Origin of the sequence: Endozoicomonas sp. 8E, from assembly GCF_032883915.1 — a bacterium.
Taxonomy (GTDB): domain Bacteria; phylum Pseudomonadota; class Gammaproteobacteria; order Pseudomonadales; family Endozoicomonadaceae; genus Endozoicomonas_A.
The window spans coordinates 869,465-927,135 of sequence record NZ_CP120717.1; the positions used below are offsets into that span (position 1 = coordinate 869,465).

Sequence of the window (57,671 nt, forward strand, 5' to 3'; positions counted from 1 at the left end):
AGACAATGAGTTTCTCCAACATGACTTACTTCCCTGCTTTGCTGTTGGGTTTAGGCGCTCCAAAGTTGACCAGTGGGTCGCCAATCCCAAAGTGACCCTCCATCCATAAATAGCCCAACGAAGCGCCCGCATTCAGCAGCTCTTTTACGCCCTGAATATCACTGGCGCGCACTGCCTGGGTAAAGCCCTGCTCATCCCGGTAGAGAATGCGCACCTCTTCGGCCCGCATGGCGTTCAGCAGAAACGGTGAATGGCTGGTAATCAGCAACTGGGAATTTTGTGCGGCACTGCGGCACTCTTCTGCAAGTTCTGGCAGCAATCGAGGGTGTAAAAAGTTTTCTGGTTCTTCAATACCGATAAAGCGGGGTGGCTCCGGATCATGCAGCACCGTTAAGTAAGCCAGCATTTTCATGGTGCCATCGGAGGCAAATTTCGACAGCACCGGTTGATCAAAAGGTGCATCTTTTATCTGTAATAGCAGACGACCATCGGGCATCGGGTCTGCTGCAACCTTTTCCAGCCGGGGAATGCGCTGGCGCAGGTTGGCAAAAATAGCTTCCAGCCGTTCCGGGTGTTGCTCTTTTAGGTACTGGATTACGTTGGGCAGGTTTTCACCGCCTTTGCTTAAACGCTCCTGGGGGCCGGCTTCCGGTTGATTGCGGGTTTGGTCAATGGAGAGATAGGAGACATACCAGTCGGTAATAAACTCCCGCAGGGCGGCAATACGCGGATGTTCCGAAAGCTGCCCCAGGGTGTTGACGGCAATCAGGTCCGAAGAGCGCAGGTTGGTTTCTGGCCGATCATCATCTTCATCGGGGGTTTCGCCACTGGCAGCACGACCCTTGCCCCGGCTGAACTCCAGAAAGCGGAAAGGCTTACCTTTAGCGCCCCGTCGCCACTGTAGCCACTCCTCCACCACTTCCGGGCCTCTGCTGCCCTCATCAATGGCTAGATGGTAGGTGATAATGGGGGTGCCAGGCTTCTCCCGATATTTCAGTTCAAACAGGATGGGGCCGGAGGCGCCACGGCTTTTCAGCTCCTTGCCCCGGCCCCGGCGGTCCCAGGCGTGGCGCAGGCCAAACTGAAAACACTCCGACAGAAAGTTAAATACATCAAAAATGGTGGACTTGCCGCTGCCATTGGGGCCCAGCAGCACCGTTAGGGGGGTAAGGTTCTTAAGTTCGATCTTACGCAGAGCCCGGTAGTTTTCAACTTTGATGGATTCTATTTTGGGTATACCGGGTCGTTTTTTTGGTTGTTTTGCCATCATGGCCTCCATTAAACAGCCATGAGCGGAAAATACCGCTCCCCTCAAGCATTGAAGATAAGAAAGTGCCAGACTGCGGCATTTTCATTATAGGTAGCACGATAGTGGATCAGTCGCTTTCGGCGATCAACTGTTTCACCAGTTCGTTTAAGGCACTATCGCTTAGGTCTTTTGGTTGCCATTCCAGCTTGGTGTCTCCAGTGAGTTTTTTACCGCGCTTAACCGGTACTTCCACTTCATGCCAGAAATGGTCTTCCACATCGTGGGCAATCGCCAGGCTGCGATCCTGATGGCATTTGCGCAATACTCGCTCTGGCCAGATACTGCAGGCTAGGAGAGCCCAATCGTAGTCGCCTTTTTCCAGTTTTTGCCAGGTCTCTTTCAGCTTTTTCTGCCAGGCTTTGTGCTGGAACAGTTTCCACAGTGGGGCTGCGGTAATCTGTACGCCGTCGTTTAGATTGGGTTTCCAGACTTTGGCCAGGCCTAGCAGTTCATCGCGGAAGTCCCGGAGTTCACTGGTCAGATCGGTCAGTTTGGCCAGTTCTTTTTCTTCTTGGCTGCTTCGGGGGGATTTGCCTTGCAGGGCATTCAGATCTTTCTCTACTTGCTGAAGTTTCGGGTCAACAAAATCATTGACGCAGGTGTAGAGGGTTTGTTCGTCTAGGCGGTGATAGTAGATCCAGAGTGTGTAAGAGCTGGATGGGGTTTGTAGTGGCCAATAGATCGGGGCTTGGCGTCGACTTTTGGAATATTTTTGCAAATGGAAGGAGAAAAAACTACCAGTGTTGCTGAGAGCATTTAAAAGATTAGAAATAGAAAAATTTTCTTCATCTTTTTGTCGTGCAGGGCAATTCTTATCCAGCCAGTAATTTATTTCTTCTGCCAACTTACCCGCTTCGTAAATTTCAGGCTTGGTGGTATTTCTGCTACAAAGCTTTACTTTAGAAAAATGAGAATCAATTTCACTTCTGGAAGTGTCACCTCCCCATCTTCCAAATAGTTGACCAATAATCATCGAAAGCGTGGAATATTCAAACTCCGCAAATGAAATCGGAAATAACCATTCCTTCTCATCAAACTCATTTCCTTTTAAATTCTTTTCAATTTCCTTTCTCGTTGAATTCAAATCTTGCAATACAGATTTGTGAAGATCACAGTATGATGTATATGAGTTTTCTAGGCTTCTATCAATAAAGTATTTTTTTTCTTTGAAATTTATATGAGATTCGTCGTATAAATCTAATTTGCTAACAAGTTCGACACACTTTTTTCCAAGTTCAGAAAAAACTACTAGATTTTCAGGTGATGGCTGTGGAATCTTTAGCTCACGGATTATTCCAAGATCATAACTTCTTGCAGCTGCTCCTGAAGCCCCGACCCGTAAATTGACTAAATTTTGGATTTTTTTAGTATTGCAAATAGCAAGCATTGCATAATTTATATCCTCTGATGCTGCTATTATTGCAGGACCTTTCGGCGAGGTATAACACCCTTCAGGTAACACTCTAAAGCTGATGTCGCTCGTAGTTCTTTGTGTATATGTCAGACCTGGTAAAAAATAAAACTTTGAATCCCCTGGACGTCGGAATACAGCGCCGCCATCCTGTTGTTTTTTATGATTTATAACTAAGTGTATGTCAGTGCTATATCTTTTAAATTCACCACCTTTAGCGTACCAATTCCACTTGCTTTTAATGCCAATATCATCAGGTCTAACCTCCCACCAACATCTCATATCCTGATTTAAGTCAAATAATTCTGGTCCTCTTATTAGTTCTCCCCATGAATTACCCAGTTCTACGTAATCAATATCACAATCAAGTTCAGCCCAATAGGCCAAAGGTTTACCAGGGAGTTTGGATAAATTAGTGCATTTATGTGTAAATACTCGATTTATGTGTGAAAAATCAAAATTAACTAAACCTAATAAATCAGAGGCTTTCTCCTTATGGAGTCGACAATCTAAAAATATTGAACCTCCAGTTTTTGTATTTTTCATTACATAAGCTGCTGCCTCAACCATTGCATCAAGAACACCATCTCCTAAATCTGCAAAAAGATAAAGTTCATCTCTCTCAAAAAGGTGAAAGTCACGCCAGCCCTGAAATGTTTTTAAGAAAAATGGAGTACGATTTGAAAGTGCTGCTGTAATCTCTGAGACTTCATTTGCCCTTTCAAGGAAAGCTATTAGAATGTCGGTTGTGGAAAATTTGTAGTTTTTATAGAGATACTTCCTAGTATTAATTGCAGGTTCTCCAAAAGGCGGATTCATCAAAACCACATCAAACCGCTTCCGACACAACTCAATAAAAGCAAACCCCTTAGCCGTATCTTCCGCAAACAACCGTTTCTGATCCGCAGAAGATTCTGCCTTATCTGCATAATCACTTAACGCCTGCAAAATATGCTGTTCAGCATCATCCCAGAAGGTTTCATTATCAATACCGCGCAGATCAAAACCCAGCTTCTTCTGAGGCGTTGCCGCATCCAGCTCGGATGGGAACATATCCCCCATGGTATTGCTGCCGCTCTCTTTCAGCCACTGCTCCCGTGCTTCTTGAATGGCGGTTTGCATCTCTTCTTCAATTTTCAGCAGGGTGCCCGCTTCACCGGCCAGCTGCATCTTATCGAAAATTACTTCCAGCAGTTGACCCAGGACTGGCGGGTGCAGCTTCTCGGTAAACTCCTGCAGCAGCGTTTTTTCACCGGGCATGGGCTCAGCACAGACAATATTAGATTTAACAATGGCGGGTCGTTGCTGAGGCTTAATACCTTGTTGATGCCAGGTTCGCTGGGCCCGTTGCCACAAGCTCAACCCGGCAATTTGCACGGCTCGGGGGTCGATATCCACCCCATGAATATTGTGTTCAATTATCAGTTTGGGAATCTGTTGCTCAAATTCTTCCCAGTTGGCATACGTGTTTTGAAGGGCGTCCTGACCCTCTTCCCGAATAAAGGCATCGGGCCCCAGCTGCTGTTCCAGTTGCCAGGCTTCCCGATAGATTCGTTCAAACAGATCAAAGGCGTAGAGGCCAAAGTGCATGGAGCCGCAGGCCGGGTCTAGCATACGAATGGAACGTGGGTCTTTTAACGGTCGGTGCGGAATATAGACTGGCTGCTGCAGTAATTCCTCCTGGCTTAATGACTCCGTTTCACCCTCAGGACTTTCCGGCGCGGCTTCATTGGGTTTTAGAAAAATCTCGGTAGGGCGGCGCACCAGATAACGACAGTTATCTACCAGTGCGGTATTGCCCTGAGTCATTTCATACCAGATACGCCCCAGGGTATTGTCCGTTAAAAACTCCACCACATAGCGGGGCGTAAAGAACTGGTTGCGTACCGCCAGCTCCCGGCTGTTGCGGGGCGACTGGGATTCCGCACGCATTTGCCGCCGCTCTTCCTGGGAGTTGAAGTACTGGTAAATCCAGCCAATGGTCTCATCTTCCGCCCACAGGTGTTCAATATCGGGGTGATTGATCTCATCCAGCAGGGCCAGCAGGGCACTTTCCCGTGGGAAGAGCTGCCCCTGGGCGCTATGGCGATCAAACAGCACCGCCAAATCCAGACTGAATTCATCAAACAGGCTGAACAGGTAATTGCGGTAGGCATCACCGGTTTCCCCATGAGCCGTGCCGGCCATTGGTTTGTACAGCTGGAAACCTTTGGAGCTATAACTCTTGGCTACCGATTCCAGCAGAAAACCCCGGGCCTCTGCCATCCGCAGTGCCGCCAGGCGGTTCAATACGGTAAACGCCTGTTCTCGTATGATTCGGCCAAGGGCCTGTTGGGTGCGTTGCTGGTCCCCTGTGCCGGTGGTGACTAAATAGTGGGCAAGGGTCTCCCGCAATAGATGGGCCGTCTGCCGTTGGCGGTTATCCAGATGAGTAAGGCTGGCCATATCGGCCACCGCCCCTTCACCGGGGTCCAGGCCATAGTTGGCCTGGAGCTGTCGGGTAAATTCCTCAACCAGCAGCGCGCGGGCACTGCTGACAAACCGTTGCAGACGGTTGCGGGTGCTTTGATCAAAAGACATTGAACGATGTTCCTGAAGGTCGCTGGCCGTTATTCGCTGAGGCTGATTTCCAGCTCAAATTCATGGGCGAGAGCCAACTCACCCTGAAGACGTTGCAGTTCGCTAATCAGTACGTTCAACTCTTCAAGGCTGGTAATGCGTTTTTTTGGTTTCAGGCTACGGGTGATTTTTGCCGGGGCCGCTGTGCCTTCAGCCTGTTTTGCGGCCTCCTGTTCTTCCCGCAGTTTTTCCTGGAGAAGCTGTTGCCCTCTGTGCTGAACACGTTTTTTCATATCCTGCAGCTCGGACTGAATGGTGAACTCCTGGTTGATCAGTGTTTGCAAGCCAGAGAGATCTTCTGTAGCGGTAACGGTGAGTTGTTCCAATTCCGCCAGCTGGGCGTTTTGTTCCTGCTGATTGAGATACTGCCATTGAGCAACGCGAGCCAGATCCTGCTCCGCCTCTTTGATGCGGTTGCCCTGTTCCTGCTGCATGGCCAGCACGGTATCGCGAACCCGGGTTTTGATATCCGTAAGCTGTCCTGCAAACTGGCTTTTGTAGCTAAGGAACTCACTGTGATTCAGCCGTTTCTGTAAGTCGTTCAATAGGTCTGCCAGATCGGTTTTTAATTGGCCCGGAGTGCCACTATTGGGTAAACGATCCAGTGCACTGCGATGTTGCTGAAGGCTGTTCAGCGTGTCTTCCAACCCATGCTCCAGGCTCTGTTTGAGTTCTGCTGCCCACTTCAGACTGTTGTAAAGGTCAGAGTCTTCTCCGCCCAATCGAGACGGGGCATCGGATGCATCGGTAGACAACACATCCCGGATATTGTTACTAAGGGATTCAATACGATCTGCACCGGGTAAGCTCAGACGTTTGAGTTTTTCCGCCAGTGGTCCGTAGCTGTGCAATAAATCCGGGAACAGTTTGATGGCCGTTTTGCTGATCTCATCTTCCAGGGGCACCACCATCTCTCCGCTCAGGTCGGTCAGGCGCTCGGCCGCCTTGGCCATCACCTCCATACTGGGGCGTTCTTCACGCAGTGAGACGCCAATGGACCGGAAACTGTTGTTGGTTTTCAGGGCATCAATGGCTTGCTGACCATTAACGGTGACTTCCCGACCGGCCACCCGGAGTTTGATTTCGCCGGCCACCAACATGGCCGCCACCAGGTAGCGCAAGGTATCCTGGGACCAGCCATAGGGGGCATCGCTGAAGATGTCGCTGAGCCGTTTACCTTCAATGGAACCCTGGCGCTCGATCATATCCCGGATGCTGGTAATGGCTTTATGGTCGGTGTTGATAGAGGGTTGTCCACCGACGCGCTGTACCAGGCTGAGGGGGTCGATATCGCTGGTAATTCCGGCCAGGCTGTTGGTGTTCAGGAATTTTTCCGCCAGATTGGTGTTGGCCCGCACGGGAGCTTCATGGTAACGGTCGAACACCTGTTCTGCCACATCGGCCAGATGTTTTTTGGCTGCTTCGGTCAGATTCAGGTCCAAGTTTTCGACGGCAGTGACTTCACCCCGGAAGATAAACGACCCTTGTTGTAAACTTTTGCGGATCAGAACTTCTAGTTCACCAAATTTTCGAGTAGCAATACTTTGCTGGCTAGCGCAATATTTGTTGATATCTTGATCAGGCTCATTTCGATAATCATTCGCAATCTTACGGCAACGGTAAATCTCACCTATCAACTCATCCATCTCGGGTGTAGTGCGCCCAATTGCAAAAATAATATTTTGAGTAGTTTTGTGTCGGCTTTCATCGGTGAGTCGTGTTTTGGTGGCGTCATAATCATTTGGGGATACCAGCTCCACAATGGTTTGTATAATATTTCGTTCCCCCGCCAGGGAGGCCGGTACGCCTCCCATATTCTGAGCTTTCAGGCCTGTCGGCACCGAAAAGGAACCGTGCAGCTGGGTGGCCGGTAGGGGCGAATACGCCTCTTTTAACGCTTCGTTATGGATTTTGCGCAAGTCAATACTGCGCAGGGGAATCGTGGCTCGCTCCTGTTCGATATTGTTCAGCTTTTCACTGAAGAAGCATAAATTACCGTCCTGCTCGCCAAAGGGGACGATGGCGTCATTAATCAGTTCATCCACCACTTGTTTAACGGCATCGGTGGCGGAGGCATCACTGACGCCAGAGTGCATTAAGCTGGTGACGTTTTGCAGTGAGACGGGCAGGTTTTCCAGAATCTGCAGAACACAGACGGTCTTGGCAATGTTCTGGTGCAGCTCTGAATTGGGAAAACGAATCTGTACCTTTTTAACGGATGAATAAAGGGCCTGATAGCCTTTCTCGATATCTTTTTTCAGGGCATCGTACAGGGTTACAGTATTGGCCAGCCAGCCTATGGGTTGGTCGGCAATGGGCGTGGTGCCGTCAGCGCCTTCTACCAGGATATCCTGAATAACTTTAATGGCCGAACGCAGCCCGTAGCCACCGGTGGATTTGGCCAGGCTGCCCAGCAGGTGCAGCAGGATATCAAAGTGTGCCGGCAGGAATGGATAGAGGTCGATGAACGTCTGTTTATCAAAGTCGGCTCCGTATGCCCGGGCATCCACCAGTTTGGTGTGGTTGCGCAGCGCCTGACCGTGGCTGTCGAACAGTGCGCCCAGCTCGGTTTCACCGGCGGGGGATTTGCCCAGCAGTCGGGTGTAGCAGATCTCCTTGATATCATTCGCTTCCAGGTCAATTTGAATGGGGAAGCGGTCTTTGAGTTTATAGAGTTCTGGCGAGTTCAGGGTGGCCCTGGGGTCATCTTCGGTCAGGGTTTGCTGTGCGGTGCCAATCACCCAGACTTTGCCATCACCAATGTTTTTCAGGTTTTTGGCCAGACCGTCCAGGTTAAGGATCAGGTTTTGCCGGGAGCCGACATATTGGCCTACCTCATCAATAATAAAAATAATATGCTCTTTGCCCGTTGCTTCCCGGGCAATATCGATCATTTCCGCTACCCGGTCATTTTCAAAGCGGATAATTTCGCTGGCTTCTGTGGAAAATGAGGCGGGCGTTTTAAAGATGGCAGGGTAGAGCTGGTGGGCCAGTTCTGGAATAACGCTGTCCACCACCAGGTCGTCGTTGCGGTAATCGTTCCAGTCCAGCCCACCGGTGTAGCTGCTGAACAGTTCGAGAAACTCGTTGTGCCGGTTTTCCTGTTTTAATTTGCGTTCGAAGGCGGCGACTTTCAGGTTTCGAGAGTAACCGGCCCACTGTAGGACCTTGTAATAGAGGACAGTGGAGACCTCTTCCATGGTGGCTCCGGCGACTTGCTCGCTAGCCAGGTCCAGCATCAGAACTGCTGCGGGAAATTTTTTGGCAACCGAACCCAGTAATGCCCGGGTGGTGGATTTTTGCAGTCGGTCTTGCAGGTGTTGAATAAAGGGGGTGCCGTCGATGGTTACCTGATCGTCAAAGGCCAGGCCCAGGTATTTGGTAAAAGAGCTTTTACCGGAACCATAGAAGCCGGACACCCAGACACCGACTTCATTTTGGCCACCGGCTTCCATGGCTGCCTGCATTTTACTGAGCAGTTTTTCAAACTGTTCCTCTATGCTTTCGGTGACGACATATTCGGAAATTTCAGCTTTCAGCCTGGCTTCCTGTGAGACGCCATAGGTGATGACTTTTTCAATGGCGCGGTAGATGTCTCTGTTGCTGTCAAATAGCGTTTTGATTGCCATGGTTGATTCCTTTAATCGTTGTGGATCTTCGCTGATCTTCGGTGGTTAACCGCCGACATGGACAGATCGATAGTTGCCATCTTCCGGGTAAAAGCCGAGAAACTTCAGGCGGGTACCGGAGCGAACGCCGGGATAGAAAAATATGGTGGGGACGTGGAAACGACCTTGTAGTTTGTTTTCAATGGAGCCGATGCGTAAATAGGGGTGTATGGCTTCAATATCGGTAATAAGCAGAATATTTTTTTCAATCCCTTCCAGCTCCGATAATACCGCTTCCAGTTTGTTTTGCAGGGCGTCGCTCTTGATGAGTGCCTGGGCCAGGGAGTTATTGGTTTTTTGCCATTGCAGGGGGGCTGCTGAGTCCTGGGTTTCCCAGATATTCCGGATAAATGGCGGCATTCCTACAAAAATCTCCTGGATCGCCTCCGCCATGGAAAAGTGATGAACCGTCCAGCCATCGTTCCTTAGTTTTGCTTCCCATGCTGGCAGCTGACGTTTAACGTCGAGAATTTGTTCTGGCCGGAATACCAGGTAAAAAATGGGTTCGAAACTGGCGCTGGCAAATTCACGACCCGCTCGCACCCGTTCCATGAGCTCGTTAAAATCAGCTTTCAATGATGACATTGACGACTTCCTCCATTGATTGAAATTGCCAGCTAATGCGCGTGACTTCCCCAGCCGACTGAACAATCAGCCAGCCATTTTTGGCTAATGTTTTCAGCTCCTCGCGCACGTCGAGGGGGTCTAATCCGAACAGTTTCCAGATGTTGTGGTTGACCAGGGTGTTATCGCCAAGACCTGAAAAATGCAGCCAGTACGCCAGGTAAAGGGATGTGGTTGATTGAATGCGAACCGGCTGGATGGTTCTTTTGGACACTCTTCCGGTTGACAAGAGTTGGTAGTCGGCACAGCAACCCAGCAGGTAAGAAGCAACCCGTTTTATGGTGGAGTCGGACCATGGTTTTTGGGTTTTGCCCTCGGCAACGGCCTGGTAGACAAAGTCGTAGGCATCTTCCGTGCTAATGGTGTCATAGTTGCCGGAGTATTTTTCCCAATACAGAGAAGTAATGAAATCCAGAAGGACCTTATTTGCCAGAGCGGTGTGTATCAGTAATAGCTGGCTCAGGGATTGCCAGGATACTACTTCGGCGACGGGCTTCAGGTAGATCGCTACATTGGGTCTCAGATAACGGGGGGAAAAACACTCCGCAATAATGTTGCGCAGACGTCTTGCGGAAATCATTGGAAACAAGCCGGAATTTAGCGCTTCCTGATACAGTTGAGTTGTCGTCATTTCCGGGTGATAGAGTGACAGTAGGAGCCTGGTCTCTTCCACCAGGCCAAGGCCTGCACCCAGCTGGGTGGTATACAATGGTTCAACATTATCCGGCGTCATTTGCCCCCCTCATAAATGGGTAGCATGTGATGCCTTGAGTAAATGCATCTGCGTAATAACCTGCGCTTGATTTGATCAGCTGTTCAAGGTCTGCATCGGAAAAAGAGCCTATGTCCACTGGCCCATCTTCTGCCTCTTCTTGACTTGCAAGCTCAGCCAGTCTGCTTAATGCCGTGTCTATAGAGATTAAGGTGCTGCGCAGGTGTGCACTGCTGGATAGTTCCTGAACCGCAGTGGCTATTTCTCGCTCAATAGAGTCGGGTAAGCGATATAAGTGGTAGTTTATTCCAGTACCGATAAAACGGTCATGTACTGCCAAGGCTGCTTCACTTACGCCATGGTATTGAGCAAGAAGAATGGTTCGGGGATAGGTCGGTGTTAGGTAGGCGTTACTGGATGAGCTGAGAAAATTGCTTTCCCACCAGTTGAATTGGCTTTTTTCTCCAAGAAAGCCAATAAGCAGTTTCAGTTCGGCGATCAGGTATTTCGCTTGTTTGTTCATCTCTCACCATGATGGTTGGCGGGTAATCTGGAACCGTGAGAAATCTCTACACACCGTTAACCGTTGTTTGCTGAATAAAGCGGGTGATATATGTTTCTGAAAAGTTGCGCAGATTACTTTTTGCTGGGCTCCCCATTAGTACTTTATAACAAATACGCTACCGCCCTTGGCTTATACCATTGTCTTCATAGACGCAAGGGAGCGTGGGGCCATTTAGCTCAGCAGGGGGTAGTTTTTGGGAAGAGGCTAATTGTACGCTGTTGAAGTTAGTGGCGGTAGTCGTTTTTTTTGGGGTTGGGGTGTTATATCCAGTCCAGTTGGAAACCATGGATTCTCCCTGTGGGCGAGTGTTGCTGAGTTCATGAGGCAAGTCTTCACAAACTGCATGATTTCGAACTGGTTGCAGTTTAGATATTGAAGTTATCAGAAAATTCCGCTAACTGTTCCCCACCCACCGCCAGTGAACAATTTAGTATTACGCGCTCGTAGCTCAGCTGGATAGAGTACCTGGCTACGAACCAGGCGGTCGTAGGTTCGAATCCTACCGAGCGCGCCATCTTCAGGAAGCCCTATTTTTATAGGGCTTTTTGTCGTTTTGGCAAAAATAGGACACCCTTGACAAACAAGCCAGCTCATCTAATTTTTCCCTGTCGCTGATATTTAGTTCCGGCAGGAGAGGTTATGACCCGTGCACGAAGTTCTTTGATCGACCCAGGTTCCACGCCTTATTATCACTGTATAGCTCGATGCGTACGCAGAGCGTATTTGTGTGGTGAGGATTATTTAACGGGCAAAAACTACGAGCACCGTCGGCAGTGGGTTGTAGATAAGCTCAGGGAACTGGTTTCAATCTTTTCTATAGAAGTCTGCGCCTATGCTGTTATGTCGAATCACTACCATGTGATTTTGCATATCAATCAGAAACCTGCCAGAGACTGGACACGAGATGAAATTTTGAGTCGATGGACAAGGCTTTTCACAGGTCCGCTTCTGGTTCAGAGGTATCTTGCTGCTGACCAGCTGAGTCATTCGGAACTGGCTCGCGTGGACGAATTTGTTGAAGAATATCGAAATCGTTTAACGAATATCAGCTGGTTCATGCGTTGCCTGAACGAATATCTTGCCCGTGAGGCTAACCAGGAAGATGGTTGCAAAGGTCGCTTCTGGGAAGGGCGGTTTAAAAGTCAGGCGTTGTTGGATGAGGCAGCGTTGTTGACCTGAATCCGCTCCGTGCCGAAATGGCGGAAACTCCAGAAGGATCAGACTACACGTCGATCCAGGAACGAATTGAAAATTTGGCAGGTTCTGATACCCGAAAGCAGCCAATCACCCTTATGCCTTTTCGGTCACAGGGGCAAAATCCGGCTAAGGCGTTGCCTTATATTCTTCACGATTATCTTGAGCTAGTTGACTGGAGTGGGCGTGCAGTCCGAACCGATAAGAAAGGTTCAATCCCTTCAGATATCCCACCCATTCTGAGCCGACTGGAAATTGATTCAAATGAATGGCTCAAAACCATGAGATGGAATAACCGCTTCTATCGGGCAATGGGCAGGCTGGAAGCCATGAAAACTTTTGCTCTGGAAATGGGGCAGAAATGGGTACAGGGGTTGTTTATCTGTGGTCGTTTATTTCATGGCGTGAGCTGATTGCCCGACTTTTCCGTTGCTATTTGTTTCTCCAACAGTCTGGGGAGCTTTTCTGTTTCTGACTTCCCCTCCCCCTTTTTTTGAGTGATTCGCTTGCCGTCTGCCACGATAAACGATTAATATCTGCCTTTGAGTGGTTGTCAGAGGTAAATGGATTACTGAGCTCTCAATTTTTGAGCTGTATTTATTTGGGTGTCCTAATTATTGTATTTATTTGGGTGTCCTAATTATCCTAATTATCTTGGGGATTATGGGATAGCATTTTTTGCTCATGAAGAGAAAACAGTTTTCAATGCGTCTCTTGAAAAGCTTCATAGTTTAGAAAGCTCAGGCCTTTTTAAAACCTGCTGTTGAGGAATTGCAAGTGCACCCTGTATTATTTATATTAATATCTGTATCAATTCAGGATTTTTCGTTTGCTTATGTTTCGAAAGAATTTGAACCCGGTGAAATTATACAGTATTCATTGATTTCATTTCTTTTGTGTGGTTTGGTATTTTCAATGGTTTTATATAAAAAAGGGAATCTTTGTTTAGAAGCAAAAGAAATACATGAACTATTCAGGCTGAATATTGCAACCAGCTTTGCTTTTCTTGGCTTTTATTTGTCACTTATATTTATTCCACCTTCTATATCGAGCCTTATTGAGGCACCTTCATCCCCACTGTGGGCAGTATTTTTTACTTATATTTATATAAAAAAGCTTGAGAATAATATTCCACTATTAGTCCTTATTTTTTTGTTCGGTCTAGTGACGCTTAGCTTTTCAATTGAAAGTTTTAATATCAAAATTTTTACAGGCCTAGCGCTGAGTATTCTTGCTGGAGCTGGAGCCGCATATATTGCGACTATATCAAATCAAGGAAGTATGAATGATCTTTCGCGAGAAAAAATTCTCGCTTATAGGTTTTATGGATCTGCAATATGCTCTGCTTTCTTGCTATATACTACTGGGGGTTGGAATTTTGATGTTTATTTCTTGCTCAAAGCTTCTGTCTTATCTTTATTGGGGTTTCTTTTGCCAATGCTCTTGTTGCAAATAGGTATGGAAAAAACTAAGCCCGTTATCACTATTTTGTGCTTATCGCTAATCCCACTCTTGTCTTACATTTCTGAGATGTCGCTCGGTTCAAATTTCGATCTGAAAGCAGCATTAATGATGACAGTTACCTTGTTTTTGACTGCATATTATATCTTTAGCAGCACCAGGAAAACTGTAAAAGAAGAAGGTGTTGTGGTCAGCTGAAGTATCATTGGTATAAGACAGTAAGTGTAATTCTCATGTAACCGTTCGAGATGGGGGGAGACTCCCCCCTGCTTTTCGAGGACAGATTTTAACGGATTGGCGCGTGGACTTAATGTGCATAAAGATTCAGGCTGGTTGACCATACTTAGATCTATTAAGCCAGGGCTGGAAGTATTGCGAGATAATGAGTGGGTTCCGATTGTTCCAAGGCCACAATCATTTATCGTAAATTTTGGATGCGCTATGGAGATTCTCATGCAGAATGCAGAAACACAGATTGCAGCAGTCGCACATAGGGTAATGGAGCAACGATCAGAACAGAAGAATGAACAGGAACGATTCTCTTATGCACTTTTTATTGATAGTAATGTGGATGCAGACTTATTTAAGTATAACTCTAAAGGGGGGCTTGTTTTTGAGACTGGCTTCAAAGAATTTTTAGACAATATTTTACGTAATACTTATGAAGCTGATTCGGAAGGGTTGTATTAACGAATGGTAAAAGAGAATTCCATGCTATTTGACAATAGTGATTCTTCTGTAAAAAGAGGAGCTCTTATCGTTTTTACTATGGCTGTGTTTTTTGTAGGTGCTCTAATTTTTGGGCTGTATTTATTTGTGTATTTATTTGGGTGTCCTAATTATTCTAATTATTATTATTCTTAATCCCCGTGACATGTTCTTAAGCTTTTCACCATAGGGTGGCGAGTCCAACAGGACGAATGTTTGAACTCACGACTCGTTACGGTGCTTCCTTCGTTGCTGTCAGCCTGCCCCGCATTCAGGGAGCACTACAGAACCGGGTAATGAGGTTCGTGCAATCCAGGAGGTTGGCATTGCTTTATCAGAACCGAAGAAACATGCAGACAAAATCGCACCTAATGGAATGGCCCTTCCACAACTGTCACCACCACAGTAAATATTTTCTCTCACTGTCTTTTCATAGTTTTCAGCCTGTAAGAGGAGGTGGGTGATCACTATAAATGAAGCGTCAAGACCGCAGTGCATTCCCACCTCCTGTGCAACCTCTTTTGGTCTGCGGCTGAGCATTGATTCAGCAATGTTGATTGCCTTTGCAATGTCTACGCTTACTTCTTTTGCCTGTTCCACACACAGCTCAGGTGAGTGGCACTTGTGTGCACTTTTTATCATTGTGGCAACGGCTCTGGCGTAGCTGACGGCGACATCGCTATTGTTGGTGACACGTACCGCTGACTCTACCTTTTCCATTAAATCCTGGTCCTGACCATGGGCACTAATCAGAGGTGGAAGCTTTGATAATGCCGGATTTTGGGTATCGTCAGCACCGCAGGCACTGAGAGGTTCTTCACGGCTCTTTCTTTGATGAAGAGTGAGCAAGGTCTCCCTGGTTGGATGATCCGTATAACCTTGCCACTGACCACCAAAGTCAAACCATTTTTGAAAGGATTCTATGTAACCCAGCTCCGAATAATGGCCGTTGGCTATGATAGCATCCTGCATCGACAGCAACTGTGCGCCGTAATGGGAAAACTCACCGGCCTGCTTTCCTTCATGGGCAAAGTACCCTTTGTCTTCATATTCTGCCCGGACAGGCGTATGAAACTCTGGATTTTCACCGCCGTACTTTGCAATCAGGGCTTGATCGTACAACCAGTGAAATCCCATGGCAGCGGCATCAGCGACTAAGGCGCCAATAACTGATTCATAGGCTCTTTGTCGTTCATTCATTTTAATACCTTTCTGTTTCGTGATATGCCTGCCTGAATTTTTAGACTTTGTTATCAAACGACACAAATTTTTTTTAGAAAATACTCCCACATCCATCAAGCAGCTCCATTTCCTGACAAACCTGATAAACATCAGGATAAAATGATTAGGACACCCTAATATTTGACAAAAAAATCAATTCGTCTATTTTTTCCGTTGCTGATTTTTATTTCCGGCAGGAGGGGTTATGACCCGTGCACGAAGTTCTTTGATCGACCCAAGTTCCACGCCTTATTATCACTGCATAGCTCAATGCGTGCGCAGAGCATATTTGTGTGGAGAGGATAATTTAACAGGCAGAAACTACGAGCACCGTCGGCAGTGGATTGTAGATAAACTCAGGGAAATGGTTTCAATCTTTTCTATAGAAGTCTGCGCCTATGCTGTCATGTCGAATCACTATCATGTGGTTTTGCATATCAATCAAAAACCTGCCAGAGAGTGGACACGAGATGAAATTTTGAGTCGATGGACAAGTCTTTTCACAGGGCCACTTCTGGTTCAGAGGTATCTTGCTGCTGACCAGCTGAGTCATTCAGAACTGGCTCGCGTGGACGAATTTGTTGAAGAGTATCGAAATCGTTTAACGAACATCAGCTGGTTCATGCGTTGTTTGAACGAGTACCTTGCCCGTGAGGCTAACCAGGAAGATGGTTGCAAAGGTCGCTTCTGGGAAGGGCGGTTTAAAAGTCAGGCGTTGTTGGATGAGGCAGCGTTGTTGACCTGCATGGCCTATGTTGACCTGAATCCGCTCCGTGCCGAAATGGCGGAAACTCCAGAAGGATCAGACTTCACGTCGATACAGGAACGAATAGAAAATTTGGCGGGTTCTGATACCCGGAAGCAGCCAATCACCCTAATGCCTTTTCGATCACAGGGGCAAAATCCGGCTAAGGCGTTGCCTTATATTCTTCATGATTATCTTGAGTTGGTCGACTGGAGTGGGCGTGCAGTCCGATCCGATAAGAAAGGTTCAATCCCTTCAGATATCCCACCTATTCTGACCCGACTGGAAATTGATTCCAATGAATGGCTCAAAACCATGAGATGGAATAACCGCTTCTATCGGGCAGTGGGCAGGCTGGAAGCCATGAAAACTTTTGCTCGGGAAATGGGGCAGCAATGGGTACAGGGGTTGTTTACCTGTAGTCGTTTATTTCGTTGTGTAAGTTGATTGCTTAATTTTTCCGTTTTTATTTGTTTCTCCTGCCATCTGGGGAGCTCTTTTATTTCTGATTTTCCCTCCTTTTGAGTGATTCGCTTGTTGTCTTTTATGATAAACGATTAATATCCTCTTTTGAGTGGCTGTCAGGGCTTAATGGACTGCTGGGCTCTCGGTTTTTGAGCCGTATTTATTAGGTTTTATATGGATGTCTTATTCTCCTTTCTATTCTCCCTTTATATGGATGTCCTATTCTCTCTATTCTCTCTATTCTCTCTATTCTCTCTCCTCTCCCTCTGCTCTCCTGTTCTCCTCTGCTCTCCTGTTCTCCTCTGTTCTCCTTACAGAAACCGAGGATAATGCTGCCTTTTATGGCAATGAAATCCATGGCTGTGCTGTGAGCCAAATATCGAAGAGCCGGGGGTGGGAAATCCGCACGCCGGGATCTGAGGGGGTTGGAGCTACAATTGGTAGCTCCTTCTACCCGGTGACGGTGAGAGCAATCTTACCTCCTACTCGTTCTTAGTACGCGCTTTCTGCCTGTTTGAAAATAATCCACAGCCCTACGCCGTCAACTTTCACCCTCCACAGGTTCTGACCAGGCCTGTTGCATCATTTTTACCTTAATCATCCCGTCAGAATAGATATCGCTATCCTCGGGAGCTTTGCTTTTTAATTGCTCACCGGCTTTGTTGAGAATATTGTCGCTCAAAGCATTCAGGTCATCACGACAGGAAGCTGTAAGGGTTATAAATGCATTTTTCAGATGGATATCATTTCCAGATAAATCCGGAGCGTATAAAACGATTCTAACCAGTGCTGAAGCTATCAGGTCAGTCGCTTTGTCTATTTCGTTGTCAGCCATTAAAAAACGGGCTTCTGAAAAACAATGAATGACAGATGTAATAATTTGTACGAGCTGGGTACGGGCATCCAGCTCTGGTTTTCCAAAGTAGAATTTTTGACGTCGATAAGACTGCGTTAACTCTTCATTGGCATAATCTGCTGCCATTTGCTCATCCTCGCTATGGGATGCCGCGACATTCAACATGGCCTTGCGGGAATGGGCATAAATTCTTTTTCTGAGAGGATCTGTTGTTCCGAATTCAAAAATATTGGCCAAAAAGTTAGCTATAGACCGGGAAACCAGATCCATGCTGTGGAAATAAGCTTTAATGGACGCCTGCACTACAAAGCCTGTTATACCAAGCATATATTCGCCATAAACTGCCCAGGAATCCAGGACATCCTGAGCATACTCTGTATCCTCCTGATCACATTTAATACCCCAGTTATTTAATATATCCAGGTAACTATCCTTAATGGCTTTGTCACCATAGTTTGAATCCAGCTCGGCAAGATGAAGTAAAACCTGCTTTGCATAAAGAGGCATCAGATTTTTTTGTTGTAGCATGTTGAGAGCATTGCTCAATCGTGCATTGGCCAGGGCAGAGATGACCCTACTGCTGGTTTTAAATTCCGGATGATAATATCTGAGGACGTAAGCGGAGTACGCGACCACCCTGGCCGAATCTGTATAGTTTTTCTCCTCATCCGTCAAAAGGGTGCTCGCCAGTAACCAGCATTTAACCAGCATGGCTTCCATCGTCATTTTATAGGAGCGACTGGTTTGAGCTTCAATACTGAGTTTCCGATGTACAACATTCACCTTGGCAGCAAGCTCGTTCTGAATCTCCTGATCTTCCGGATCAAGAATGCCGGTTGTGCTGCCTATCCCGTTTTTAACGACAGTTTGCAGATGCACAATGGCAGGTTCACCCACTGAACGAAGTCCGAACTCTATCATTGACAACAGGAAATAATAACTGGCCAGTTGCCAGAAATGTTTTTGCCCGGTTTTCTTTGGATCAACTTTATCAATGGTTAAAGGTTTGATCAGCCCCATTATCATTGAATACCCGAGAGCGGCACCATGTATTGTTGTGGTAGTCACGGTCTCTCTGCTGGGCAAATATTGGTAATACCATGGAGATTCTTCTTCGGGTTCAGTCAATCCCTCGGGTGGACACCCTTCTGCGGGGCAACTGTCAGTCTGGTTGTTGGTTGCCACTAAATGGGATGCAACAGGTTTTGCACCATCCAAAGAAATCTTTGCCCAGCTTTTGGTGAGCTCCTTGTACCCTTCACAATCAGAACAAGCAGGGTCGAGAATTTTAACCTGTTTATAGATCTTCTTAACCTCCGATACCGATTTAATGGGCTGGTAAGCCATCAAAAGGCTTCTCATAAGTGTGTCCTGAGCGTTGACTTCAACAATCTCCCGATAATTTTGCACCAGGGCACCGGCTAAAATAGGGGCTTTTTCAGAGGGGGTTCTGTAGGCATCCGCAAAGTGAATAATCAGTAACTCCATTGCCCTTTGACTATTTGATCGGGCGAAATTGGGTTGCTCAGCCAGAATCATCCCCGCTTTTTTTTGCAGAGTACTGAAATACTGGTTGCTATAATCAGCGATACCGGATGTTCTGTTGACCGATGACCCGGTATTAATAGCACCCCAGTTTTCAAGGGAACGCCTTGACTGAGAAGCAAAGCGTTCCATATTTTCTTTTGTGGTTGACAGTCCGACTATTTTGGAAAAATGTTTAGTTATCACCTCAATAGCGACATGTTTTTTATCAGCAAAATAAAGGAAAGTTCCGGGTACAGAAACCCCTAAAATAAAAATACTTGTTCTGATTTGATCTTTCGAAACACTTTTTAGCAATGACTTAATAAGCCCTGTTTCCTCAAGGTTGGAATGGGAGGCAAGAACTTTTAGCTCATCCATCGCATCGTTTTCATATTGAAGACAATCAACACGATCAACTTTCCACTGATTCAGGATGTCGCAATACCTGAGACCCATAGTGGCCGAATGTTTCATCAGGGGGTCCATAGCCTTCAGATAGTATGTTACTCGAGATCTGAAACCAGGATGCTGACGCCAGTCAATGGCTCGGCTAAAGCTAGGGTAAACACTGTCGAAAACATCAAGGGCTTTAGCCTCTGGATGAAGGTAAACCATGGATAGAGCATTAAATGCAATTAATGCTGCGGCGCGATCTTTATCGCCTCTGGACATAGCCAGGCTTGCCGAAGAAGACACTGTATCAATAATGTCGAGTAGCCGGAAATAGGTTTTTCTGGCCTTTTGCGCATGAAGACTTAATATTGAAAATGTTGATAGTGAGCGGTAAAGCAAATCTGATTGCAGTTCGTCTGTCTTTTTAGTTATATGACTGTCCGATAAAGCTTTATAGCTGATACTTTCCAGGCGGGCACTGATATTATCAGTGAGGTGTTGGCTCATAGCTCTTTGTACATTATTACTGTGAATCTTTAATAGTTTGTATAGAAACTTATGGCCTTTAGAATCCAGATACTGATCAAGAGTAGTGATCGCTACCTCTGAGCCAAGGGGGATCAGCCCCCAAGCGACACCTGTCTTTAAATGATCTGTTATGTAAAATTGATGATCGTCATCATCCTGCTTCTCTGTGCCTAAAGCAGATTGACCAAACAGCACGAACGTGATGATCAAGTTCACCGTAATTTTGTTCATTAGTCACCTGATAGGTTGAAAAAACCGGTTTTAACCATTGGTTGTTGATATTCATAGTAACCTGACTGCCCCCTGCCCTCTCGAGAGTGTTGCGTAAGTTCTGGTTCCCATGCTTTCAAGCCCTGTGGCTCCCGTCGCGGGAGCCCATACCATCTCTGAAAGGGATAAAGAACGCATTCCCACGGAGATCATAGTAATGGGTTTTCGGACTTTTGCGAAAATCTCGGTCGAGCGAGGATTTACGGCAATTTTGCAATAACTATAGTTAGAAAAAAGTTGTCGTATTTAACCTTTTCGACTAGATAAAGTGAGTTTGTCTCAGAATTCACCATTCACAAGGCGATAAAATGTCAGATAATACTGAATTCAGTAAATGGAGGGCGAGGCTTTGGCCCGTCTACGTTTATGAGCTTAAAAAGCTTATTCCGATGATTTTGATGTTCTACCTGATACTCTTTAACTACACCATATTGCGAGATACGAAAGACACTCTGGTAGTTACTGGTGCTGGTTCAGGAGCGGAGATAATACCTTTTTTAAAATTATGGGTGAATGTACCTTTTGCAATAATATTCACAGTTACATACGCAAAGCTGAGTAATATATTTGAGAGGAGAGCTTTATTTTATTTAGTTATATCCAGCTTTCTGTTGTTTTTCTGTTTTTTTTCTCTGGTCCTTTATCCCGCTCGGGATATGCTCCACCCAACAGAGTTTGCAGATTACTTGCAGAGTATTTTGCCGCCCGGATTTATGGGATTGATCGCTGTTATGCGTAACTGGACGTTTTCTCTTTTCTACGTCATGTCTGAGCTTTGGGGAAGTGTCTGCCTCTCTCTGATGTTTTGGGGTTTTGCCAATCATATTACCCGAGTCTCAGAATCCAAACGATTTTATGCGCTTTTCGGCATGATGGGTAATTTGGCATTACCAACGGCCGGACTGTTTGTCTACTTTGCTTCGCAGACTCGTGAAAACCTTGCCGAAGGTGTTGACCCTTGGGGGTACTCCCTGAATTTAATGACGGGTGTTCTTACTATTGGTGGCATTTTGATTATGGCGACTTACTGGTGGATCAACCGGTATGTGATGACAGACCCAAGGCTTTATAAACCTGATGAGATAGCAAGCTCCAATAAGGAAAAATTATCGTTATCCCTGAAAGAAAGTTTTCTGCATATTATCAATTCAAAATACCTGCTTTGTATTGCCCTTTTGGTTATCGGATATGGTGTCTGTATCAATATTGTTGAAGTCACCTGGAAAAACCAGCTACGCATGCAATACCCAAACCCCCATGAATACAATCAGTTCATGGGGTTATTTTCCACCTGCACAGGCATTGTGACTATTTCCATGATGTTGTTTTTTACTAATAATGTTATCCGTCGCTTTGGCTGGACAATAGCTGCACTTTGCACTCCGGTAGTTTTATTAATTACCGGAACTTTGTTTTTTTGTTTTGTTTTATTCAGGGATATCGTACCTGACATTTTATTTCTGGCGCTGGGTACTACTCCATTGATGCTGACCGTTATATTGGGTGGCGTACAAAATATCATGAGTAAATCGACCAAGTACTCCTTGTTCGATCCCACCAAGGAAATGAGCTACATCCCACTTGACCCTGAAGAAAAAGTGAAAGGTAAGGCGGCAGTTGATGTTATTGGCAATCCGACTGGTAAATCGACAGGTTCCGTCATACAGCAAGTATTAATAATTTATTTGGGTTCACTGGCGGCTATTGCTCCTTATGTAGCTATTATCGTTCTGGTTTTTTTTGCTATCTGGATTGGCGCAGCCCGCTCATTGGGGCACCAATTTAATGCACTCTCCAGTGCAAAGAAAAAGTCGTCTGAGGCACAAGCTCAGGAAACTGCCCACAGCTCACAAGCACCTTTTGTGCAAAAAACTGGGTCCGGCTGATTACTGAGGCATTTTTCAGAGTGCCTTGGCACCTGACCAAAATTGAGCCTGGTCGGTCAGCCCTGATGCCGGGCTTTGCCATTGAGCAAGTATGACCGTAATTAAAATGTCAAAAGGTAGCTATTGTGAAATCCATAGTAGCTATTTAGCAGGTTTTAATATGCACTTAAAATCAGGTTTACAACCATTAGTGCTTTTTGCTTCAGGATTTTGGAATACTGCAGTTTTATCGGGTGAATCATTATCTGATAATTCACCCTTTATTAATAATACGACACTAGACGGAAAACTTCGGACCGTATATTACGATGTACATAACACTGTAAAAGACTCGACACTCGGAGCCTGGACGGGAGGCTTATCGCTGGATTTGAGTTCCAGTCTCGGTGATATAGTAGGATTAGGGGCCAGTTTCTATAGCGCTGTCAAGTTGTATATGCCCGAAGAGAATGCTTATTCATATCAACTTTTAAATGGTGATAATGAGGGGTTCAGTAAACTGGGACAAGCCTATATCGAAGTAAAGTTACCGTCAACTTACGAAGACCGATCACTCAGCTTTAAGGCGGGACGACAGAATTTGCGTACCGGACTGATTTCCGGCTCCAGCTCAAGAACCGTTCCCAGCAACTGGAATGGGTATAACCTTAAAGGCACGATTGGAGACCTGAAAGTCGGTTTTGCTCTGGTTGATCAGATGTCACTTAGAAATCAGGCCGGGTTTCATAGTCTGATGAACTTTTCCCGGGAAAAAATTGATTACATCATAGGTGCTGAAGCGATCTATACACTTCAGTTTTCCCATGAGCGCGAATTGCGGCTTAAATATCGCAATGCTTTTGCCAAAGACTTTTTAAAGGCACACAATGGCGATATCTTATTTACCACTTACGCAGGAGAGAATCTCAAAATTAACCTGGGGGGCAGTTATTATCAAACCCAAAAAAGTGGTCGTCTCTGGGAGGGTAAGGGCTGGGGTGGCTCACCATTATTTGACGATAAGGCCAGTGTTATCAACCTTCACGGGGGCATGACTGCTGGTTCATGGCATTTTCGTGCAGGAGTCAGCCATTTTAAGGCGCCGTCCAGTGAAAAAGCTTCCAGCAACGCTTACACTCCACCCGGTGCCTATTATTATGATTTCGGAGCAAACACCCACGGATACTGGGATATTAACACTTCCGGTTATGCAGAAGATATGTTGTACGACGGGGAGACAACATGGATGATGGGTCTTACCTATAATTTTTCTGAATCCTGGCTCAAAGGGCTCAAGGCAGGTTATTCATTTCATTATGGCTCCGGCATGAAGGTCAGCGCCCCCGGCGGTCATGAAATAGCTGTCGCAGAACAGGAACACGACATTCATCTGGTTTATGCCTTTCCGAAGACTGTGTTGGAAGGGTTGAAATTTAAACTGAAATACGGTCTTTATCGAAATGATAAGGCATTACAAAAAGCCATTCACAAAGAAGAAAACGATTTGCGTGTCTGGCTCGATTATGATTTCCGGATTTTCTGATTTCAGCCGGAGGTGTTGTCGCCTTATGGAGAGTTAATGGCTGCATAAAAGAATTGACAACGTTTCATTTCAGCCTGATATTTTCTTTTAAAGGATGGACTAAGAGCTGACAGCCTTTTCCAGCTTGTTGACACCGTTACCCTGGGATCAACAACCCGACAACGAATATTCTCAAAGGTTGTGCTAGCCTCGCTTACATCAGTTGTCTCATAAACCCGGTACCAGGCTGACTTTATTTTCTCGACAAGAGCGGCAACCTTTGTATCCTCGCTGCTTAGCATGGACTGCCATACTTCATCATCTCCCATTTGGTATTTGATGTCTTCCAAGGTCAGTTCATTTACAGATATCATGCGTTTGATTGCCTCTGTCGTCCATTGGTAAAGTGTCCGTCCCCAGGCTGTGACAAATATGTTCTTGTTGAGTTCCAGACTGGCATCTGCAAGTAACTGGGCCGAACCCTGACTGTCAAAATACCAGTGGTTTGTTAGCGGGTCATGGTGAAGGGACTTTATAATCTGATCGACCTGCGCCCGGGTTAGAGTTTTCCTTCTGGCTGAGCCTTGTAGTATGTAATCCAGCCGGTCTGCGCATATATCCGGCAGCTCTCTTTCAAGCATTGTAAATTGAATATTTTCAGGGGCTATGTCGTTAGGCGTTAGATCATGTTTTTTTAAAATCAGGGCAACCCCGTGCTCTTCTAAAAAACCTATAAACAGCGAATCATGGTAATCAGGATTTCCTGCAGAGCTTGTAGTAAAAAGGTAATCTGAGACATGACTGAAGGCAGTGTGAGATATATCGTGGAGCAACCCACTGACCTGCTCCTCAAAAGGGGCTCTGAAATAATTCAGAAGATAAAGTACCCCAAGGGAATGATCATAACGGGTATAAGATTCATTGTTGTGCCCTTGAGAGTCGACCAGCTGAATAATTCCATACTGATTAATGTGCTTCAATCGTTGAACAGGTTGACTGTTCAACAGTTCTGACAATAAAGGAACCTCGGCACGATTCAGCTCTAATACTCCATAATAGGTTTCTATCTGCTCATGGTCGCTGCTATTGGCTCTGGCCAGGAAGCCTAAAACACATAAACAGACTAAAAGCACACGCCACGAGAAGTGTTGGAACTGCTGGTGGCTGGACTCAGACAGAATATGACTGGTTATCATTTGAGGTACCCTAAAACACGGCTAAAACAAGGCTAGCTTTAAAGCGGTGTTTGCCAGTATAGTCGCTTCCTCTGCCCGTTTTTTCTAAACTGGCTGTCAGTTAAAGAGAGCGTGTAAATAATCCAAAGGAGCGTAAAATTTCTTCCACTGATTCCAGGCTGTCTCCATGAGACTTTCTTCAAGTGAGGTGCCATAAACTGCATTGTTTGAAAAGCCATTGATCAAAGCGAGATCCAATGCAGCAATGAGGATAATGGCGAGGTTTTTCAATATATCTTTTGAGTTCAATTGTGAGCTGAGTGACATGTCCAGTTTTGAGATGAGAGACATCAGGGAACGAAAAACCCAGGTTCCGGCTCCGGCACCAAGCCCGAATGCGACCCCATTTCTGACTCCAGCAAGAGTTCCAACTTCACCTGCAACTCCGAGTAACATTCCGGGTGCAGCTCCAGCTATGGTGGTAAATGCGGCTGTGGTTTTGATCCCGAAGAGTCTCGCTACTGCGGGTGCGACTAAGGCTACGGCTCCAACTCCAACCATATCTGGATAAAGTGCTGGTAGAGAGATTATTGCTGAAATTATCCCTGTTAATGTGGCTGACACTGCATAAGCAAAGGCTGCTTTTGCAGGTCTGAAACCTCTGGCTATCATTGCCTCATAAATGATTGTCCCGACGACTACGCCAGTAAGGGATGACAATGAGAGCTTCTCACCATAAGCATATTGTAAAGGTGAGATGGTAACTTTATTCTGATACCGTAAAGCTTGGGTGATAAGAGTTCCGGCTACAGTTCTTGATACTATCTCACCGGAAAAAATGGCCAAGGTTACCAAAGGTACAGTATGGCGTTTGTGCTTGCTGATAGTTTTATAGCGAATAAAACTACCCGCTCCTAACAATGTAAATCGTAGAGGCTGCCACCAGGCCCGTTCAACGGGCCAGGGCGATACGTGTCCTGCCAAAGCAACCTCTGTAGCGGTGATGGCGGCTGCCAGTTGATTACAGTTACAGAAAGATAATTTGTAATGGCGTACTTCAAACTCTTCAGCGGTGGACAGGTCAAATCTACCCGCAAGGGCAGATACCAAATTGGGTGATTCGCAGATGCTGTACCAGAATCCATAATTTAACAAAGTGGAAGCTGCCAGTCCGGTAGTAATAGCAGTCAGTTTCAGACTGCTTTCAACCAGCGAAGCGTTATTGTAGTGGCTCAAAAAATCAAATTGTTCTTTTTTCGGTACTTCTGAGTGGGCGACAGAACACATAAAAAACAAGTACAGAAGTAGCGGTAATAATTTACCAGATATATTCATGAAGCCTGTCCTGAATCTGTGTAACTGATTGATCAAAAAGTTACCAAATAAATAGGGCATCCATATATTTAACTAATCGACAAGTTTAGCTATTTTCCCCCTGTTTCCAATTTTTACCTTTGTAGCGGGAGATCCCCTGACTCGAGCCCGCAGCAGTCTGATTAATTCAGCTTCGAGTCCTTATTATCACCGTGTGTTTGCTGTGTTCGCAGGACATACTTATGACCTGATGCCTAATCATTATCAAATTGTGTTCGGCGGTTGTGGACTCTTCGTTTGTTAAGACTGTCAGGATACAAACTGTTTATTGTGATTATTGATCTAATCCAGCTTTCATCGTCTTTATCTGAATTGCAGCCGTATTTGCGACCTCCTACCTATATTTCGGTTTGAGTAGAGCGCGTGAATTGTGCGACAATGCTATTGCCAATGAGATTAAACAAGAATTATACGAGAATGGACTTCAAGCATGGCAGCATTACTTTTCTATAAAGACCCTGCACCACTCAACCGTGATCTTCACAAGGCACTCAGATATCAATCTTCCGGAGACTATTCATTCACCGATAGCGTAAATTCTGTGCCGCTGACCGGTATTGAGTTTTTTGAAGCCAGTCGGGATATGCCTGTGCTTTTCAGCAAGGATGATGAAGGACGTTTTTTTCCTCTGGCGCTGCTTTCACTGATGGATGCCGGCCATAAACAGCTGGATGGTGAAGGGCGCTGGGAAGACAGTTATGTTCCAGCCTTTGTCAGACGCTACCCTTTTGCTCTCACCGATGAGGGAACGGTTTGTTTTGACAAGGAATCTGCTCAAATTGGTGGTGAAAAGGGTGAGGCACTCTTTAATGATGAAGGCGAAAACTCTGAAACCCTGAACAACATTATCCAGTTTTTGAACAACTACGACCAGCAGTACAAAAATACCCGAGCCTATTGCGATGAATGCAGTGAGCTGGAGCTTTTCTCACCTTTTAATCTTCAGGTCATGGCCGATAAGGATAATCCCCTGAGGCTGGAAGGACTCTATGTCATCGATGAGAAAAAACTGGCCGGGTTGCAGGAAGAAAAAATAAACGACTGGTTCAAGGCTGGCTGGCTGGCCTGGAGCTATGCGCACCTGCACTCTCTGGGGTCGCTCAGGCGGTTGCTGAAAAAACAGCAGTAAAACTGCAATCATCAAGAGTTAAAACAGACGGGGGCTTGCCCCCTATTCTTCGTCTGGGGCGCCAGAAGGACAGCGTCAGGAATAAAAAGAAAAAGGAAAGGGATTCTATGACATGCTTTAATCGCACGCTGTTGTCGACCTCTATTGGCCTGGCTAACAGGGCGACATTTAACAAGGTTCCCTGGCCGGTAGTGACTGGTGCTCTGTTTGCTGCGCCCGCAATGGCAGTGGATAACGACATTCGTGCCGTTGATGGAATCACTTCTGTGTCTAGTTCCGGTAATGTCCATACCATTACGTCCGGAAAGCGCTCCAATGCTTCTGCCATCAATGTCTTTGACAAGTTTGTGGTCGGTACCTCTCATACCGCCAACCTCGTAGTGCCTGCCGATGCAAGTAATCTGGTCAATATTGTCAAGGGTTCTGATGCACCGGAAGTACACGGTATTCTGAATAGTTACAAGAACGGCTCCCTGGGCGGCAATGTGGTATTCGCCAGCTCAGCCGGTTTTATCGTGGGTGAGACGGGTGTCGTCAATGTCGGCAAGCTTTCTATAAAAACACCCGATAGCAGCGATATCACTGCTCTACTGTCCAGTGGCGAGCCGGTAGACAGTGAGGTCAGTGATCTCCTCAATAACAGTTTCAGTGTCTCTTCCTCTGGCCTGGTGAGAATCCAGGGCAAGATCAACACAGCTTCAGGCATAGACATCTATGCCAACACCATTGATGTGGATGAAAAGGCCATTATCATTGCCGGCAACGCAGCGGCTGCCAGCGGTGTCAGCAACTATGGACAGAACAACGATTACACGGCAGTTAACGTCGACGACCTGACTATTCCAAACGAATTAAAGGTCGATGGCGGCACTATTGTTCTCAAAGCTTCCAGCAGCACAGACGGAGCCATTAATCTGTCCGGTGATCTTTATGCCGATGGTGGATTTACCATCACGGCTGACAAAATTTCCGTCAACTCGGGTTCTACTCTGGATGCAAGAGACGGCGCCAGTCTGGCTTCGTCCGGCAGTATTCAGTTTCAGGCTGATGCTGGCAACTCTACGACACTGACTCTCAATGGCGGTAGCAATCGTGTACTTCTCCAGAGTGGTTCTGCCGCTTCTCCGGAAACCAATGATTCCGGCATTAACCTGATTGGCAGCGTTCTCTCTGATGGATCAGTGACAGTCACCGGTGACAAGGTTCAGATGAGTTCCGGCAGTTCTCTGGATGCACAGGGTAGTGTAAGCGTCACGGCTACTTCTCAGGCCAGTGTCAGTGGCAGTCTGGCTGCGGAATCGGGCATCAGTATTGACTCCAAAGATATAGACCTGAACAGTGGCAGTGTACTCGATACTCGAAACTCAGGCGACACTGCCCGGGGTGATGTAACACTCACGGCATCAGCCAGCCAGGATGTCAGTCTTGCTTCCGCCAGTGCCACGACCAATATTGATTTCAGCGGCCAGGTCTATGCCGGAAGTCTGACCGCCAGCGCCAAATCGAAAGCTGCCAGCAGCATCAAAGAGGAACCTGCCGTAGCTATGGGCTCTGCAGTGGGTGGCGCCCTTGCCGGTGCGTCATTTTACCTGATGGACGCCGATGCTGAAGCAACAGTCAACGTCAACAGCGGCGCCAATATAAACGCCAGTGGTAATGTTTCCCTGGCTTCCGAATCCCATGCTGTTTCCGACGCTTCCGCCATTACCCTGGGTAATGCTCTTCCCGGAGCACTGGCGGCGGTTTACGCCACCAGTGACGCTACCAGTACCACTCACGTGAAGTCAGGAGCAACGATTCAGGCGGGAGGAAATCTGGACGTTTCTGCCCACAACGAATCCTATGTTGCAGCCACAGCATTCAACCTTATTGCTGAAGATGCCAACAAGGTAGTGATTGCTGCTGCCGTGGGCGAGTCCGATGTTGATGCCACTGCCAAGATTGACAGCGGCGTTACCCTGGACGCCAACAATCTGGTGGTGGCCGCAGAGAACCAGAATTACTACCATATCTCTGCTTCTGCCTATGGCCTGAAAGCCACCCGCTATGGTATTGCGGTTGCCGTGGGTGATTTTGATACCAATGCCACAGCCGAGCTGGGCAGCAGCCTGGGAACCGATCAGGATAAGACGGGGAATGTCACCATCACAGCCCTGGACCGGACTTTGAACCAGAGGGTTCACTCCGGTGTGACTGTGGGCAGTAACCTGTTCATGCGCACTATCGGCTCCAAAGCCATCAGTGGGGTTTCTGCGTTACAGAACGGTGTCCACAACTTCACCACCAAATACCTCCCGATAGGGCACTCTGCTCCCACCGATGAAACGGGCAAGGTCAGCTTCAAAGGCGGCCTGGCATTTTCCCTCAACCTTTCGGATCACGATGCCTACAGTTTCCTCGGCACTAATGTATCAGGGCAGGCGGATGCGCCACACATTATTGCGACTGGCAATATTCTGGTCGCCAGCCAGACCGATCTGGGCAGCGACAACCAGGCCGTTGCGGGTGGTAATAACAATGGTGCCCTGGGAGGCGACCAGGGCGGTTACAGAACGTCGGCAGAAGCGGCTGTATCGGCTCCCAAACAGAATTCCAGTGGCAGTAGCCAGACTCCGGCATCGGACAAAAGCCTGGCGCTGGCCCTCAATCTTGCCATTAACGACAGTGACGCGGTAGCGGAAGTCGGCCAGTCGGTACAGATCGATGCGGCTAATCTTGGCGTCATTGCTCTGCAACATATGCCTATTGTCTCCACCTACGACAAGTGGGACACCTTCTCTGATGTCGTCGGCAAATTTAACGGTGTCGGCGGGTTACAAAACAATATTCTGACCGGCTTCGCCAACGCAGGTGCTGCCGCTGATAAGGAAGCCTACGGCGGCAGCTTTAATGTCCTGTGGAACGATATGGACACCAAGGCCTGGATAGACGACAAGGCCAAAATTACGACAACCGGCACAGGCAACTGGAGCGCCAGCAGAGAGGTGAAGGCCAACAGTGAGGTTCCCGGAATTCTGGGTAGTAGCAAGGTCTTTAAAGACGTCACTTATACCTTCTCTTTTGACGACTCAGTAGCGGTCAGGGCTTATAACCTGATGGAGACCGCCACGGTTGCTGGTAATCTCGGTAGCCTGGGACTGCTACCGAATGCCAACGGCACCAATGAGAAAGGTAAGTCGGTTGGCGGCTCCATTTCCTACATCCAGCAGTCCGGTTCAGCCGTGGCGGGTATTGGCAAGGCCACGGTCAATGCTACTGGCAATGTGGGTGTTTACGCAGAAACGGATGAGCGTCACTTTCTGGTGACGCCTTCCTCAGGGCAGTCCAGCGGCATTGGCTTCAGCGGAGTTCTCGGCTTTCTCAATTCGGAAGTGTTGACTCATGCATCCATGCACAACGAGGCTCAGCTGAGCGCTGATAATCTGGTTATCATTGCTGATCATGAATTTGGCAACTGGGCGGCGGCTGGTGCGTTCAGCTGGTCAGACCAGTCAGCGGTTGGCATCGCTATAGCGGCGAACGTTTCCCAGGGCGACACCAAGGCGTTTATTGGCGATAACTCAAAGGAATACAATAAGGTCAAGTTCCAGGATAAGAATAATAACGAGGCCGATAAACCTACACCAAGTTCGCCAACGGCACCTGATCCAACAAAAGGCATCGTCGTTAACTCGGTAAACGTACGTGCCCGTGCAACAGGCACCAACGGTTCTCTGGCGGTTGCCGGAGCATTAACCACGGAGCCCAGTGATGAGCCTGGCATTGGCACCAAATTCGAGAACTGGTACAACGGCCTGTCCTCCAAGCTGGCTGCGAATTACACTGGCGCTACCGGAAGCAGCAGTGATTCATCAATAGGCAAATCTTCAGAGAGCGGCAAGAACGACGACAGTGGTTCAGGTTCTGGCAAAAGCTCAGCGGAAGTTTCCAAGGATCAGCTGGGTCTGACAGGGGCGGGCAGCTTTACTGTCTCAGTCAACAATATGGACGCCAAGGCCATTATTGATGGCGCTGCCATCAGTGGTCACCAGAACGGTAACAGCTACAACGACGTGGATGTTGACGTTCAGGCTCTGGAAAAAGTAATCTCGGCTTCTGCAACAGGTTCAGCAGCGCTGTCCATGCTGGGGGCAAATTCACCGACCAATCAGGACACTATCGCCGGAGCTATTTCCTATCAGATCAGTTTCAACGATGCCCTGGCCTGGATTAAAGACTCTGTCATTACTTATGCCGATGACGTAAATGTCCAGGCATTGCACGGCGGTGAACTGACTTCCGTTGCCCTGGCGCTATCTGTCACCAGGCCGGACTCTTCCTCTGGCCAGACACGTAATGGTGCGCTGTCCATCTCGGGTGCCCAAATATACGACGGCACATCAGCACGGATTGAAGGTTCGTCCATCAGCTCAAACCAGGGGGCGAATAACGATCTTGAAGTCTCCGCCTATAACAACAGCTATGTGGGCGTTGGTGGCGGCACCCTCTACGGCGGCGGCAAACAGGGGGCCGGTCTGGCCGTTACCTTTGCCGAGATTAATGATCCGTCCGCCATTCCCGGAGACGCCAACCCGGATGGCAACAACGTTCTCAGTACTGCCTATGATGAGGATGTTTATGACGGTGCAGCCACTGAAGCCATTGTTGATTTCAGTGGTTCCAACCGCTCTTATCTCAACAACTTTGACCGGGTGGACATCAGCGCCCGTAGCCTGAACCGGATCGGTATTGGTGCCGCAGGTATTGGCTATAACAATAATCAGGAAGATTCCCTGGGCTTCCAGGGCAGTTTTGCCATAGGTTCCATCGGTGCGGATACCAAGGCGTTAATGAAAGGCACCAACATCACTGGGGTGGGGGTCGTTAATCTCAATGCCAGTGGTGAGAAAGACGACGATCTTGACAAGATTCTCAGTGACCTCGGTTCCAGCAATACCAACAAGGACTACGACTTCAGCGGTGCTGAAGCCATGGATAATACCAACGTCCATACCAGCGAAGACGGTAGCGGCTCGACTTACAACTACTCCTCAGAAGGCAAGCGCATCATTGCAGTGGCCGGTGCTGTTCAGGTTGGTAAGAAGAACCTGGGTATTTCCTATGCCCATGCGGATGTAAAAAGTGAAACCAAAGCCCGCCTGGAAGACGTCAATATCAATAAGTCAGGAGCCGGAGCAGACGTCAACATCAATGCTCGTGACAACTCCCTGCTGTATAGCGTTGCAATCGGTCTGGGCGTGGGCACCGGTGGCTTCTCCGGTGTCGGCTCTGTTGCGGTTAACCGCCTGAACAATCAGGTGTTGGCTGAAATTGGTGACTGGAGCGGTTCCGATAAGGGGACCATCAACGCCAGTGACTTGTCTGTGGTCGCCCAGAATGACATGGATCTGATTAACGTCGCTGGTTCAGTAGCAGTGGCCAGTGGCCAGGGAGGCGCTACTGCCGGAGGTCTGGCGGTAGCCCTGAATCTTGTAGGTACTGACGAGCATTCTACAAAAGCCAGAATCAGCAACACCAGCCTTAAGGTGGATGAGGATCTTACCGTCAGGGCGCTCAGTGGAACATCCAATGATCATAATCTGCTGGTGGGTAACGCCATCGCTATAGGTGCCAATCTTGGGCAGAGTGGTATTGGTTTTGCTGGCGCAATTTCTACCAATAATATCGATCAATCCATCGAAGCGGGCATTAAAGACACCGCCACCAATCGTTCCAGCGCAGCATCTTCAACCAGTGGTGGTGATGTTGTTGTTCAGGGTCAGGATTACAGTGATAGCGTAGCCACTGCCTGGATGGGGGCAGGCTCTGGCAATGGTTCTGCCGGTGGTGTCGCTATTGCTACCAACCGGGTGGATTCAGATGTCACGGCAGAAGTGCTGGGCAACAAAGGCAATCCTGGCAGCACAACGCTCAATGCGCAGAACGTGACTGTTGACGCTTTCCGCCGTAACTGGCTGTTGACCATAGATGCTGGTGTTGCTGCTTCCAAACAAGTGTCGCTGGTGGGCTCCGTGGGAACCGGTGTTATAGACGGCAATGTGACAGCAAGAATTGCCGACGATGCCCGAATAGATGCCTGGAACAATGTACTGGTCAATGCTGATGCGATGAGCGTCAATCTGGTGGGCAGTGGTGCTGTCGGCATTGGTGTCGACGCAGGCGCTGGTGCTGTTGCCATCTCTACAGCGATGGAATACGGCAAGACAGAAGCCTACATTGACGACGCAGTGGTGATTGCCAAAGGCAAGGGCAGCACCATGCAGGTAGATACCGGTGACCTCAAAGGCTATGGTGATCTGCCGGACCTTTCTACTGCGGGTGACAGCTCCAATCCTGACGCTGTCTCCATGGGCGACCTGACTTCCGGCTTCAACACCTTGTCTGTGGAGCGCACCAAAGAATCCGTCAACGGTCTTGTTGTTAACGCAACGTCCAGAACCAAGCAGCGTGCGATAACCGTTGGCGGTGCTGGCGGCAAGACCGTCGCTATCAATGCCAACGTTGCTACCAACGGTACTTATAACGCTACTAAGGCTTATATCAAGGACTCCACCATCAACTCCGGCGTTACCGGTGAAGATGGTGCTGATGTCTATGTTCGTGCCAATGCCCATGAAGCGGGACTGGCTATTTCTGCAGGTGTTGCTGTTTCTGGCGGTGGTGAAGCTGCTGGCGCAGGTGTCGGTGGTTTTGCCACCAATGCCCAGAAACGCTCCAGTGAAGCCACCATTGAAAACAGTACTATCAATGGGGATAAAGTGACCATTGACGCCAATACTTCCAAACTGGCTCAGGCTGTTTCAGCGGGTGTAGCGGCTGGGCTGGGAGCAACCGGTGGTCTTGGCGGTGCCGCTTCAGTGGTTATCACTGAACAGGCAGGTAATACCCGTGCCTGGTTGCGTGGTGGTACAACCAATGCCAGAGAGGTAGTGGTTGTCTCCGACAGACGTCAGGAAGCCAATGTCGCTGCCGGTGCAGCCGGTATCGGTACGACAGTGGGCGTGGGCGTCGGACTGGCAGTCAATATTGTGGGTGGTGATTCAAAAGCCATTATTGGTAATGATCTGGACGATAACGGCGATACCCTGACCACCGCAGTGAACTCAGATACGGTTACTGTGGATGCCGATCGGGTTTCCAGCGCAAAAAGTTACGTCTTTGGTGCTGGACTGGGTGGCGGTTATGGTGTCGCAGCCATGATCAATACCACGGAATTCCGTGGCGAGACCCGTGCAGCGATTCATGGCTATCTCAAGAATAGCAACCTCACCACAGACATTCGCGGCAGTGACGGCAGTTCTGCCGCCACTCATGTGACCGTCAATGCTCAGGAACTTCAGGATGCCGATCAGTGGGCTGCGGGTATCGGTGCTGGCGCCAGTTTGGGTGTGGGTGCTGTGGCGAATGTGGTGCTCGGCCGTTCCCAGGTTTACAGCGAAGTGGTTGGCTCAGATATTGAGGCGGGTACACTGGATATTGACGCCAATGCCCAGCGCCAGTCCGATCTGATCAGTGTTGCCGGCGCTGCATCCACTAACGCAGCGGCGGCGGTGAGTATTGGTCTCGCTCTTTATGGTCAGGGTGATACGACAGCCGAAGATGGCACCAACGCTGAAGATGAGTTTGATCCAAGCCGAAACGAAGCCAACACGGTTCTGGCTACGGATACTGCCAGCTATAACAGACATCTGTCTGATGAAGAAATTGCTACGCTGGAAGCCGATAACAATGTCACTATAACGCGTAGCCTGACGCCGTCTACCTCAACGACTACAGAATCAGGTAAGTCTCTCAAGCTTAGTGGTGAAAGTGTCACTGCTGCCCGGATCAGTGGCGGCAAGATTGATGTCGATACTCTTAACGTCAACAGTCGTACGCTGCAGCACAGCTATCAGGGTCTGGGTGCGGCCCAGGCCAGTTCTGTGGGTATCGCTGGCGTGGTGGGTATCAGCCGTTCTTACGAAATGAACATCGCCACTGTAGACAGCAACGTCAAGGCAGACAGTGCGGTGATCGGTGCAAGTCTGGAAAACGCCAGCAGCGATGATGGCGCTCTTGAAATGAAGAGCTTTATTGTCGGTCTGGGTGGTACCAGCGTCGTTATTAACTACACCGATGCACGCAGTGAAAACCGGGTGGTGGCCGGGATCAGCTCAGCAGAGGGTAATGACACGGGAGATCTTGAAGTCACTGCTTCCGATTCCACCGATATTCGTCTCGGCGATGTCAGCAGTGGCAAGCCATCATCGGTTACCGACGGTTCCCTGAATATTAATATTGGCGCCGGGGCTCTTGGCGTCAGCATTGGTTATGCAGAAAAGGACAGTGACATTGACGCCTGGGTGGGTGAGACAGGCAAGCTGATCGACGGCTATAACAACATCACCGTTTCCGCTCTCAATCAGGGTATGGTCAAGAGCACAGGTTTTGCTCTGGCAGGTGGTTTGTTGGCTGGAGTTCAGGGCGTTGTGACTGATGCCCGCGATGATTCCGATGTAAAAGCGACAGTTTACGGCACCATTGATACCGGCTCTGACTCCAGCGCCGTTAATATCAATGCCCAGTCTGCATCGGAACTCTACTCCAGCGCTTACGGTGTCACCGTTGCGGCGGGCGGTTCCATGGGCGGCTCCTTTGCTTATGCCATTGCCGATACCAAAGCGGAAGCCGAAGTGGCTGACGGAACGGTATTTAACGGCAGCGGTGAAGTCATTGTCCGCTCCGAGACCGGCAGTGGCGCTGACGGTTATCAAAGCGCCTATGCTGCGGCCTTTGCTGCTTCCGGAGGTCTGCTCCTTGGCGTAGCGGGCAGTGAAGCCAGGGCCACTAACAAGTCTCAGTCTATCGCCAGAGTAGGTGATGGCGTGTATCTGCCGTATTCCGACTTCACCGTGAATGCCCGTCACACCGGGATACAGATTGCTGATGCAGACGGCTACTTTGTTGGCCTGGTGGCGGGAGGTTATCAGACAGGTGTTGCTCAATCTTTCACCTCAAGCCGGGTTGAATTTGGCGAGAACCCGATTGCTGCTCTGGAACGTCCAGGTGACCTGACTCTGGACGCCACCAGTTACAACCAGAACCAGAGCTTTACCACCGCGGGCGGTGGCGGCTACTACTCTGGCAGTGCTGCAGAGTCGGTTATGGATGCCGGTGATCACAGCAATGGCAATTACTCCGCTGCGGTCAAGATTGATGACTGGTCTGGCAACTATCGGATTGTTCCTGTCGATGCGGGTGGTGTTTATATTTCCGCCAGTAGTGAGACTGAGTTCTTTGCCGGAACCGATGCGACAACCGTTTCTGTAGTCGGCGGTTCAGGTGCAACTTCTCTGGTCGAGGTGGATACCAATGCCAGGGTGGATCTGGGCGAGAATGTCAGCTTCTCAGCGCTGGATATTGATATTGACGCCTTCAACAGCGCTTACCAGATTCAGAATCCTTACTTCAACGGCTTTACCTCATCGATTCATGGAGCAGGTGGTGGCGCCGCCAACGGTACTGCAGGACTTTCCTACCAGGACCTGAAAAACCTCGCCGCCGAAGTGGTGGTGGGTAAAAACGCAGTGCTGAAGATTTCCGACCTGGCCTGGATGGACAGCACTTACGACCACAACATTATGCTGGACGCCAACACGGACTTCTTTGTCTACGACGAGTCCAAGCTGGAAATCGGTGGCGCCCTGCAGGGTGCAGGCGCTGAATCGGATGTGGATGTCAAAACCCGCAACAAAATCTCACTGGGTGAGGGGGCTGAACTCTATAACCCAAGGGGAGAGATTGGTATCGGCACCTACTCCCGGGGCAGTGCCGTGTCCCAGGCCAATGTAACCGTCTGGGCAGCAGCCGGTGTTGCCGGTGGTGTAAGTACCGTTGATCTGGATGTTCTTAACCAGATTGATATTGGCAAGAATGCCATTATCAATGGCTATGGTAATGTCGGTATCTACAGCGGCCGTGGCAGTAATTACTTTCAGGAGAATCAGCTGACTGGTAATGCCTTGGCCAACGTCTATAACTGGACGGCTATTCCTATTCCGGCTGGCAACAAGGCAAAATCCAACATCACCCTGAATAACAAGGTGAACTTTGCTGATGGCTTTGACATTGGTTCTGACAGCCACGTGTTTATAGAAGCTAATGAGGGGCAGGTCAGTTCCACGCATCGGGGCATTGAAAAGAACCCCTACCTGGAGTTGTTCAGTTCTGAAACCAGCTTTGGCAGCAGCGACTCCAGCACCAGTAATATTCTGACCTTTAACGGCAATGGTAAGGTAGTTGCCGGGCAGTACGCCTATCAGTGGGTGGAAATAGAGTCCGACGGCACCATTAATAAGCAGCTCTACCGTTATGGTACGGCGGCCCGGATGAATGAGAAGTACTCCAGCCGGGCAGAATTGGAAGCTTACATCAAGGATCTTCAGGACCGCGTTGACCTGCTGGAGTCCTGGGACGGTTCCAGTATCCTTATCGATGGGATTACAGTGAGTGACGGCGATGGCGAAGATACTGGCAGCTCATCCGGCACCGGCTCCGAGAATATCGTGGATGGCGGCACAAACCCTTACCAGGATGAGATCAATGAGCTGAAGTCAGAAATTGTACTGCTGTCGGCTATCGTCAATGATCTGTCTGCGAATCCCAACGATGCCATCAGGGTGGCAGATGTTCAGGCTACAGCAGGGAATATCAACCTGGTGGCCGACACCATTACACTGGCTGGCAGTAACAAACCTACCTTTACTGCCAAAGGCGACGCCTACATCAAAGTGGAGAACAAGACCGATGAACATTTGCTGCTGGAAAACCTGAGCATTACCAATCAGACCGGCGGTAACGTGTTTGTCACTGGCGGTGCCTCGCTGGGCAGCAGTCATATCTTTGAGCAGTCCGGCAGTGATTACACGTCGAAGACTGGTATTGATATCAGCCATGCACCAACCGGCGCCAACTACCTGGACTCTGACGTTATTATTAATGGTGATATCTCCAATCTGCTGTCCAGCGTCAATATTGACGTGGCAGAAGGCGATCTGATCCAGCAGGCTACCATAGAAGCCAACGCCATTAACCTGAACGTAGAGAATGGCAGCCTGCTGCTGAACTCCAACAAGCCACAGACTTACGGCCGTGATCCCAAGGCGCTGGTCAACTACACCGCTGGCTGGAAACCCTCCGCAGAAGGTTTTGTGCAGCTTTATCTCAACGACAAATACAGCACAGCCATCAACGCTACCGGCATTAATGACTTCAATAACTGGTTTACCGGCCGTGCCATCCGTCATACCGATGACCAGAAGAGTTATTACCAGGGCGGTAGCTACGGCTACGACGAGATGAACATCTACTTCAACTGGGGCTTCAGCGACAGTAAAGAATACAACGGCAGCGATGCAGTCGTATTTGAAATGCGCACCAACAGCAGCAGTCGCGGTGGCAGCAAGTGGAAGTTCAAGCCTGTTCAGAACTTACAGTCCAGTCTCGAGCAGAGCGCCACCTACTCTCAGGTAAAAAGCAGTCTGGGCGGCACCGGTACTTCTATTATTGGTGAGAAGGTCGTTATTAATGCCGAGCGCCTGGATATCAACGGTAAGATCATTGTTGGTACCGATAACTCCTGGTCTGTGGATGTCGGTTCAGGTTTTGATGCGACTATCGCCGATTACGTCAGGGATGCCGGGCTTTCTGCCGGCGATGTGGTGAATATCAGTCCAGGTGAAACCAAGGCTCTCTGGGTCAGAAGTTCGTCTCTGCCCGGCCTTAAAACCCTGAAGTATTATAACTTTGATGTGTCGTCCAGTAATGGCACCTCCGGCATTGGCCTGACTTATGATGTCGCTACTGGCAAGCTCAGGGCTGATGATATTCCGGTCAGCGGTGGTGGCTATGTGGCTATCAGGGCCAGAATTTCTTCAACCGGCGAAGAAGGCAATATTACCGTTAAGGACGGTCTTGGCCAGATTGACATCAATAACGACTCCAGCAAGCAGCTGGTGCTGGGTACTATCAGCGCTGGAGACGACGCCACTGGTGTTATCCGCATTACCGACCTGAACAAAAGAAAAAATGGCAGCTATTACAGTGAATGGTTTGTTCACTCGCCCGGTAACAAAATCAGACAGTATGAGACCGATGCCTGGGCGGTCAGTTATGACGAATCCAATTATGTGAAGAGCCTTGGCGGCACCGGAACAACGTCGACCATGACTTACAACCCCATGGCCGGACAGCTGTTTTATATCCGTGAAGGGGCGACAGTGGTGCGTAGCTTCGATCCGCCCGGAGACAGCTCTGCGCCTTATGATGGCAAGTCTATTGATGGCTACTTCGCAAAATACCCGAACACCCTCGGGGACTGGTATTACGAAACCAACTGGAATACTGAAACCAGCTATTACACTACCTGTGCCTACAAGCCGGAAGCCTGTTCCAATGGCACAGCCAGTAATTACCTGACCCAGGTCTATGACCGTGGTGGTGAGTACGTCTGGGGTGTTAAGTGGGGCCTCAGCTACGACAAGTACTATGGCAGTAACATGACCAATGTCGATCCTGTGGTCTACGTTCCCTATCGTATGTGGATGGATGCTCACACTTATGTGAAAGCAGACAATGCGATCAGCTTCCAGTTTACTGGTTCGGCTAATGGCTTTATTGACCTGACCTCAAAATCTTCTATTGAGCTGACCGGAAACGTTTATAACCCCAGTGGTACCACGAATATCAGCACGCTCAATAATCTGATCACTTCGGGTTCCACCGCGATTACCTCTGACGTGACCACCATTGCGGCCAGAGGCAGCATTGGCAGCCAGGATAATGCACTGGCGATCATTACCGATGAGCTGGGTTTGAGCTCCAGTCATGGTTCTCTCTACTTCAACGTGACAGGCGCTGATGGTGACGTCGAACTTCGACATCTGAAAGCCAAATACGACATTGTTGGTGTTGTTGACAAAGGCATTGTGGCCAAAGACAGCAGTACGATTATTCAATCTGATCGTCTGGATCTGACCAGCTCCACCGGCGGCATTGGTAGGGTAGGAACTATTGGTAATACTGGCACCTACCAGTTCGTCAATATTTCCACCACCGGCACAGTGAAACTGAATGCCGCTACTGATATTGCTGTTAATCAGGCCAGTGGTGACCTTGAGCTATACAGCGCCAACGCTAACGAAGAAGTCGTGATCAAGCTGGGTAATGGCCGGATTACCAACGGTATTGGCCGACTGGACAAGACCGATGAAGAGCTGGCTTATGATGCTGCGGTGTGGGACAGCCTGAACCTCCTGGATGACGACGCCGGTGCTGTGACTGTGTCGTCTTACGAAAACCAGTTCACGCACAAGTACCATACCTACTGGATGATCAAGCAGCGTCTGTCTGACGACAGTGATGCCGGTTTCACTATCGATCCGGCCTTTGTTGAAGCCCTGAAAGTGCGTTACAACACCACTGACGAAGTGGAACTGACCAGCTTGGTGAAGTCCGACTATCAGGGGCTTGAACAGTGGTTCGCAGACCAGGTTGCTGCCGCTGATGTTTACGACAAGCCTGAAGATGCCATTGGCATTGAGCAGAAAGGAACTCTCTTCGGTTATGACTACGGCACTTTGCTCACTGGCAGCTACGATCAGAGCTATCGCTTGGCTCTGGCGAAAGACTCCAGTTGGTACACAGGCATGGTGGATGGTGCGAAGTGGAAGCAGAGCCAGCTGGATATCAGTATCTCTGCCACAGCGCTGAATGGAGACGCCTCCAGCCAGCTGACCAGCAGGGAAGCGAACATCAAGGCTTCCGACATTCACCTGATCGCCAATGGTGGCAGTGTCGGTGAAAACCTGAATGACCTGGTCTTCAGTGTCAGCCGCGATGGCTCCGGAACCATCACCGATGCCCAGAAAGCGGCTCTGCTGGCTGCTGGTGCCGGTGATATTTCAACGACAGTGACCCAGAACAATGTTACGTTCAACGTCAAGCAGGTTGACCCGATCAAGATCGATATGTCCGGAGAGCTGTATGCCTCGGCTACCAAAGAGATCTATATCGAGTCTAAATCCGGCCTGACCCTGGGCAGCCTGGTCTCTTCCGGTAACGACATTCGTCTGGTAGTGGATGGTGCCATTGACGCCAAATCAGGGCTGACCAATATAACTGCCCGTGACCTGTTTATCGCTAATACCCGTGGAGATATTGGCTCGCAAAGCAATGCCCTGAAGCTCAACCTCACAGGAGCGCTCAGGCAGGCGGGTGCTGCATCAGATATGTACCTTCAGGGTGTGGGTGGTGATCTTTATCTGGGATCAATCAGTGCTGGTGGCCTACTCTCCATAGCCAACGGTAATGATCTTCTGTCGTACAACAACGACAGCTTCCTTTCTGCTGAGTCATTCAATCTCGACGTCAACAGCCACGATCTGGGCAGCAGCTCCGGAGCGTTGAACCTGATTATGACGGGTACGGGTAGTTTCCGTGCTGACGCAGGCAATGCCTGGCTGAACGTCAAGGACTCCAGCCTGTTCACGCTGGGCCAGGTTGATATCGACAAGACACTGTCCCTCAGCGCAGTGGGAGCCCTGGCTCTGCAGGGGAATCTTGACGCTACTGACCTGATACTGGATGTGGATGGTGCTCTGACCAGCGGCGCTTACACAATGACCGTTGGGAATGACGCTGATATAGATGCCGACAGCATTGATCTGGACGCCATGAACGTCAGGGTGGGCAGTGCCAATATCTACGCCCAGTCTGGCGGCCTCACTCTCGGTGATGTCACTGCAACCAAAGGTCTTTTGACGCTGCTGGCTAATGGTCAGCTGACCCTGAATGGTGACATTGTGACTCAGGGTGGGAATCTTCTGGCTGACGCTAACAGGATTGCAATGGATTCTCTGGCCTCTGTGACCAGCTCCGGCAATATCACCATGACGGCGTCGGACAGCATGAACCTGTTTAATCTGACAGCCCGCAATGGTGTGATTGACCTGACTGCCACCAACGGCTTTGATGCTCAACTGGGTTCAATTACCGCCACTCGTCTGGATGCCCGTGAGGTAGACATCGAAACCCAGGCTGACCTGACTCTTAACGACACAGTCGCAACCTCTGCAGGCAATATACTGCTCACCTCAGGTGGCGATATGTTCCTGAATGCGGACATCACCAGTGACCAGGGCTCCATTATTCTCGATGGACAGAAGGGATTATATGCCACTCGTCGTATAAAGTCTGGCCAGGATCTTCAGATCACCACCAAAGGTAACCAGGAGCTGAGCACTCTGGAGGTTGGCGGCAACCTGGATATTGATCTGGAAGGCGGCTCAACCCTGAGTATTACCTCTGCCAAAGTTGCCGGGCTTGTGGACATTCTCTCCAGTGGCGACCTGACTCTTTCCGGCTCACTGGCTGCGAGCGATGTGAGTATTGAAACAACCGGTGGGCTGACCTCTGGCGGCTCCATCAGTTCTTCTACAGGTTCCATGACCCTGAAGATGGGCAAAGGTCTAAACGTTCAGGGTGACATCAGTGCCTTCAGCAACATGAATATTGTTGCCGTTGAGGGCGTCACCATGGCACCCGGCAAGAGCATTACTGCCGGCGGCTACATGGACATCAATGCCGCCTTCATCAATATGAGCGACAACAGCCTGATGAAATCCGGCGCTGACATGAAGCTCTATACACCGGGCTCTATGCTGCTGGGTACTCTGGAAGTGGGCGGTGACCTGGATATCGATATTGAGTCGGGTGCCGAGCTGGCTATCAGCAGTGCCACGGTTGCCGGTATCGTCGACATTCTTTCCAGCGGTGATCTCGATCTGTCCGGCTCTCTGGCAGCCAGTGATGTCACCATTGAAACCGCAGGCGAACTCACTGCCGGTGGCTCCCTCAGCTCTTCAGCTGGCTCCATGAGCCTGAAGGTAGGTAAGGGGCTGAACGTTCAGGGTTACATCAGCGCCTTCAATGATATCGATATCGTTGCTGCAGATGGTCTGACGATGGCGTCTGGCCGAAGCATCACCGCTGGCGGCTACATGGACATCAATGCTGCCTTCATTGATATGGGCGACAAAAGTCTGATGAAATCCGGCGCTGACATGAAACTCTACACACCGGGCTCCATGTTGCTTGGTGTTCTGGAAGTAGGCGGCAATCTGGATGTCGATATTGAATCAGGCTCTGTGCTTGCCATTGATTCTGCCACGGTTGCGGGCACCGTTGATGTTCTGTCCAGTGGCGACCTGACGCTGTCCGGCTCTCTGGCAGCAGCGGATGTGAAGATAGAAACCGCAGGCGATCTCACTGCCGGTGGTTCTATCAGTGCTTCTGCAGGCGCCATGACCCTGAAGATGGGCAAGGGTCTGAATGTTCAGGGGGATATCAGCGCTTCCAGCAATATGAATATAGAAGCGGTTGAGGGTGTCCTGATTGCTTCAGGCAGAAACATGAGCGCGGGTGCTAACCTTGATCTCAAGGCCGCTTACCTCGAGATGGCGAACAGCAGGATTCTCTCCGGCGGCAACATGCAACTGGCCACCACCGGTCTTATGGATCTTTCCGAACTGGTGGCAGGGGGTAATCTGACCCTCTTCAGTGGATCTGGACCGATTCTGTTCAACAAGTCTGTTACCGCCGGCGGACAGACCAGCATCAGAACAGGCAGTCCGGTTGTCCTGAGACTTTCTGCGTTTACAGAGCCAGGCACAGTGAATCTGGCAGCGGGAGAAAGCATTACCTCAACCGGTGGCATCTCAATAGACACAGACACTCTGGTGCTGGGTGACAACAGTCGTTTGAATTCCGGGGATGGCGTCACTGTCTTGCTCAACACTTTTGAGATGGGCGACGATGTGGAAATTTCTGCTGTCAATGACATCGACATGACGGTTCAAAGTCAGGTCGTTCTTAGCGGCCCGGTAAGTTCCGGCGCGGGTTCCATTCGAATTACCGGGGCTGAAGGTCTGGATATTCTGCACAGCCTCAATGCGGGTCAGGATATTGTTCTTACTGTTCCCGAAACCGTGGTTCTGCCCACCGAAAAACACCTGCTGGCTGGACGCAGCATCCGTGTGACTTCTGACTGGCTGGATCTTCAGGGCGACAACAACCTGCACGCAGGGGAGAACCTGACACTCAGCAATAATGGAATGAGTCTGCCTGACACGACCAGCCTCAGAGCTGGCGGTGATATGGCATTGCTGACCAGTGGTCTGGTCAGGTTGAATGGCCAGGTGCAGCAGACCGGAGGCTCTTTCCAGATTAACACTGACAGTGACATCCAGCTTGAGCAGGACATCAATGCCGGTCGACATATTCTGTTGACTACACCTGAAGATGTCTATCTGGAAGTGGGCCGCAGCCTGGTTTCCGGGGAGGACCTGCGGGTTGAGTCCGATGGGCTCTATCTGGGACGAAACACTGTGCTTGATGCCGGTGGCAACCTGGCACTGATTAATAATACTCTGTCACTGCCTGACAGTGTGCAGATCAGCGCGGGTGGTGATTTTGAGCTTGAGACCGATGGAAGGCTCTATCTTACCGGCACCATTGGTGATATTGGCGGCTCTCTGCGGATTCGCACCGATGAACTGTATCTCTATCAGGATCTGAATGCCGGCGAGAGCATTGAGCTTGATACCAGCTACCGCATTTATCAGCAATACCGCAGAAATCTGGTAGCTGGAGAAGATATCAGTCTCAGTACTGACCGTTATTACACTGGTTATCGGACCAGCCTGACGGCCGGGGATGATATTTCTGTGTCTACCCGGGATGGACTCGACTTTTACTACGTCAGCGCCGGTGGTGATTTCGCTGTTGACAGTGAATACGGTGATGTTCACTTCAAGGAGTCTGTCACAGCGGGTGGCGACATGAGTGTTGAGTCTGGCCGTAGTGTTTATCTCTCGTCGTGGAAAGACATCAATGCGGGCTCTCTCGCTGTAGGAACTGCCGATCAGCCCGGGGCTTATCGTTTCTCCGTGGGGTATGGCAGCACCATCGAGACAGAGGGTGACCTGCTGGTGAACACCACCTACACCCAGGACTATCAGGAACTGAACGTTGGCGGTGATTTCACGGCAAGGGCTGAATATGGCTCTATCCATTTCCGTGACTCTGTGACCGCAGGTGGCGCCGTGAATCTCCACTCGGGAAGGGATATCTACCTGTCAGCCTGGGAAGGTCTTAAGGCCGGATCACTGACCGTCGGCACTGAAGGTCAGGAAGGGGCTTACCGATTCACGGTTGGATATGGCTCCTCCATCGAAACCGACGGCGATCTGTTTGTGAACACCACTTATTCTCAGGACTATGAAACTCTGAATATCGGTGGAAACTTTGTCGCCCGGTCTGCTCATGGAAATATTCATTTCGATGAATCAGTCACGGCGGCGGGTATTATCAACCTGGATGCAGGTCGTGATATTTACCTGTCATCTCACAATGACCTTACGGCAGCCTCCCTTTCCGTAGGATCAGAGAGTCAGGCAGGAGCCTACAACTTCTCGGTTGGTCACAGCAGCACCATCAACCTTGATGGCGACCTGCTGGTTCATACCAGACACGATCAGCAGTATCAGGCAACAAACGTCGGTGGCAATGTTAATGCGGTGGCTGAGCAGGGGCGGATTTACTTTGCTGACTCCGTGATTGCTGCAGGGGACATGCAATTGCAGGCAGGGCGTGACATTGACCTGTCAGGCCGCAGTGTCCTCAGCGCCAACTCTCTGACCATTGGCAGTCAGGAGCAGGCCGGGGCATACAACTTCTACGCAGGGTACGACAGCCGTATTGAGATTGCTGACGACATGTTCGTACACACCACAAACTACCAGTCTTATCGTGATGTGACGGCTGGCGGTGATTTTGAAGCCATTGCTCATGGCTGGATCAATTTCGGTGGTGATGTAAACGTGGCAGGAGCGATGAACCTTTATTCCGCGAGGGATATCCATCAGGCTTCATACACTGAGATAAAAGCAGATTCGCTTACCGTCGGTTCAGAAGGATCAGTTGGTGCCTATCGCTTTACTACAGGCTATGACAGCGTTATAGAAACCGCTGGAGATATCTTCATCAGCACCACTTCTTCCCAGAATTACCGTGCGCTGAATGCAGGAGGCGACTTCACCGCCAGGGCAGGATGGGGAGATATTGATCTGGGTGGATCAGTCATTGCTGAAGGTGCTGTGAGCCTGTTCTCCGAGAGGGACATTACCCTTTCGGGCTGGACAGACCTTAAGGCGGCCTCACTGACAATAGGTTCCTCTGAGCATTATGGAGCTGATCGTTTCTCAATGGGTTATGACAGTTCCATCGAAACCAGTGGCGCGGTAACCATTCATACTCGAGGTAATCAGTATCTCGGTAGTCTGACATCCCACGCTGATGGAATGGCCTTTGCCCTGACCTCTGCACAGGGGGGCATTTATGGAAACAATGAATACAGATTCAGCAAGTGGCGCGATGCCAGTCACCTGACAGCCAGCAACGGAGAGGCTGTTCTTCAGGCTGCTACAGGTATCGGGCACCCGCTGGTGGTTGATTTGCCATGGCTTTCAGCAGAAACTGAGAGTGGCAATATCAATATTCTGGCTCGTGCCGATCTTGAGGCCAGTCTGCTTAAGACGACCGGTGGCAATATCTACATGACAACTCTGGGCTCACTGTCCATTGATGAACTGGCAGGTAACGCCTGGCTGGTGGTGGGGGATCTGCTGTTTGCCCGCAAAATGACCATGGAGCGTGGCTCGATTCGTGCTGAAAATGGCGTGGAGGTTGAAGAACTCAGTCTGACTGGCAGGCATGGCGTCAGCTTTTACGCGCCTGATATCCGCGTGACTCAGGTCGATGACGAGGGCACCAGAACGGAAGTCGATACACAGCGCTATGCGTATATCAAGCCCGCCTCTGAAAGCCGCAGTTGGGGGTGGGGGCGATTTTTCTAGGGAGTAATTGGCCTGTCCAGTGATGGGCAGGCCTGGGAGTAGATGTACTTGGACGCGTATAACAAGAAAAATAATGCTTGCAGAAAGCGACTTTTCTCTAAATTCCATTTCTCATTGAATGCAGCCGGACTGGCTTTATGCAGTCTCTGGCTGCAATCAACGGTCACTTTGGCCACACAACTACCGCTGCCAGACCCTTCGGGAAATCTCAGCAGAGACATTGAGAGGCAGAAAGAGCATCTGTTAGAGCCTGAACTGAAAAAAAAGACACCAACTGTGAAGAAGGATCAGGAGCCGGAAGCGGTTCAGGAAAGCGGTGGTCCGGTGCTTCTTTTGCAGGGCATTCGTTTCACGGAATCCAGACATCTGTCCCATGAGGAATTGCAGTCGCTGGCAGAGCCATGGCTCGGCAAAGAGGTCAATTATCAGGATCTGCAAACCCTGCTTGGAGCCGTCAATACACTCTACAAGAGCAAGGGCATTTACACGGCCGCTGCAGTGTTTCCGGAACAGAAAATAGAGAACGGGCTGGTCAGTATCAGACTGGTGGAAGGTCGCTTTGGTGAACTGGTTTTTTCTGGCGAAGTGGAAGAGGATGACAGAGAGTATTTTCAGCAGTGGATCAATACAGACTGGCAGAAAGACTCCATCGATGTTGAAGCGCTGGAGCGGGATATCCTGTTTTATAACCGGGTTCACGGCCAGAGATTGCAGTCAGAGCTTAAGGCCGGTCAGGCGTTTGGATTGACCGATGTTGTTGTTCAGATTCCTGAATCGGAAGAAGGAGCGTCGCTCTATTTTGATAACCACGGCACTGAAAACGCCGGAGAAGAGCAGTTAAGTCTGCTCTACCAGAAAACGTCGGTGTTCAGCCATGGCGACAAATTATTGGGCTATGGCCTGACGTCTGATGGCCTGAAGTCATTCAGCGCCAGCTACAACCGGGTGGTGGGCGAAGAGGGCTGGAGACTGGGAGGCAGTTTCCAGTACACCGACAGCGAGCTGGAAATCACGACAGTTGATGTCGACGTTACAGGTGACACGACACGTTACACCCTGGATGCCAGTTACCTGTTCTGGTCCGACATCGATGGCTGGCTGAACCTGCTTTTTTCTGCCAGCAGTACCCGTTCGGAAAACGCTGTTGCGGATGAACCTTTGTCGGACTACCGTAATGACCAGCTGCAGTTTGGGCAGGAATTGAATCTGCTGGACGACAACTGGCAGGTTAATGGCCGACTGCTGTTCAGCAGGCTGCGCAGCAAGTCCATTCTGAATGATGATGTGCGCTACCTGAGTTTGTTGAACCCGAGCCTGACCCTGATCTATAACTTTGACTCGCCACTCTATGTGCTGTCCTCATGGGAGGCTCAGTGGGCCAATGAAGCAACTCTGCCTTCGAGTCTTGGCTTTGCTCTCGGAGGGTTGTACAGCATTCGAGGCTATAACAACAGTGCTGTGACCGGTGATAAAGGCTGGCGTCAGCAGACAGAGCTGCACTACTCTGGCCTCTACTATCGACAGAGCGCAATCGAACCCTTTGTCTTTCTTGATCATGGCGAGACAAGGATGCCCGGTTCCCACGAAAAACTCACCTCCGCTGGCCTGGGGACAAAAGTCTCTGCCGAATGGGGCGCTCTGGAAATCACCGCCGCCCAGACGCTCGAGCCGGTGGGTGTCTCAGGGAATGACTTTCGGGTTTATGCGCGGTTTAGTCTGACCAGCTGGGATTGAGATGCTTTGAGCATCAAACAGGTTGCCAGGAAGCCTCCCAAAATAATAAGAGGGCGTCACCATTGAATCGTGATCCAGAAGGAATCTCTCATAAAGGTGTTTTGACTCTGAAGCATCTTCAGGAGATGGACTGGAAGCACTTCGAGATCCTGTGTCGAGATTACTATAGGGCTGCTGGATATAAGGCATCACTCAGTGGTATTGGGGCTGATGGTGGAGTTGATATTGTCCTAAAGCATGAAAATCCTGGTAGTCAAAAGCTGATCAACTATATCCAGTGTAAGGCCTGGTCTCATCAGAAAGTCGGCGTTAAAGCTGTTCGAGAGCTGTATGGAGTAATGGCCTCTGATAGTGTCACTTCAGGGATATTTATTACAGCTAGTGACTTCACGAGAGATGCGATATCTTTTGCCAAAGATAAAGACTTGGAGCTGATTAGTGGTGAGGGGCTGCTGAACTTAATTGGAAAATTGTCAGCAGAACAGCAGCAAAAACTGACAAATAATGCGCTGCAGGGGAACTACACAACTCCAACCTGCCCAAGCTGCGATGTGAAAATGGTGCTCAGAACCAGTAGTAAGGGTAAGAGTCAGGGGCAGCAGTTTTGGGGCTGTATAAATTTTCCACACTGCCGGCAGAGACTTCATATAAAGAGTAAGTTTGCTAAAACGAAACCAAAATCGATTAATACTTTAAAGTCATCCACTGCAACTATTGTCAGCAATAGCTCCATTAAAAATGATGTTGAGATTTCCCTGTCAAGTCTAAAGAATAATCAAAGGCAATATCTTAGAATCAAGTCTCCTCCCAAGCAGTCTGGCAAGCTTACAAAGCTGTTGATTGCTGGAGGCTTTGGTGTTGTTACATTTGTATTAATTATGAATATGTTCTCTGCGATTTTCTCCAGTTTTCAGGAGTCGTTTATATCTAAAAGCAAAGTGGTAGCTCAACAACAGAAAGCTCCTGCAATTCAGCAGAAGAGAGAAAGTGTCGTAGAAACTGCAAGTATTACCGAAGCAGAGATAAATGACCAGATAGTTAGTACCAGAAAAATTACTCCGCAGACAGCAGTATTCAAACTTGAGCCTGTAGTGAGACCAACATTAGGTACCAGTGCTCAGGAGCGTCTGAGAACAAAAGATTGGAAAGCAAAAAATCAGGCTTGGCTCGATTGGTATAAAAAACCTTGGGGCTGTGAGAACTGGCGTTCTGATGAACACATGGTGAATTGCACGAACCACAAAATGAAAGCAAAGAAAGAATTTGACTCTCTCTGGTCACAAGGGAAAATTCCACCTTAATTATTCTGTCTAATAAATTTTATGGGTCTCCTAATTATTCTTCTCTTGATTATGCTTTGGCGGAACAAAGTAAAAGGAGGAAGGATGAGTACCAAGAAAATCAGTCACACGACATCAGCTGGTGGCAGCGTTTTTGGTGATTTGGGTTTTACTCCCGAAGAGGTGGTCATGCTGCAAAAACTGGGTCGTTCGCTAATGCTCAAGGTTGCCTGAGGTATAGAATAAGCACTCCAATCCCTCCTTATCACTAAAACCCTCCTTTGTAGTAGCCTGAGCATGAAAATTGGCATGGCAGATTTTTTTTCACAGTAAAAAAAGCAGTGTTAGAAATGAGTATCTATACTTGAGCCTTGGGTTAATTCGGGAATCTGATAAAGCGGAGTGCTTCTCTTTCTTCTGCTATCTGATTGACGACATCTTGTCGTTAGTCTCGAGTGAGTTGGTAAAAATACGACCGGTGACGTTCGTTTGTTTTTCTGCAGATGAATAAACGGCGGCTGGAATTTTTTACGTGACCTTGGCTCTGGTTAAAGCGGCTTCGTGATATTCCCGGATTATAACATCAGAAGAGGCTTTTTTAGTTATGAAAGTTTTAATGGCTATTCCTGTTGGTATACTCCTTTCCGGTTTCCTGTCCACAGCATCCGCAGCAGAAGTGACATTCAGAGATGAAACGGTGGGTTTAGGTTATGGCTTTAGTGCAATAGCTGCAGGTTTTCAACATAATGCTTTTAGATATTTCAGGAAGGTGGGTGGCCTGAAGGCCGCTTTGGACAGTTTTGTTAAGTCTGGTGTTTATCTTCCCGTCAGTACCAGTATCAGTCTCCAGAATGTGAACAATGACCTTCATCCCACTGATGCCAGGTATCCTCAGGGGAGTGTGGCCTGGTCCTTTGATAGTCCCGATGTTTATAAGCCCACCTATACTTTCACTGTTTTTGCAGGTGGCAGATTTTATTATCCTGATGAGCGGCCGTACATGATCACACTGTCAGTGGATGGTAGAGATTACGGTCCAGTGAAAACAAACAAGGAGAGTAACTGGTCTCCCACTTTCTTCAGCAAAGTACCTTTTTCAGATAGCAGTGATGTGGTTATAACCCTGTCCCCGATAGCGCAAGACGAGCCTCAGAGTAATGAACTTTGAGTCTCAAACATTCCGGACAGTTTTTCGCTATCGGGTTCATGTCTTCAGGGTGTAGAGCCTGATTATCTTCTCGGATGCATTCCGGGCGTTGTAACGAGCCAGAACCCTCGCCCACTGCTGCGCGTGATGGGCGGGGAGTGTCAGTTAACGCACTTCCGGAACAGCGCTGAGCAGCCTACGAGTGTAATCATGCTGAGGTCTGGTCATTACATCTTCGGTATAGCCCTGTTCGACAACCTTGCCTCCCTGCATCACCGCGACCCGATGAGCCAGATGAGGGATGATTGAAAGGTCGTGAGTAATGAACAGATACGAGACTTGCAGCTCTCTTTGCAACTCCAGCAACAGATCCATGACTTCTGAGCGGATAGATACATCCAGTGCGCTGGTGGGTTCATCACAAATGATCAGGTCAGGTTCAACCGCAAGCGCCCGGGCGATGGCTATGCGCTGACGCTGACCACCAGAAAACTCGTGGGAATAGCGGTAGCGGTGCTCAGGCTCCAGCTGAACCCTCTTCAGAAGCGATTCAACACGTTGTTCCCTTTCAGCTTTGCTCAGACCCATCTTCAGGCTAACCATACCTTCTTCGATAATGTCACCCACCGTCATACGTGGGTTCATGGAAGAATAAGGGCTTTGGAAGATGACCTGGATTTTTTTGCGAAGGGGCAACATTTCCCTGCGGGAAAGCGCGTGAATTTTCCGGTGGTTGTACCAGATCTCACCACCGGTCGCTTTTTCCAGGTTAAGAATGGCACGGCCGGTGGTGGATTTGCCACAACCCGATTCTCCAACCAGAGCCAGTGTTTCACCTTTGGCGATGGAGAAGCTGATGCCATTAACCGCTTTGGTGTAATCGTGAACTCTCTGGAGGATTCCCTTTCGAATGGGGAAGTGAACTTCCAGATTGTCTACCTTCAACAAGGGAGTAGGATGGGTCTGGGGCCGGTAAGCGTCCATGTCAGGCAGACTGTTAATCAGACGACGGCTGTATTCTTCACGAGGATTCTCAAAGAAATCATCACAGCTGCCTTCTTCAATGATCTGGCCCTGATACATAACGCCAACACGGTCAGCGGTTTCACGAACTACGCCCATATCATGGGTAATCAACAAGACCGCCAGGTCACGGCTGATGGTTAATGCTTTTACCAGCTCCAGAATCTGCTTCTGAATGGTGACATCCAGGGCGGTGGTGGGCTCATCTGCCAGCAGAATATCCGGTTCACAGGCCAGAGCCATAGCAATCATAACCCGCTGCTGCTGACCACCGGACATCTGATGGGGATACCAGTCTACACGTTTATCCGGGTCAGGAAGGCCGACTTCTTCAAACAGTTGGGCAGTGCGTTTTCTGATCTCGTCACCGGTCAGCTTGGTGTGTATTTTCAGGGTTTCTGCAATCTGGTCACCCACTTTTTGAACCGGATTCAGAGAGGTCAGGGCATCCTGAAAGATCATGGCGATCTTTTTACCACGAATGGAACCCATTTCCTGCTCGGTCAGGGCAAACAGGTTGGTGTCATCTTGCCGGATTTTTCCCTGAGTGATTTTCAGAGCATCGGGCAGAAGACGCATGATCGACAACGATGTCACCGACTTGCCACTGCCTGACTCGCCAACCAATGCAAAGACTTCACCCTTGTTCAGGTGGAAACTGACGTCTTTTAGAATCCGGGTGTCGGGTTCATGCCTGAGGACAACATTAAGATTGGATACGTGCAGTGCTGGTTCTTTGTTCTCTGCCGCTTTGGCCATGTTCTCGCTTGAGGCTTCTGTAATGCTCATATCAGGCGGCCTCCAAATGGGTTTTGGGATTAAAGGCGTCATTGACAAGGTCCGAGAACAGGTTGGCTGCCAGCACCAGAACAAACATCAGGGTAAAAGCGCCTGCAAGGTTCCACCAGACAGCGGGTACCCGACTGAGTTCTGCGCTGCCTGCACTGATCATATTACCCCAGCTGTGCATTGAAGAGTCGACTCCTACACCGATGTAGGCAAGTACTGCCTCGGCCAATACCAGACCACTGAAGTCGAGAACAAATATGATCAGGATGATATGGGTTACATTGGGCAGAATGTGTTTGGCGATGATTCTGGCATGACTGACGCCGAAAGCATGGGCAGCCTGGACATAGTCAAGTTGACTGATTTTCAGGGTTTCTGCTCTGAGCAGACGACAGAGGGTGGCCCAGCTGGTAACTCCGAGAATAAAGCACAGGCCGATGAATTTGGCATCACCTTTTTCAAGTCCGGTACTAAAGTAATCAGGGTTCAGGTCAATCCAGATCTGGAACAACAGAGCGGAGGCTGCAATTAAAAGAAGACCCGGAATAGAGCTGAGAGTTGTATACAAATACTGAATAATGTCGTCTACCCAACCTTTGAAATAACCAGCGGCTATTCCAAGGGAAATGGCAATAGGCATCATGATCAAAGTAGCCAGAGTGCCAATCAACATGGCGGTGCGAATACCTTTGAGGCATTTGTAGAGAACATCGTTACCTGCTTTATCTGTGCCCAGGATGTGATAAAGGGAGCCGACGTGAATCATCCAGGTGAGCAGGCAAATAATAATGGCCAGAGTGATATAGGCCGTTTTCCATGGGTAGATGCTGTTTTTGCCTTTCATCCAATAGGCATGGGCGGCAATCAGAAGGGCACTGATCACCAGGCCAGTGAGAAGCGCCTGAAATGATTGCAGGGCAATATCCACAGGCCTGTCATCAGAGGATTCCAGATGCTTACCTGCATGTTTCAAGCTGGCATAATCCCGGTAAGTATTGCCCTGTTCATCTTGCATATTTTCCTTGGAGTATGATTTCAGTGAGAAGGGGGCTGAATAGGTTTTTTCCTTGTCCTCTCCCATTTCGCCCAGCAACAGATCCAGAATACTGTTTATATGGCTGGAGTAATAAACGTCACTTTGCTTCTGACCTTCAACAGACTCGATCGCCTTGCGAAAATGCAGTGAATCCAGAACACCTATGACAATGTAGGTGAGAATAATCAGAAAGCAGGACATGCCCAGTCGGGAACGAAAAACTCTGCTCCAGCGTTCACGGCTCTGGTTGTTGCGAATGATACTGACAATGAATGTGATCATGGCTGCCAGAAGGATAAACAGCAATGCATCACTCCACAAAATAACCGTTTTCATGGATGCTCTCCTAGTTCAGCCTGACGCGGGGATCGACCAGTGTGTATGCAATGTCAGTGGCAATCAGACCTATGATGTAGAGTACTGAGCCAATAAACACCATTGTTCTGACAATGGCGAAGTCCTGGGATTTGAGAGCATCAATCATGTAACTGCCCAGGCCCGGGATGCCAAAGAAGGATTCCATCACCAGGCTGCCCATAAACAGCATTGGAATGACAATCACAATATTGGTCAGAATCGGGATCATGGTGTTGGGCAGAATGTGCCGAAACAGCACGCTGACTTCGCTTACTCCTTTTGCCCTTGCCGTGCGCGCGTAATCCTGATCCGCTTCCTCCAGGAACAGTGTTCGGTAGAGTCTGGCTCCGGCTCCGGTACCGGCAATGACACCAATAACAACCGGAAGAATCATAAACCTGAAGGCATCCAGCCCGGGCTGGAAACCGGACACAGGCACCAGATTCCACAAACGGGTAACCAGATACTGGCCACCAATGATGTAAAACAGGTAAGAGACAGACATCAAACCAACAAAAGAGACCACAAACACTTTCTCAAGTCCGGTATTGCGAAACATAACTACTAAAAGGGCTATGCTGATATTGACCCAAAGCCCGATGAGCAGTGTTGGCAGGGCAAACATGACGCTGGGCCACATGCGCTGGGAAACATCGCTGGTAATATCCCGCCCGCTCTCTGACCGTCCAAAGTCAAAGGTGAAGAGACTGATGGATTTGTTGAAAAAGATGGTTTCTGTCAGTGCTTTCAGACCTTCCTCTTCGTGATTGAAAAACAGGGGCTGGTGGTAGCCATTCGTCTCTTTCCAGAGTTCAATAGCTTCCTCAGTGACGTATTTATCCCCCAGCTGAGCCCGTGCCATATCGTCAGGGGTGTTCACCACAAAGAAGAGTAAAAAAGTAATTAGATTGACACCAATAAGAATAGGAATGGCGTAAATCAGTCGTCTGATAATATAAGCAAGCATGGTAGAACGTCCTAAAACCTGAAAATTATTCTTCAGCCTTTTATTAGCTGTCGGTATTTATGACCAGCCTCTGTCGTCGTCTATAGGCGCGAATCGCAGGAACAAATAAGGCGACAAAAATACCCACGCCTGCCACCAGAGGGACAAGATTGGGTTGGTTCCATTCAGTCTGTTTTTGTTTTCTCACTTCTGAATCGATCTTCAGGTATTTAAGGGTAGCCTTGGAGATGCCATGACGTTTGGTATTAGAAACCCACTGGTTGTTCAGGTAGTACTCCTTCGGGTATTCGCCGGTAAACCAGGGAACATCGGCACGAACCTGATCCAACATTTCGGCGATTAACTGATTACGCTCCGGGCCGGGTTGCATGGTCTTCATCTGCTTGTAGAGCTTGTTGTAGCGAGGGTTGTTATAGTTGGCATTGTTGTTGCCGTCGCATTGACAGGCGACAGGGCTTTGAGGGCCATAAAGCAAGAACAGAAAATTCTCGGGATCAGGGTAATCGGCCAGCCAGCCATAGGAGAACATTTGGTGGTTCCCTGTGCTCATTTTCTCTTTATAGCGATTCCAGTCTGTCGCTCTGAGCTCTAGCTCTATGCCGAGTTTTTTGAGCTGGCGTTTTTGCCAGTCTTCACGGCTTTTGCTGGTGGCTTGGGCCTGAATATCCAGGTAGAGCTTCAAAGGCTTACCTGTTTTGGCATCCCGACCATTGGGGTAGCCCGCTTCAGCCAAAAGCTGTTTGGCGTATTCAATGTCTTTGCGAACAGCCTTGCCATTTTTCCAGTCGTGGGTGTAGGGATTGATGCCTGCCTCTGCTTTCAGAGAACCTTCAATACCGGGAGGAATGGGCCCCATGAAAGGAATGGCGGAGCCGTTTCGGAATATTTCGATATATTCTTCAGAATTCCAGGCAATGGAGATAGCCTGACGCAGCTTTTGCTTTTGCGGGGAGTAACCACCCACCACATCGTCCAGCATATTGAAGCCCATATAGTAGACTGCGGGCTTTACATCCTGGGACAGAGTGATCTGTCTGTCTTGCATTTCACCGGTAAGCTCCACACCCTCAGGACCGATGGTCAAGGCCTGGTCAAAGTTTTGGGTGACGTTGCCGTGGTTTTCTCCTGAGCGGTCGTAATAACCCTGCAGGAACTTGGTCCACATGGGCAAAACTTCTTTGTCCAGGCTGTAAATGGCTTTATCTATGAAAGGTACCTTTGCTCCAGCATCGGCAAGCAACCCTGCCTCTTTATCACCGGGGGCTCCTTCAGTGGGATAAAAATCATCCCTGAAGTTAGGATTTCGTTCCAGAATGATTTCCCTGTTAGGGTCATTCCTGGTCATCATGTAGGCACCTGTGCCTACTGGATACCAATCCAGAGTCAGGTTGTTGTCTTTGAAGCCGGGATTGTTATAGAAGCGATCCGCTTCCCAGGGGATGGGAGCAAAAAAGTGCATGGCCAGCCAGTAAGAGAACTGGGGGTAGATACCTTTTATAGTAATAGAGAAAGTCCGCTCATCAACTCTTTCCAGTCCCTTCATTTTGAATTCACGAAGATCCAGCCACCCGTCTCTTTCAACAGTTCTTAATTCGGCAGTCAGTTCACTCATGCCGTCTATGTACTGAGCAAGGAAGGCAATTAAGGGTGCTTTATTGTGAGGGTCGGCAATCCTTTTGATCTGATAAAGAAAGTCGTCTGCATCCAGTGGTCGGGTCGCCGTCTGATCAAAGTCGGAAAGTGCTCTGTAGTTTACGGTTTCACTTTCATCGTCAAAAAGATAGACGTAACCGCCTTCACTGTTTTTGGCGAACGCCGGGTGAGGCTGATAAATAATGCCTTCCCTGAGGGTGATGGTGTATTGACTGAAGGCGACGTCAAGACTGTCAGCGGCGACCTCCTCATGGCTGGCGTTAAGATAACGAACTTCTGGCATGGATTCAGCCACCAGAGGTTGCAGTTCATAAGGCCTTTTCAGAAAGTGATAACCAAGAGGAGGTTCGTAGATCTGGTCGATCAGCATACTTTCATCAGTGCTGTATGAA

At 48.9% G+C, this 57,671-nt stretch carries 28 protein-coding genes, 1 tRNA gene and 1 pseudogene (2 of these 30 running past the window's edge); 14 read left to right on the top strand and 16 right to left on the bottom strand.

The features are described 5' to 3' along the window. From P6910_RS03665 to P6910_RS03695, 7 genes are all read right to left on the bottom strand, one after another. On the bottom strand, positions 1 to 22 hold the 5' end (the start) of the coding sequence (locus P6910_RS03665) for a DUF4276 family protein (protein ID WP_317144931.1). Its footprint begins 593 nt before the window's first position; the window shows 22 of its 615 coding nt (coding positions 1-22); its start codon is at positions 20 to 22; the stop codon falls past the left edge of the window. A gap of 3 nt (positions 23 to 25) precedes the next feature. Continuing rightward, positions 26 to 1,267 carry an AAA family ATPase gene (locus tag P6910_RS03670; RefSeq protein ID WP_317144932.1) on the bottom strand — a complete coding sequence of 414 codons (1,242 nt, stop codon included), beginning with the start codon at positions 1,265 to 1,267 and terminating at the stop codon, positions 26 to 28. A 109-nt stretch (positions 1,268 to 1,376) separates the two neighbouring features. Continuing rightward, complete coding sequence (pglX, locus tag P6910_RS03675) at positions 1,377 to 5,300, bottom strand: BREX-1 system adenine-specific DNA-methyltransferase PglX (protein WP_317144933.1); 3,924 nt, start codon at positions 5,298 to 5,300, stop codon at positions 1,377 to 1,379. Between the two features lie 29 nt (positions 5,301 to 5,329). Then, entirely contained in the window at positions 5,330 to 8,968 is a 3,639-nt protein-coding gene (gene brxC / locus P6910_RS03680; protein ID WP_317144934.1) for a BREX system P-loop protein BrxC, read from the bottom strand. Between the two features lie 45 nt (positions 8,969 to 9,013). Then, entirely contained in the window at positions 9,014 to 9,592 is a 579-nt protein-coding gene (locus P6910_RS03685; protein WP_317144935.1) for a BREX protein BrxB domain-containing protein, read from the bottom strand. Further along, positions 9,573 to 10,364 (bottom strand): BrxA family protein, encoded by a 792-nt coding sequence (locus tag P6910_RS03690; protein ID WP_317144936.1) that lies wholly within the window; start codon positions 10,362 to 10,364, stop codon positions 9,573 to 9,575. Before P6910_RS03690 ends, P6910_RS03685 begins: the two co-directional genes overlap by 20 nt. Further along, complete coding sequence (locus P6910_RS03695) at positions 10,351 to 10,866, bottom strand: BrxE family protein (protein WP_257274380.1); 516 nt, start codon at positions 10,864 to 10,866, stop codon at positions 10,351 to 10,353. The genes P6910_RS03690 and P6910_RS03695 overlap by 14 nt, the downstream gene beginning before the upstream one ends. 479 nt (positions 10,867 to 11,345) lie before the next feature. Here P6910_RS03695 and P6910_RS03700 point away from each other — a divergent pair. From P6910_RS03700 to P6910_RS03720, 5 genes and pseudogenes are all read left to right on the top strand, one after another. Then, positions 11,346 to 11,422 (top strand) — tRNA-Arg (locus tag P6910_RS03700). Positions 11,423 to 11,547: 125 nt separating this feature from the next. Then, positions 11,548 to 12,087, top strand: coding sequence for a transposase (locus P6910_RS03705; RefSeq protein ID WP_317144937.1), 540 nt, complete (start codon positions 11,548 to 11,550; stop codon positions 12,085 to 12,087). Positions 12,088 to 12,104: 17 nt separating this feature from the next. Beyond that, positions 12,105 to 12,515 (top strand): hypothetical protein, encoded by a 411-nt coding sequence (locus P6910_RS03710; protein WP_317144938.1) that lies wholly within the window; start codon positions 12,105 to 12,107, stop codon positions 12,513 to 12,515. Positions 12,516 to 12,879: 364 nt separating this feature from the next. Beyond that, entirely contained in the window at positions 12,880 to 13,761 is an 882-nt protein-coding gene (locus P6910_RS03715; RefSeq protein ID WP_317144939.1) for an EamA family transporter, read from the top strand. Positions 13,762 to 13,833: 72 nt separating this feature from the next. Then, positions 13,834 to 14,253, top strand: a pseudogene (locus P6910_RS03720) (2OG-Fe(II) oxygenase family protein); the annotation flags it as partial. 273 nt (positions 14,254 to 14,526) lie between these two features. On the opposite strand, the gene P6910_RS03725 reads toward P6910_RS03720, so the two are convergent. After that, on the bottom strand, positions 14,527 to 15,471 hold the full coding sequence (locus P6910_RS03725; protein WP_317144940.1) for an ADP-ribosylglycohydrolase family protein: 945 nt from the start codon (positions 15,469 to 15,471) through the stop codon (positions 14,527 to 14,529). A 226-nt stretch (positions 15,472 to 15,697) separates the two neighbouring features. Here P6910_RS03725 and P6910_RS03730 point away from each other — a divergent pair, with 226 nt between their 5' ends. Further along, a complete protein-coding gene (locus tag P6910_RS03730) occupies positions 15,698 to 16,684 on the top strand; it encodes a transposase (protein WP_317144941.1) in 987 nt (328 codons plus the stop codon). A gap of 181 nt (positions 16,685 to 16,865) precedes the next feature. Here the strand turns inward: P6910_RS03730 and P6910_RS03735 are convergent, their stop codons facing one another. Continuing rightward, positions 16,866 to 17,060, bottom strand: coding sequence for a hypothetical protein (locus tag P6910_RS03735; RefSeq protein WP_317144942.1), 195 nt, complete (start codon positions 17,058 to 17,060; stop codon positions 16,866 to 16,868). A 183-nt stretch (positions 17,061 to 17,243) separates the two neighbouring features. Next, positions 17,244 to 20,237 carry a hypothetical protein gene (locus P6910_RS03740; protein ID WP_317144943.1) on the bottom strand — a complete coding sequence of 998 codons (2,994 nt, stop codon included), beginning with the start codon at positions 20,235 to 20,237 and terminating at the stop codon, positions 17,244 to 17,246. Positions 20,238 to 20,584: 347 nt separating this feature from the next. Between P6910_RS03740 and P6910_RS03745 the strand changes: the two genes are divergently transcribed. Beyond that, positions 20,585 to 22,162 (top strand): NTP/NDP exchange transporter, encoded by a 1,578-nt coding sequence (locus P6910_RS03745; RefSeq protein WP_317144944.1) that lies wholly within the window; start codon positions 20,585 to 20,587, stop codon positions 22,160 to 22,162. Positions 22,163 to 22,322: 160 nt separating this feature from the next. Continuing rightward, positions 22,323 to 23,684, top strand: coding sequence for an OprD family outer membrane porin (locus P6910_RS03750; protein WP_317144945.1), 1,362 nt, complete (start codon positions 22,323 to 22,325; stop codon positions 23,682 to 23,684). 23 nt (positions 23,685 to 23,707) lie between these two features. Here the strand turns inward: P6910_RS03750 and P6910_RS03755 are convergent, their stop codons facing one another. Both P6910_RS03755 and P6910_RS03760 read right to left on the bottom strand, forming a co-directional pair. Beyond that, entirely contained in the window at positions 23,708 to 24,859 is a 1,152-nt protein-coding gene (locus tag P6910_RS03755) for a hypothetical protein (RefSeq protein ID WP_317144946.1), read from the bottom strand. Positions 24,860 to 24,955: 96 nt separating this feature from the next. Next, the gene (locus tag P6910_RS03760) at positions 24,956 to 26,173 is read right to left on the bottom strand and encodes a hypothetical protein (protein WP_317144947.1); all 1,218 of its coding nucleotides are present in this window, start codon (positions 26,171 to 26,173) and stop codon (positions 24,956 to 24,958) included. A gap of 469 nt (positions 26,174 to 26,642) precedes the next feature. On the opposite strand from P6910_RS03760, the gene P6910_RS03765 reads away from it, so the two are divergent. From P6910_RS03765 to P6910_RS03790, 6 genes are all read left to right on the top strand, one after another. Beyond that, on the top strand, positions 26,643 to 27,341 hold the full coding sequence (locus P6910_RS03765; protein WP_317144948.1) for a SapC family protein: 699 nt from the start codon (positions 26,643 to 26,645) through the stop codon (positions 27,339 to 27,341). A gap of 107 nt (positions 27,342 to 27,448) precedes the next feature. Next, positions 27,449 to 47,293 carry a leukotoxin LktA family filamentous adhesin gene (locus P6910_RS03770; protein ID WP_317144949.1) on the top strand — a complete coding sequence of 6,615 codons (19,845 nt, stop codon included), beginning with the start codon at positions 27,449 to 27,451 and terminating at the stop codon, positions 47,291 to 47,293. A 42-nt stretch (positions 47,294 to 47,335) separates the two neighbouring features. Then, entirely contained in the window at positions 47,336 to 49,027 is a 1,692-nt protein-coding gene (locus tag P6910_RS03775) for a ShlB/FhaC/HecB family hemolysin secretion/activation protein (protein ID WP_317144950.1), read from the top strand. A 62-nt stretch (positions 49,028 to 49,089) separates the two neighbouring features. Next, positions 49,090 to 50,328 carry a restriction endonuclease gene (locus tag P6910_RS03780; RefSeq protein ID WP_317144951.1) on the top strand — a complete coding sequence of 413 codons (1,239 nt, stop codon included), beginning with the start codon at positions 49,090 to 49,092 and terminating at the stop codon, positions 50,326 to 50,328. Positions 50,329 to 50,412: 84 nt separating this feature from the next. Continuing rightward, the gene (locus P6910_RS03785; RefSeq protein WP_317144952.1) at positions 50,413 to 50,541 is read left to right on the top strand and encodes a hypothetical protein; all 129 of its coding nucleotides are present in this window, start codon (positions 50,413 to 50,415) and stop codon (positions 50,539 to 50,541) included. A gap of 370 nt (positions 50,542 to 50,911) precedes the next feature. Beyond that, complete coding sequence (locus P6910_RS03790; protein ID WP_317144953.1) at positions 50,912 to 51,475, top strand: hypothetical protein; 564 nt, start codon at positions 50,912 to 50,914, stop codon at positions 51,473 to 51,475. 144 nt (positions 51,476 to 51,619) lie between these two features. Here the strand turns inward: P6910_RS03790 and P6910_RS03795 are convergent, their stop codons facing one another. The 4 genes in view from P6910_RS03795 to P6910_RS03810 are tightly spaced (at most 43 nt apart) and all read right to left on the bottom strand, a layout consistent with a single transcriptional unit that may run on beyond the window. After that, positions 51,620 to 53,266 carry a dipeptide ABC transporter ATP-binding protein gene (locus tag P6910_RS03795; RefSeq protein ID WP_317144954.1) on the bottom strand — a complete coding sequence of 549 codons (1,647 nt, stop codon included), beginning with the start codon at positions 53,264 to 53,266 and terminating at the stop codon, positions 51,620 to 51,622. Between the two features lies 1 nt (position 53,267). Continuing rightward, a complete protein-coding gene (locus P6910_RS03800; RefSeq protein WP_317144955.1) occupies positions 53,268 to 54,638 on the bottom strand; it encodes an ABC transporter permease in 1,371 nt (456 codons plus the stop codon). A 10-nt stretch (positions 54,639 to 54,648) separates the two neighbouring features. Beyond that, complete coding sequence (locus P6910_RS03805; protein WP_317144956.1) at positions 54,649 to 55,626, bottom strand: ABC transporter permease; 978 nt, start codon at positions 55,624 to 55,626, stop codon at positions 54,649 to 54,651. 43 nt (positions 55,627 to 55,669) lie between these two features. Next, positions 55,670 to 57,671: the 3' portion of an ABC transporter substrate-binding protein gene (locus P6910_RS03810; RefSeq protein WP_317144957.1), read on the bottom strand. 170 nt of this gene lie beyond the right edge of the window; only the last 2,002 of its 2,172 coding nucleotides appear in the window; its start codon lies beyond the right edge, outside the window — the gene reads right to left on this strand; the stop codon is at positions 55,670 to 55,672.

Excerpts from the sequence above, each read along its gene's own strand:
- P6910_RS03670 (WP_317144932.1), bottom strand. The coding sequence starts at position 1,267 with ATGGCAAAACAACCAAAAAAACGACCCGGTATACCCAAAATAGAATCC.
- pglX (WP_317144933.1), bottom strand. The coding sequence starts at position 5,300 with ATGTCTTTTGATCAAAGCACCCGCAACCGTCTGCAACGGTTTGTCAGC.
- brxC (WP_317144934.1), bottom strand. The coding sequence starts at position 8,968 with ATGGCAATCAAAACGCTATTTGACAGCAACAGAGACATCTACCGCGCC.
- P6910_RS03685 (WP_317144935.1), bottom strand. The coding sequence starts at position 9,592 with ATGTCATCATTGAAAGCTGATTTTAACGAGCTCATGGAACGGGTGCGA.
- P6910_RS03690 (WP_317144936.1), bottom strand. The coding sequence starts at position 10,364 with ATGACGCCGGATAATGTTGAACCATTGTATACCACCCAGCTGGGTGCA.
- P6910_RS03695 (WP_257274380.1), bottom strand. The coding sequence starts at position 10,866 with ATGAACAAACAAGCGAAATACCTGATCGCCGAACTGAAACTGCTTATT.
- P6910_RS03705 (WP_317144937.1), top strand. The coding sequence starts at position 11,548 with ATGACCCGTGCACGAAGTTCTTTGATCGACCCAGGTTCCACGCCTTAT.
- P6910_RS03710 (WP_317144938.1), top strand. The coding sequence starts at position 12,105 with ATGGCGGAAACTCCAGAAGGATCAGACTACACGTCGATCCAGGAACGA.
- P6910_RS03725 (WP_317144940.1), bottom strand. The coding sequence starts at position 15,471 with ATGAATGAACGACAAAGAGCCTATGAATCAGTTATTGGCGCCTTAGTC.
- P6910_RS03730 (WP_317144941.1), top strand. The coding sequence starts at position 15,698 with ATGACCCGTGCACGAAGTTCTTTGATCGACCCAAGTTCCACGCCTTAT.
- P6910_RS03735 (WP_317144942.1), bottom strand. The coding sequence starts at position 17,060 with ATGGATTTCATTGCCATAAAAGGCAGCATTATCCTCGGTTTCTGTAAG.
- P6910_RS03740 (WP_317144943.1), bottom strand. The coding sequence starts at position 20,237 with ATGAACAAAATTACGGTGAACTTGATCATCACGTTCGTGCTGTTTGGT.
- P6910_RS03745 (WP_317144944.1), top strand. The coding sequence starts at position 20,585 with ATGTCAGATAATACTGAATTCAGTAAATGGAGGGCGAGGCTTTGGCCC.
- P6910_RS03750 (WP_317144945.1), top strand. The coding sequence starts at position 22,323 with ATGCACTTAAAATCAGGTTTACAACCATTAGTGCTTTTTGCTTCAGGA.
- P6910_RS03755 (WP_317144946.1), bottom strand. The coding sequence starts at position 24,859 with ATGATAACCAGTCATATTCTGTCTGAGTCCAGCCACCAGCAGTTCCAA.
- P6910_RS03760 (WP_317144947.1), bottom strand. The coding sequence starts at position 26,173 with ATGAATATATCTGGTAAATTATTACCGCTACTTCTGTACTTGTTTTTT.
- P6910_RS03765 (WP_317144948.1), top strand. The coding sequence starts at position 26,643 with ATGGCAGCATTACTTTTCTATAAAGACCCTGCACCACTCAACCGTGAT.
- P6910_RS03770 (WP_317144949.1), top strand. The coding sequence starts at position 27,449 with ATGACATGCTTTAATCGCACGCTGTTGTCGACCTCTATTGGCCTGGCT.
- P6910_RS03775 (WP_317144950.1), top strand. The coding sequence starts at position 47,336 with ATGTACTTGGACGCGTATAACAAGAAAAATAATGCTTGCAGAAAGCGA.
- P6910_RS03785 (WP_317144952.1), top strand. The coding sequence starts at position 50,413 with ATGAGTACCAAGAAAATCAGTCACACGACATCAGCTGGTGGCAGCGTT.
- P6910_RS03790 (WP_317144953.1), top strand. The coding sequence starts at position 50,912 with ATGAAAGTTTTAATGGCTATTCCTGTTGGTATACTCCTTTCCGGTTTC.
- P6910_RS03795 (WP_317144954.1), bottom strand. The coding sequence starts at position 53,266 with ATGAGCATTACAGAAGCCTCAAGCGAGAACATGGCCAAAGCGGCAGAG.
- P6910_RS03800 (WP_317144955.1), bottom strand. The coding sequence starts at position 54,638 with ATGAAAACGGTTATTTTGTGGAGTGATGCATTGCTGTTTATCCTTCTG.
- P6910_RS03805 (WP_317144956.1), bottom strand. The coding sequence starts at position 55,626 with ATGCTTGCTTATATTATCAGACGACTGATTTACGCCATTCCTATTCTT.